Genomic DNA, 57,671 nt, shown 5'->3' with positions numbered 1-57,671 from the left:
CTGCTGTAGATATTGGATTTTTAAATGTTATATCTGTATCTTTATATAAAGTAAATTCCGCACCTTTTAATTTCTCTTCGTGTTCCCCTAGTTTTGTAAATTCTATGCTTCCTTTTGTCTTTGTATTTGATATACTTTCTGGGTTTGCTTTTATTGTTTTTCCATTAGATGTAATACTTGCTTTTAGTATTTTATTTGTTAACTCATACCCCTCCGGTGCCTTTGTTTCTTTTATTACATAATCACCATATTCTATGTCCATGAACGATACTTTTCCATTTACATCACTTTCTGCTTTAGCTATCTCATTTTCATAGTTTTTGTCTGAAGCTTTGTATAGTTTAAATTCCGCCCCTTTTAATAGATCTTTGTTCTCACCATATTTTACAAACTCTATATTACCTCTTATCTTTATATTTGAAATACTATCTGGATTTGCTGTTACCACTTTTCCATTTTCGTTAATAGTAGCCTTTAGAATTCTTTCATTTAATGTGTATCCTTTTGGAGCTTTGGTTTCTTTTATAACATATTCTCCATAGTCTATATCTTTAAATTTTACATTTCCATTTTTATCGCTTATTGATGTATCTATAGGGCTTTCAAATGATATGTCAGAGGCTTTATATAGGGTAAACTCTGCTCCCTTTAAGGGTTTCTCATTTTCATTTAATTTATTAAAAATTATATCGCCCTTAACACTTATATTTTTATAATTATAATTAATATTTTTACTTTCTTTAGAATTAGCTATTTGAAATTTATATACTTCATTACTTAAAAGATACCCTTCTGGAGCGGTCTTTTCTTTAATATAATAATCTATACCAAACTTCAAATTCTTAAATACTGCATCACCATTATTCCCAGTTGGTTCTGAAGTTTTTATCACATTTTTATATTTATCAAGTAACTCAAAAATGGCTCCTTCTAATTTAATGCTCACATTATCATTATTTACCTTAATTACTTTAATGCTACCGGTTTCTCCGATTCCACCACCACCGGCACCTTGATATATAACATCAATTCCATTAGATGTCGATGATTCTGTCATTCCCACACCTTTAAATGATATAGAATTAGTAAAAGGCGATTTAGTCTTATCTACCACATTTGTTCTAAAAGTAAGTATATATGCATCCTCTGTTGGTGAAGGCAATATAAAGGAAAACTTTCTTGTCTTCATATCGTATTTTACATTATTGCCTCCTAGTTCGACCTCTTCACCTTTAGTAAGTGATCCATCTGAGTTTTGATTTTGCTTATATAGTTTTACAGAAGTCGTATCTAGTTCAAGTCCTTCTTGTAGAGCATCTTCTAAAACTACATCTTTCATTGATATTTTGTTTGAATTTATAGTTACATCCCAATCAATATAAGAATTTCCTTTAGTATATTTTCCTTCTTTTTTTACTAATGTATTTTTTATTTTTCCTGTACCAGTACTTTCTACACCACCAGGTACTAAATTAGTTATTAATTTTGAAGTATTTTCTACTACTTTCTCTCCATTAGTATTAAAAATAGAAGTATCGGTAACTTTAGTTTTAAAAGTGATTATTTGCTCTTTATTTATGTCTTTATCAAAAGTATATTTTAATGTTTTGCTACCTTCATCATAATTATAATTAGAAGTATCTATAGCTCCATTTATAGTAACTGAATTTGGTACAAATTCTTGGCCCTCTTTTATAACATCTATTACAGAAGCGTTTGAAAGAGGCATATTGTTCTTATTCACTACTATCTTCCATGTGATTTCTCTTTTTACATAATCGTAGTCTATACTAGATTTATTTATAACTTGACTTATTACCTTTTGCTCAGCCGTAGATTCAGAGTCTTTAATATTTTTCCCAGTTAATTTTGCTGTATTATGGTATTTTACATCCGCATTACTAGCGAAAATTTTTGGATCTGTCACTCTAGTTTTAAATTTTACGACATATGTATCAGTAATCTTGTCATCAAATTTATAAGTTAATGTTCCTGTTTTTGTTGAATCATCACTAGTTGATGGTCTATAGCTAAATTTTCCATTAGGTTTACTTTCATTTGTAGAATGATTATATATAGAAAATGAATCTTTTACATATTCTTGACCCTTCATTATATCATCGGTAACCACCGCATCTTCTATATCTATTTTGTTTCTATTAACAACAATTTCCCAAGTTATTTCACCTGTCGAAGCATCGTAAACTGTACCGTGTTTTGAAATAACACTTGAATATACTCCAACTTCAGAGCCGTCTGATGCAGAACCATTTCCATTCTCTGTTATAGTTGCAGTATTGTTAAAGTTTTTACCTTCATTAGAAAGATAAATATCCTTATCCACAACGTTTGTTGAGAATTCAATTGTATGTGGTCCATTAATAGTATCAGGGAATGTATAGATAAATTTCTGACCGTCTATTGAATAATTCTCTTCTGTTGACTTCCCATCTACTTTAACGCTACCATCTATGAATTTCAAACCATCTGGTATATCATCTGTAACTACCGTGTTTGTAATAGTTTGAGAGCTATTGTTTACTTTAATAGTCCACTTAATAGTCTTTGTGGCTTCATCATATTTACCTATTTTCTGAATGAAATCTGGCTTTATTAAGACAGTTGCCTCATTGGAAACCACTGTAGTATCGTCATGAATAAAAGTTGCCTGATTTTTTTCTACTATTGTTTTTCCATGAGACTCAAGTCCCATGCTTGCTAACTTAGTTTTAAAAGTAATTAATTGTTTAGTCTCAATAGTATCTGGAAAAGTATATGTTAACTCTCCTTCGTTGCTATCATAACCATAATCTTTATTATTTGCATCTTGCCCATTAATTTTAACTGATCCCACAACGAACTCTTGCCCTTCTGAGATAACATCGACAATTTTTACTTCTTGGACCTTTACGTTTTCTGGATTAACTATAATCTCCCAAGTTATTTCATTTGTAGTTGCATCATAACTGCCTTTCTTATGTATTGAAGCATCAGGTTTTTCCGGTTGTTCAAACTCTACTACAATTGTTTCTGAATTTCCAGAACCACCCAAGTCAAATTCAATATTCTCTCTATCGTTTCCACCAATTTCTTTTTCATCAAATTTAGTCTCTATAAAAAAGTATCCTGAAATATTGGAATGCTGTTCAACAAACTCAGTAAAAACAATTGTTACTTTTCCGTCAATATCAATTGTTCCATTAGCTATTACTTCACCAGAATCATCTCCAATTAAAAAATTCATGTGGTTGATTATCTCGAATTCTTTAGGTATATGCATGATATAACTCTGACCATTTTTTATATTATGCTCATTAGGCAATTCAAAGTTATACTGTAGTTTAACATCTGCATTGTTCTTTATTGGTCCTGATATAGGCTCCCCTTCTCCATCTGTTATTGAAACGCCTGTTATAAACTTTGTAAATTCTGTTATATTTTCTTCAGCATTCACCTGCAATATTGGTAAAAATGTAAAAAATTGAAACATCATAGTAAATATAGTTATATAAGAACATATTTTCTGTTTAATATTTCTTCTCCTCATAAATAAAACCCTCCCTAGTCTAAAATAGTATACTTAAAAGTTATTAAAACCTTTGAGCAAGTAGACTATTATTAATTATATAGACTAAGAGATTTCCTATATATCCATTATTTGCTTAAATACATAACAAAATTTGCTATTTATCTATTACATGATAGATAGTAAATTTTGTTATATACACCATCAATTTATCTTATCTATTATCAACAATTCTGCACCATGAACTGGGATACTCATTTGTTTTAGATACTCTCCTTTTAAGTCAGATTCTTCTATCTCTATCTTAGGTTGAGCGTTCCCCTTTAAATACTTAAGCTCTTCTTGAGTCATATTTTCTGGAGATCCTAAGTCTAGCCATTTATCAAATACAGATCCATGTTCTCTATTTAGCTTATAAGTTGTTATTTTATATTTTCCATAAAGCCCTGCAATTCTAAACTCTATCTCGCTTAAACTTTTTTCCTCATAAATAGAATACTTTTCATTATTATTTAAAGCCAGCAGATCACTCTGCAAAAATAAGTCATCATGATACGCATAATTATATGCTAAAATCTGTACGCTTTCCCCTCTTTTAGTCACTATGTAATCTTCATTTTGGTCAATAACGATATCTCCTAGTTTAGCCAATAAATAGTACGCATAATAACAAGTCTTTTTAAATCCATGATTATTAAAAAGACCAAAACCTCCATTAATTGACGAAATTTTCAAATTACTCTCTTCATACAATTCTGTAAAAGTTATATTATCTATAGATTTTGATGTCCTAACACAATGTAGATAGTTTTTTATTATAAATGTTGCAACATAACTTGTATCATGCTTTAAATGCCCTTTTTGTGATGATGTGTTCCACTCAGTTACATGAATTTCAAAATCATTATTTAATGTCTCCTTTAGTTCTCGATTTACTATTTGCAATGTATTCATTGTACAATTTTTGTCATAGTATATTTTTTTGATTTGAGATACTAATTTTTGTTTATCTTTGTAGTTTGTATTATGAAGTATATTGTCTTGTAACTCTTCCAATTCAACATACTCTGTATGTATATTAACGCTTAAAAAATCTAAATATATATTATTTCTTTTGCAAAAATCTACAGAATCGTGCAACCATTTATTTTCTAGCATAGTTCCATGATTTATTGATGGCCCTCCAACTTTACATTCTTTAGAAATAGATTTTATTATTTTAATAGTATTTTTATAATAGTCTAAATACTCCTCCGACCGCCCATAACTATTAAAATAATTATAATCGGGATAATTCCAGACCTCAAAATACCATGTTTCAACCTCCTTCAAACCATATCTATTTATACAGTGTTTCATAAACTCTGTAATTATGTCAGGCCACAAGCTTATATTAATTAAAGGAGAGATATTAACTTTCCACCAATAGTCTTTACATGCATTATTGAAATTTTTAGATTCATAAATAAAATCCATTTCTATAAATGGTTTAACATTAACTTCCTTAAACATATCTAACATTTTATCTACTTCTATCCAATTATAGGTCAATTTACCGTCTCCTGATAAATTATAAATCATCATATCTTCCATAAATAATCCGCTTACTCTTATGAATTTAAACTCAATTTCTCTTTGAAACTCTCTTAATTGCTTCTGAAAGTCATTTTTCAATCCAACTGATGCTCTACCAAAAGTAGAAAGTTTTTTCCAGTAGTGTATCAGTTTTTTCCCTTCATATTTTAAATCAACAAAAACACTCTCCTTATTTGTAAGACAGCTATCAATAGAACTTTTTTTATTGTGCGATATTGATAGATATGGATATAATTTTTCATATGCATGATCATCTTCTATTTCTAAGTAGATTCTTGATTTGCTATTATATTTATTTGATTTAAAATCCTTAGAGTCAGAGTTTAATAATTCTCTATATTCAGATGGTGAACATTTATACTTTTTTTTAAAAAGCTTATTGAAATAACTAGTACTAGAAAAGCCTGTAGATATTGCAATGTCAGATATATTGCTATTGCTATTTACTATCATATTTTCAGCCCTATCCAACCTTATTTTATTTAGATATTCTTGAAATGACATGCCTATCTTATCCTTAATAAAATGAGATAAAAAATGATAATTGAGGTGATATTTTTCTGCAATCTCTTTTAATGTAATATTTCTAGATAAATTCTTATTGATATAATTTATAATATTGTTGATTCTAGTAATATCTCTATTATCGTGTTTTTTTATATCGACTACCTCATGGCTAAAGTTGTTAAGTAGGTGATCTCCTAACAGGTATAAGTAGCTACCAACCATTAGTTCATAACCTTTATTTTTTTTTATTATATTCAGCGCAATGTTAGAGATATAGTTTCTTATAATTTCAAATTTTTCTATTTCAAAACTATCATAAGGAATAGATTTACAATGAAATCTCAAATTTTTAAATCTGGGGAAACAATCATTATAAAAATCAGGGTCTACTTTGAGGACAAGTATCATATTTTTTTCTTCCATTTGTTTTATACTGTGAATTTCATAAGCATTTATTAAAATGACATCACTTTCTTTTAGAGAGTACACTTCATTTTCTATATAAACATCTATACTTCCCTCTAGAACAAAAATAAACTCAAATTCATTATGCCAATGCAGATCAATTTCATCGATTCTAAGTATAATAGCTTTTATTGGAAGAGTTCCCTCCATAATAATAAAATCATATTTATTAATCATAAATATTCCTCCCTATTAGTATCTACTTAATATATACTGATGCTAATATTATTGGTCATACATAATTCCTTATATATTATCATTATTTTAATGGTAATTTATGGAAACATTATGGATTTTGTATACTCAGAGTAAAGTGAGCAAATATGATCAATTGATTAAGCAACTTTTACCATAGTTCTGTTAATTGTGAATTTATAATATTAATTTATAAATCGAGAAAAAGCAAAATTTAACCATCATTTTATAATTTTGTTTATTAATTATCAATCTATTATTACCCCCTCAAGATATATCTAATCGTTTGATAATTATACATATTTTTTTAATTACTTAATTATAATAAATATTTAAGTAAGCAAAATTTGGGTACTAAATAGTTAGTTCGCTTGTATAAAAATGCTATTAGATTTAGATTTTGAATACAGTTGATATAAAAAAATAAATTTAAAAATATTCAAAAAGCTACTGTCTACAATAATAGATTTTGATATAGCAATTGTAAAAAAATTGTTTTATATCATTGCATATGTAATAATTAATCAGGGTGTGGGATTCGGAAAAAGGGAGTAAAATATCCAATAGAGTCAATATTTTCTTAAAAGTAGAGAAATTTTAATAACTATAAGCTATAATATAATCACTGAGGAAAATTATAAATTAGGGGGATCTCATTATATGAATATAACAAAAAAAATATTAAGCTTAACCTTGTCAGCATCGATAACTTTAGGTTTAACTCTTAATATAGCTGCATATAGGCCGCCAAGTCTTGATAAAATTCAAGGTGTAACTACTTACGAAACTGCTGCTCTAATTGCCGATAGACAGAGTTACAATACTGCAATATTAGTTAATCTCGACAACTCAATTGCAGATGGGCTTAGCGCAAGTGGCTTATCTGGAGCGACAACTTCTCCAATTCTACTTACTAAAAAAGACGTTGTACCAGATGTAACTATGTCTAGATTAAATAAAGTTAAGACAGTATATATAATTGGTGGTGTGAATTCTGTAAGTGCTAAAGTTGAAAACGCTTTAAAATCGAAAGGTATAAGCATAACTAGAATTAGCGGAAGTGATAGAATACAAACAAGTATAAATGTTGCGAATGAAGTTAAAAAATATAGCAATTCAGATATAGTTTTTCTAACAAACGCATTTAAAGGTGAGGCTGATTCAATTAGTATAGCGGCAATTGCAGCTAGAGAAAAATGTGTAGTTATACTTACTGATGGTAAAAAGACTTCGTATAATATAAAAAATAAAACTAACTACATGGTCGGCGGTAAAGTATCAATGAGTGAATCATTTGAATCACAAGGAGAGTACTTAACTAGACTGGGTGGTGCAGATAGATTTGAAACTAACTACTTAATAATTTCTGCATTTTACCTAGAAGGAAATGGCTATGATGAAAACTACGAAACTAATGAATTTTTTGTTGCAGACGGTTATAATTTAGTAAATGCGCTCGTTGGCTCATCTATAGCAAAATATGTTCCGATAGCAATAGTTTCTGATCAAAGCGATAAAAGCATGTTCTTAGGATCAAACAAAATAACAGCTATAGGTTCATTATCAGATAAAACTATTAAGGGTTGCCTAGATCCTGTACCTATAATAGGAAGATATATGGGTAGTTGGAAAAGTAGCTCTGGAAAAACTATTTTAATTGAAGAAGAACATATATACATAGGTAACTCTCCAGATCCAGTTGAAAATCCAGACTATAATTTTGATATAGTCAAAGTAGACGATAAAAATAAACAACTCTACATTAAGATATACTTCAGTGGGTATGCTGATGTTTACCGCATTGGCATAGAAGATGATAAGCTCAAGTTTGAAGAACCAAATTCAATAGGCAACTACGACAAAGTCGAGCTTTTTAACGACGTAAATCTCTATTAATTCAATAATATTATAGGTTTAAAGTAGTAGATTTAAAAAGGGTAGCAATGTTTGCTACCCTTTATTAATTAACTTCCTCACCATAAACATCTACAACAGATGAATGTTTGATATACTCTTGTAATGCTGCTGCTTTATCTTTTTCTCCATTGTAAACTATTACTGTTTCATATGGTTTATTATTTTCATTTCCAGGATTTGATCCAGGACCCTGTATAGCTTTATTGAGAATGCCTTCAGAAATTATCTTTGCCATACCAATAGCTCCTAAGCTTTCAGCTTTTTTATAATCTTCATAACTGTCACAGAAAAATGACTCGACAATAATCGCTGTACAATCTGTAGAGTTTAATATATGCAGTCCTGGTCTAGATTTTGAACCTCTATTAGTAAAATTTACACCCAATCTCTTAACTATCCTATCAGCATAAGTTTTTCCTTCATTTGAGTTATATAAAACTTCTGATCCCTTCGATAATCCGTCGTAGCTATTTAAGTGCAGCTCAACAATTAAATCGTATTTTTTGCTATTTATTCTTTTTAATTTGTAAGTTTTCTCCTCATCTTTGGTTATAAATAATATTTCAGGGCAAATTAATAAATCTACACTGTGACCTTCTTTTTTCAGAGCGTTAACAACAAAAGGAGCCAACTTTTTATTGTATTCGTATTCATTAACTACTCCATTGGCACTTGTATTTCGACCATTTTTTAAAATACTATGGCCGACTGATATACAAATTTTCATCGTTTTTCACTCTCTTCTTTATTTTTAATGTCTTCTTTACTTTTGATTTCTTCAAACTCTCTAAACTCTTCCAATTTTTTTTCTATTCTTTTATTGCTTTCTTCCAAGCTTTCTATCCTCAAACAAAGTCCATAGATATTATCTGCAAAATGATTTATTTTTTTTGTGAAGGTATCGACACTTTGCTTATATAAAGTTCTATCTTCTTTTTTCTCATATAAAACATTATTTACTAAAACATATGCAATCAAACTGACTATACCTAGGTTCGCAAATTGTATTACTATACCTTCCATACCTTTCATATCTACTTGTCTCCTTACTTTGAATATATATAGTTCTTATATCAATTACTACCACTTGTACAATTTTTATATTTAAAATAAATTTATACTGTGGTTATATATTATATGATCTTTATTCAGTTTTTGTTTGTCTACATTTAGGTAATAAGTTTGAATATAATTGCTTAGGGTATAATATATATTAACTTATTAAAATACGATCATAAATTAATATACATAAGAAAAAATTAGGAGGTAAGAAAATGAACAACTACGCAGAAATTATAAAATACGCAATGAACTTAGAGAAAAAAGCTGAGGAATTTTACGGATTCTACAAAGACAAAGCTAAAAGCCAATCTATAAAAGATGTTTTCGAAGGTCTATCTGCTATGGAAGATGAGCACTACAATATACTAAAAAATCAATTAGAAAGAGCCGAAAACAATCAACCATTCGATGAAGTTAACTTAAAATTAGAAGATGGTGAAAAGGTAATTTTCAATAGGGAAAAAGATTTAGACAATGTAAACTTATCATATGAATTATCAGATTTACCAATACTTAGAATGGCTTATACTCTAGAAAATGACTTCGCAAACTTTTACGAAAAAGCTGCAGCAAAGGCAACTGATTTAAATGCTAAAAAACTCCTAGAAACTTTAGCATACTGGGAAAATGAACACAGAGTTGCGTTTGCTGCTGAAATAGAGTATGCTACTCAAAATTCTTGGTTTGAGCAAGAATTCTTCCCATTCTAAAATCAAAACACTCAGCAACATAATTTTTAATATACTGCTATATAGAATAAAAAACAGATTTCTAAATTTTAGAGGTCTGTTTTTATTTTTTTATGTTCGATCATTCTGAATTAATAATGTAAATATAGGATATACTAATTTTTATAATAATTGTTAAAGGAGTTATATTAATATGCTTGTTATTTTTATTAGAAGTATTATCTTATATATTGCGGTCTTAATTGCTTTAAGAGTTATGGGAAAAGGTGAAATAGCTGAAATGAACTGCTTTGATTTGGTCATCACTCTTCTAATTGCAGATGTAGCAGCATTTCCGATGGAAAATAATGATATCCCCATTATAAATGGTATAGCAGCTATAACTGGACTTGTTTTGATGCAGACTTTAGTATCGTTTATAGGTCTTAAAAGTAAAATATTTCACTCAATAACGTCGGGGAAGCCATCTATATTGATTGATAAAGGCGAAATTCAATATAAAGAACTTAAAAAAGATAGAGTAAATATAGAAGAATTGTTAGAACAGCTTAGAATACAAGGTTATTTCAATCTAAAAGAAGTCCAATACGCTATACTTGAGACGGATGGAAATCTAAGTGTTGTTCCTACAACAAATTATAATAGTACTCCGTCACGTACATTTTTACACCTACCAATTTCACTTATTGTAGATGGTGTAATATCAAAAAAGGGTTTAGAAGCAGCACAAAAAGATGAGGAATGGTTGATGGGTATTTTAAAATCTAATCAATTAGAGAAAGTTGAAGAAGTTTTAATTTGTATACTGGATGAATATGACAAAATATTCATTCAGCCAAAAAACGCATAGGTGGTGATCATTATTAAATCAACAGTTTTTGCAGTAGTTTGGACAGTATTATTCTTAATATTTGGTGTTTATATTTCTAATAGTGTAATTGATGTAACAGATAAATATCAAGATGAATTAACTAAAATTGAACACTATATAGATGAAGATAAATGGGACAATGCGAAGGAGAATACCGATAAAGTCGCTGAAAATTGGAAAAAAGAAAAAAGTAATTGGTATAAGATATTAGATCATGCATCATTTAATATGATTGACACATATTTAAACATTTTAAATAAAGCTATAATTGAAAAAGACAAAGTGAACTCTTATGAGCAAATAGAAAATGTTAAAAGTCATATATCCAATATTAAAGGTAATGTAAACTATGGACCAGATTATATATTTTAATCAATCATTAGTCTTTCAATTTAGGTTGATTTAAATAAATAACAAAAAAATGGATTTTTATAAAATCCATTTTTTTATTGTTTAATATAAATTTGTTAGTAAGATATTAATATTTTTATTAATTTTATATTTAATTAAAATCAATAATTTTCATTAAAGCTTTTATTTACTACCCTTCATTGCCTTTATTTTTAAAGGTAATGTAAAAAGGTTTATAAATCCTTCAGCATCTTTATGATCATAAAGCTCACTGTCTCCAAATGATGATATTCCTTGATCATACAGAGAGTTATCTGAGAATATACCAGCCGTTTTTATATTTCCTTTGTACAGTTTAAGTTTAACTGTACCTGTTACGTTGTCTTGAGTAGACTCCATAAATTCATCTATCGCTTCTCTCAATTTAGAATACCATAAACCATCGTAAACAAGCTCTCCATATTTATAAGAAACTATTTGCTTGTAGTGAAGTGTATCTTTATCAAGAGTTGCACTTTCAAGAACATTGTGCGCTTCATATAGTATAGTTCCACCAGGAGTTTCGTATATTCCTCTTGATTTCATTCCAACTAATCTATTTTCAAGAATATCTATAACGCCTATTCCGTGTTTTTTACCTAGCTCATTAACTTTTTTAATTAATTCTACTGGAGCAAATTCTTCTCCATTTATCTTTTTAGGTGTCCCTTTGTCGAAGTATATTTCTACATATTCAGCTGTATCACAAGCATCTTCTGGCGAAACACATTCTTTATATACTAGATCTGGATTGTGCTCATTTCTAAGATCTTCTATATCTCCGCCTTCAGTTGATACATGCCAAAGGTTAGCGTCAACTGAGTATATTTTTTCTTTTGTAGCTGTTACTTCGATATTGTGCTTATTGGCATAATCGATAGCGTCTTCTCTAGATTTTATATCCCACATCCTCCATGGAGCTATAACTTTTATGCTTGGATCTAAAGCTGCTATTGTTGCTTCAAATCTAACTTGATCGTTACCTTTTCCTGTACAGCCATGGCAGATGTACTTAGCGCCTTCTTTATGTGCAACTTCAACTAGTCTTTTAGCTATTATCGGTCTAGCTAAAGAAGTCCCTAGTAAGTACTTACCTTCGTATTTAGCTTCAGCTTTTATAGCTCTAAATATAGTTTCAGTAACAAATTCCTCACATATATCATCTACATAAGCTTTTGATGCACCGCTCTTTAGAGCTTTGTTGTACACTTCTTCCATCTTATCTTCTTGACCAACATTACCACATACTGCAATTACTTCTATATCGTCATAAGTCTCTTTTAACCAAGGTATTATAATTGAAGTATCTAACCCTCCAGAATACGCTAAAACAACTTTTTCTTTCATATCTATTTCCTCCCAATCGTTTAAATCTATTTCGATTTAATTGTTATTTATATTCGATTATATTAAGCTCGTCTCTAGATAACTTAAGCCTAATATTTAATATTATTATATATAATAGTTTTTTGTACTAAAAAAGCCTCTTAGTAAAATACTAAGAGGCGAATATCCGCGGTACCACTCTAATTGATAAGTTAACTTATCCACTTAATCTCTTAAGGCGAGAATTCCTACCGCCATACTAATTTTCTGGCGATCTCCTCCAAAGTTCTCTTCACTCAAATTTATTTGCCAAGCTTCCACCGCCCTCGGCTCTCTATAAAACTACTTCAAGTTACTCTCTTTTTCACAGGATTTAATTTATTTATTGCTTTGTATTAACAATATCATAATTTATTTTTTTGTATATGTCAATTGTTAATTTAAAATAAATTCTAATATTTCACATCGTAAAGCACTAAACCTTTTGCTGGTGCTGTATCAGAAGCTATACTTCTATTCTTTGCCAATATCAAGTTTTGCATTTGATTTGGTTCGATTTTTCCGTGACCAACATCTATAAGCGTACCTACGATTATTCTCACCATATTGTGTAAGAAACCATTACCTCTAACATAAATATCTATATTTCCATCTTTTGAAGCAATTTCAACAGCATAGATAGATCTAATATTAGATTTTTTCTTTGATTTAGATGAAACAAAGCTAGAGAAATCGTGCTCTCCAATTAGATATTTGCTGGCATCTTTCATCTTTTTTACATCTAATTTTTTAGGAACATGTGCTCTGTATTTTCTTGTAAACGGACTTGGATATTCATTATTGTCGATTTTGTAAACATAAGTCTTTGATTTAACATTGTATCTTGAATGAAATCTCTCGTCAACTTCCTCGACAGAATTAATTACAATATCTTCTGGCAAATACATATATAGATATTTTTGTATTTTGTTTGTAGATTCATATGAATTAGTCTTGAAATTTGCTACTTGGCTAATCGCATGAACTCCCATATCTGTTCTTCCCGAAGCTGTTATCTCAATATTTTCACCTGTCAATTTGCTCAATACAGTCTCAAGTTTTCCCTGAATTGTCATATCCGTGTCTGCAAGCTTTTGGAACCCTTTATATCTTGAACCATCGTACGATATTACTAGTTTTATATTTCTCATTTTATACTTCCTTTATTTTAGACTTTCACTACCTTATTCGCTAAGGTAAATGTTATTGTTGTACCTTCATTCTTCTTACTTTCTATGTTCATAATTCCACCGTGTAGTTTTACTATTTCATTACTTATTGCTAGTCCTAATCCACTTCCGGCTTTGTTATAGTCCTCTTGGAAGAATCTATCTAAAACTTTGTTTAGATTTTGTTCTTCTATACCTGCGCCATTATCCTCAACTTTTACAGTCGTCATTTCAGTATCTTGTGATACATACAGCTTTACATAGCCTTCCGATTCAGTAAATTTAAGTGAATTTTGTATCAAGTTTATAAGCACTTGTCTTAACCTGTTTTTGTCACCTTGGATCGTCGTCATCTCTTCGTCTTCAAATTCAAATAAAAGGTCAACATTCTTTTCTGAAGCTTTTACTTTAAGCTGATTTACGACTCCGACAACCAATCCTTCCACATCGACTTCATCGATATTTATCTTTATCCTATCAGAAGATAATCTTGAAAAATCTAACAGCTCTTCAACTAACTTTATAAGTCTTGCCGTTTCATCTTGTATTATTCCAAGGCCTAGATCTAGCTCGTCTCTAGTTATACTCTCAAGGCCAAGTGTCTCACTCCATCCCTTTATAGATGTAAGTGGAGTTCTAAGTTCATGAGATATTGACGATATAAATTCTTCTTTCAATTTCTCACTCTTATCAATTTCATATGCCATATGTTCAAACGTCTGAGCTAATTCTCCTATTTCATCATCTACAATAGTTGAATGTTTCAACTTAACTTTATAATTACCATTCGCAAGCTCATTTGCAAAATCTTTTAATTCACTAAGAGGATTTATAAGAGTTTCTGCAAACTTAAGACTTATTGCAACTGCTATTAACAGTATTAATACACCCGCCAGAGCAAGCCATAATGCCTGTTTGGCTATTGCTTTATCAATTGCATCAAGTGAAGTCGTATATCTTACAACCCCTTCGATAGTATTATTTGACTTTAGTGGTGCAGATATACTCATAACATGTTCACCTGTTTCAGAAATTTTATAAGTATACGGCACAGATGCCTTTGAATCTCTTAATGCTCTTTCTACATCATCATAATTTACTTTTTCGTTACATTTAAATCCGTACTGGTCTAATATTATTCGTCTATTTTTGTCTATAATAGATACTCCAAACTTAGAATTTTTGTCTAAGCTCTGTCTTTCAAAGATATTATTGATCTTAGTCTCAAAACTTGTAGTATCTACTGTATCTGTTTTGTAGGTCCAATCTGTTGTATAGTTTATCTGTGATTTCAATAACTGTCTAACAGATTCATAGTAGTTATTTTGTATGTAAAACATGAACATACCTTCAAAGAGGATGACCATTATAATAATTATTATAAAGTGGTTCTTTATTACTTTTTTTCTTAATCCTTCAAAGTGTAGCACTACTCATCTTCTTCCTTTCTAAAACAATAGCCATATCCCCAGATTGTTTGTATATACTTAGGTTTAGATGGATCATCTTCGATTTTATTTCTAATTCTTCTAATGTTCACATCCACTATTTTAAAGTCATACAGATAGTTTGCTCCCCATACTTCATCTAGAATTTGATCTCTACTTAAGGACTGTCTAGCATTAGACATTAAATACTTAACAATAGAAAATTCTGTAGGAGTAAGTTCGATTTCTTTATTGTTTTTAAACAGCTTTCTTTTATCTATATCCAGTACAAATGGTGGAAAGACTATCTCGCTGACATTAGAGGTATTTTCTTCTTTGTTTACCCTTCTAAGAAGCGCTGAAACTCTAACTAATAGCTCCTTTATACTAAAAGGCTTTATTATATAATCGTCAGCTCCTGAAATAAATCCTTCAATTTTATCATCTTCTTGAGCCTTTGCTGTAAGCATTATTATACCTACTTGGTCGAAATTTTCTCTAATAAATTTACAAACCTCTATACCGCTCATGTCAGGAAGCATAACATCTAAAAGCGCTAGCGATATATCTCCTTCTGAAGTCATTTTTTCTATAGCTTCTTGACCTGTCCCAGCTTCTATTATCTCGTAACCTTCTCTTTTTAAATTGATACTTACAAAACTTCTTATACCAATCTCGTCCTCTAAAACTAATATTTTCCCTTTCACAATATAACCTCCATCTAAACAATATCTTATTCGTAAATAAGTGAAAAATAATAATCTTTAATTGCTTCTGCTGTGAGATCCAATTTAGCAATTTCTTCAACGTTATTTATATTCAATATATAATTGTAATCCTCAGTCTCTTTTAGAGATATCGGATTGTGAGTATTTGAATTCTTTTTCTCATCTTTGCTTTTACTTTCAACGATTATATTGAATAAATTTTTACGATCAGAATCTACTACATCATAATAGTAGAATTTAAAAACAGAACTCTTCTGATTTTTTCCATTTGTCAACTCTTCTTCAACTATAACTTTACCCGACAAATTATTTGGTATAAACACTTTGTAGTTGTATTTATAGTTGTAGTATATTTGGGATGTAAATAATTTATAGCCTTTCTTTCCACTCCATTTGTACCAAGTTACATTGGCTTCATCCTTAGATTTATATGTCACATCATTTGTAGGTATTTCTAATATTTTATCATTGTCTATATCTCTTATTGGAATATAATACGGTTTGATAATTTCATAATCAGAAAAAGCTTTCTCTATTTTTCCACTTTGTAAATAAAGAATATTTGTACTGTAGTACCCACCCTTTAAGATTGGTATATCTACAACTACACCTCTTCTTTTAGCTGATACTTTCCCAATATTTAGATACATGTCACTTATATTTTTGACGTTCCGAAGAACAGTCGTATCTCTATGAATTAACGTACTATCAAAGTTTAATACACTGACATATGCTTCATTAGTTTTCGAATCCAAGTTTACCATAACTATATCTAGTAAACCATCATTATCCATTTTGCCTATATTGATTTTCATATCAGTAAGATTGTCTGAATTTTCTATCCAACTAGGGTCAACTGTAGATAGTTTCTTTATCTTATTGTTAATATAACCATAGATGTACATAGTAGTTTTTTCTTTTGTTTTAGCTAAAATTATTATTTCTTTTTGTCCATCACTATTTAAATCGTAAAAATTTGCATACTCAATAGAATCCCCTTCAATAAGTTCCTCATCATCAAATGAGTAGTTATCATTGGTATTTCTTAGTATCATAAAACCAACCTTATTTGATGAATCCTCGTTGAGAGTCTCTATTTTCTTAAATGCAACTACCTCTTCAGCACCGTTTCCATTTAGATCAACGCTATTGATCTTTCCAACATCTTTTGAGTTTGAAGGAAGTGTAAACGAGGTATTTGGTGGCAGTAATTTACTTATTCCATCTTCTAATGATTTTTTGTCTATATCGAATTTTGGCCTTCCAACTAAATTTTCAGCTGATTCTGTTCTCATATCACACCCAGAACTGAATACCATAATCAAGGTGGCCAAAATAATTAGCTTATACGGTTTCATATATTCCTCCTATCAAACTTACTCGGACTCCTATTTCCTAGGTGGCTTAGGTCCCATATACTGGTAATAATATGTCTTTAACATACCATTGTAAAGTTTTCTCTTTTTGTCTGCTGCTCGTCCAAATTCATATTCAAACTCCTCGTAAGAAGTAATTAAATAATAAGACCAGTTTTTAAGTTTTCTAAATGCGTAACCAATTTCTTTATAAAGTTGTTTTATGCTATCTTTGTCTTCAAGTCTTTCACCATAAGGAGGGTTTGTTATTATAAATCCATATTCCTCATCGCTCTTAAACTTAGTAACATCGCCGACTTCAAAATCTATATAGTCTTCTACTCCAGCTATTTCTGCATTTTCTTTAGCTATTTCAATAGACTCTTCATCTATATCATAGCCTTTAATTTTAAAGTCCTCACTTGAATCTATTTTATCAAAGGCCTCTCTTCTTACATCCCACCAAAATTGTTTATCATAAGTTCTCCACTTTTCTGATATAAACTCTCTATTAAGTCCTGGAGCCATATTAAGACCTATCATAGCAGCTTCAATTAATATAGTTCCAGATCCACACATAGGATCTACTAGCGTTCTCCCTGGTCTCCACGGAGTAAGGTATACAAGACCAGCAGCTAAAGTTTCCCTTATCGGCGCCTTATTTGCCTTTTCTCTATAACCCCTCTTATGCAGAGCATCACCAGTAGTATCTATTGTAATTACAACTTTATCTTTATGTATAAATACAAATATAGGATACTTTTCTTTGTCTTCTTTTAATAGACCAGACTCTAGATAACTCTTTTTTAGACTATCAACTACGGCCTTTTTAACAATAGACTGTATATCTGGTGTACTGTGTAGTTTAGATTTAATTGAAGAGGCTTTTGAAATTGGAAACTCTGCTCCAAAAGGTATAAAACTAGCCCAGTTTACCCTCTTTGTGTTTTCATAAAGCTCATCAAAGCTTCTAGCTTCAAACTCTGCAACCTTTAGATGAATTCTCTCAGCACATCTCAGCCATATATTTGATTTTGCAATACCGGCTTCATCAGTTTTGTAAGTAATTCTTCCATCTTCTGTTTTTATAATCTCAAATCCTAAATCTTTTATTTCTCTAGCCAACATTTTTTCCATACCGAAAAAGCATGGTGCTACCAATGTGTAATTTTTCATTTTTCCTCCTAATTACTCTACGTTTACATTCATGCTTCCCATTTTATAACCGGACATGTCTAATGTAACATAGTTAAATCCTAATTCTTTTAATTTATTATCTACTTTTTCCATAGTATTACCTATAAAAAATTTTTCAATCTCTTTTTTATCTACCTCAACCCTTGCAATTTCGTCGTGCATTCTAACTCTAAATTGTTTGAATCCAAGCTCTATAAGGTAGTTTTCACTCTCTTCAATGGTTCTTAATTGCTCTACAGTTATTTTAGTTCCATATGGAACCCTGCTGGCCAGACATGCAAAAGCTGGTTTATTGTAAGTTTCAAGCTTTAGATCATATGAAAAGTCTCTGATTTCTGATTTAGTAAATCCACATTCCTTTAATGGGCTTATTATAGAAAGTTCGTCAAGAGCTTTAAGTCCTGGTCTGTAATCGCCTAAATCATCCAAATTAGTTCCATCAACTACGTTTTTTATATTATTTTCACTAGCTATTTGCTTAATTTGAGTAAATATATACTTTTTACAGTAGTAACATCTATGTGGCCCATTTTCTACTAATTCCTCTAACTCAAGATCATCTATTTTAAGTACTATGTGTTTAACACCGTATTTTTTAGTATACTCAATAGCTTCTTTTATCTCTCTATCAGAATGAACTGGAGCATGTACCGTAACTGCTATAACATTATCTCCTAAAGTATCTTTAGCTACTTTTAAGAGTAAATTGCTGTCAACCCCACCAGAGTATGCTACTGCAACATTACCAAGATTTTTTAAGTAATCTTTTAGAGAATCTATTTTACTTTTTTCTATCAAAAGAGAACCTCCCGCAAAATGATATTAACTTCTTTTTTACAACTTAAAAAGTTTAATCTATTTTTTTAATTATTACTATCTATAATTATAACATATACCTATTTATCTTAATAGTTTTGTTGAAATTATATAATTTTCTAAGCTAGCTGTATTACTATAAATATTCCAACCATCGCTAAACCTATTAGTGTTTCATATGGAATCAACTTAAATAGCTCACCTATATCTATTACTACGCTAATAGCACTAGTATGAAATAGAGTACATGTGGTATATGTAAAAACGTATTCTTTTGCCAGAGTAGCAGTCTACACTATTCCAACTAATATTTTACATGAAAGATATAGGTGCGTCTATGTATAGATACATAAAAATAGAGGTGAATCGACAGTTATTTCTGACAATACACCTCTATTTAATCTATATATTTCTTCTAAAAACAAAATATCAATTGGGATTTATTTATGCAATTACTAGTTTAACTATTTGCCCAATCTGCTGGATATGTTACATATATAAACCTTGCGTAGTCTTTTACAGAAAACTGTATTTTACTTCCTTTAGGTATTAATATAAGCTCTCCTGCACTGGCAGATACTTTTCTTCCATCTATCATTATATCCAATGTACCTTCTATTATATAATCTATCTCATCGTAATCAAGAGTCCAATCGAAAGTAGTTTCTTTCATCTCCATTACACCACATCCAAGTCTTGGACTTTCTTCTAGTGTAAATAAATCTTTTGTGTAAACTACATCATTAGAGTTTCCTGTATCTAGTCTATTGCTTTCATCTACTTTAACAGTAGGAAGTTTTATTGATGTTATTCCACTTTTATCTATATTTCTGATAAAGTCAACTCCATCCTTTGAAGAACTTAACTTTTCCTCTAGTATCTCTCTTACTAATTTTTCAAGTACACTTTTATCTATATTATTTATATCCATTATGCGTTCTCCTTTTTAATAGTCTTTTTAGCGATGAACATAGCTAGAAGTACGGCTGATATACCTCCAACTAGTTTTGATACTATCATAGGAGTTATCATATCTTGGCTAAATCCTGCTGTAAATCCTAGGTGATCTCCGAATACAAATGCTGCTGATACTGCAAAAGCAACGTTTATAATCTTACCTTTGTTATCCATATCCTTCATCATACCTAACATCGGTATACAGTTAGCTAAACTTGCAACTAATCCTGCTGCTGATTTTTCGTTAATTCCTAATACTTTACCAAGTGCCATAAGTGGTTTGTTGAATACTTTAGTTATTACGAATACTAGTGGGAATGCTCCAGCTAATACTAGTGCTATATCTCCAACTATAGCTATACCTTCATGTATAGGATTCATGCCTTTTATTATCACTACTCCTGTTAAGGCTTCTACTATTCCAGCTGCTAGTCCTAATGTTGCAACTATGACTACGCCTTTACCGAAATATGTGAATCCTTTTATCATTGCATTTTCAAATTTCATTAATCCTATTGCAATAATAATTGCGAATAATATTATTGGAACTAGGTTTTTTATAACCATCATCACAGGGAATCCAGCTACTAAACCACCTACAAATGCTCCTACTGGTATAGTTATTATTCCAGCTAATACTCCTGTTGCTAGAAACTTTTGATCTTCTTTTTCTATAATTCCTAGTGCAACTGGTATTATAAATACTATTGTAGCTCCCATTGTAGCTCCAATTATAAGTCCTCCAAATAATCCTGCGTTTGGATCTTTTGCAAGCTCCATAGCAAGTGATGCTCCACCCATATCATTTGCTAGTATACTTCCTGCAAACATCGCTGGGTCAGCGCCTAAAAAGTCAAATAAAGGTACTACTACTGGGCTTAGTACAGTTGCTAGAACTGGTGCTAGACAGATTATACCAACCATTGATACGGCTAGAGAACCCATAGCTACGATTCCCTCTTCAAACTGCTCACCTAAACCAAATTTGTTTCCGATACACTTGTCTATCGCCCCAAGTGCCATAAATATTGCCATTACGTAAATTATGATTTCGTTTATACTCATAATTTTCCTCCGTTTAAGTTAAGATTTTTTACTCTTCATCTACCTCTAACTCGTCTATTATTCCTACTATAGTCGCATCTACAGGTACTAATTTTTTTTCTAGAGATTCTCTGGCTGCACTTCCTTTAGTGATTAAAACTAAATCACCATTTCCTGCACCTGCATTGTCTGCTGCGACTAAAAATCCATCTTTATATTCACTTTTGCTTTTTAATAGTTTTACGACCAAAAGTTTCTGTCCACTTAACTTTTCGTCTTTTCTAGTCGCCCATACATTTCCTACAACTTTTCCTATCTCCATGATATACTCCTTAAACTCTTATCAAATTCAAGTGATGTACTCTTACAAAATCACTTGCAAGTGGAGTTATTATACTTTTTTTGTTTACTATTAATTCCTGTAGGTCATCTGATTTATATTTTCTTAGATCACTTTCTGAAATTAATTTTTTTGCACTTAGATCAAGAGATTTAATCGCGATGTTCTCCTTGGCACTATCAATGTATTGTACTGGACTTTCAACAATACATTTTTCAATGTTGCTTTTATTTAATCTTACATCTTTATCTATAGTTATATAAGATAAATCTTCTACTAATTTTATTCCGTATTTACATATTTCATCTTCATACTCTACATATTTATTGTATAGAGCTTTTGGTGCTGTAGATTTATATCTCTTGTACTCCAAGTTGTTTTGTAGGACAAATACTTTCTTGCCCTTCATAAGCATTTTTAGAATAAATCTTTCCTCAACTGAAGTACTGTTGCCTGATGCCAAGTTACATAGACCACGCATGCAAAGTCTTGATATAACAACTATGTCGCAGTCCCTTGTCTCATCGCTAAATTCAGCAACTTCAAATCTATCTTTTAAAGTCTCTAATTCTTCTTTATTGTTTGGCCAAAGTACTACTGCTTTTGGTTTGATGTTTATATCTAAGTTGTTTATTTTTTTATATAATTCATCTACTATACTATTTACTAGATAATCGTAATTCAACATATTTCTCCTCCTAGAGGTTACTTTACTATTTTTGCCACAGTACATTTTTTAAAGCCACAAGCATTTGCCTCGTCGTAATCAATATGCATATATGTTCTATAATTTGCATTTACTCTAACTACAACATCTTCAAATATAAGAGGTCTATCTCCGAAAACTTTTATATTTACCACTTCATTATCATGTACGCCAAACTTTGTAGCATCCTCTGGTGTAATGTGTATATGTCTCTTTGCTACTATTAGACCTCTGTCTATACTTATTTCATTATCTCCTGCAGAAATTTTTAGTCCAGGACTACCTTCTAAATCTCCGCTTTGTTTAACAGGAGCTTTAAGACCTAATGATGCTAAATCTGTAAGCGAAACTTCTACTTGTGTATTTGATCTACATGGACCCAAAACTATAACGTTTTTTATACTTCCTTTTGGACCAGTGATTGTCACTCTTTCTTTACATGCGTACTGCCCAGGTTGAGATAAGTCTTTTGACTTTGTAAGCTCATAGTTTGAACCAAATAAAGCCTCCATATCTCCTCTGCTTAAATGTACATGTCTTCCAGATGCCTCTACTTCAATAAACGCTTCTTTTTTTACTTTAGCTAAAACTTCTTCAACAATTTCATTTAATATATTTTCCATAAAATCTCCTTACTTGTATTCACCAGTTCTTACTTTGTATATTAATATCCAACATAGAGAAGACAGTCTATTTAGACCTTTCATTAAATCTTCCCTCTCTATTTGGCCATATTCACCTTTAAATGCTTCATATAACGAGAGTTCAACTTCTCTAACTGAAGTTCTAATACTATTTATAGATACTACTACTTCACCCATTTTATAGCTTATATATTCATGGTCTATTCCAAAGTATTTTTTAGGATAATGAGACTGTTCTCTAAGTTCTTTTGGAGTAAGCCCAAGTAATGTAAATTCTTCTAATGGCTCCTCTAATACTTCACATCTTAAGATGGTTCTTATAAATGAAAGTACTTCATCCAAATCTTTTGCTAAACTTTCCATACCATTTTTTATACATATAATCTGAGATTCTAATATCTTTGTTTCAAGTGAATCAAGTTTTCCCCTTAAAATAATCCTTTTATGGTCTTTAAATACGAGTAAATTGCCATTAAGTTGAGTCATATGTTCTGGTTTTTCTGCCATATGCCCCCCAAATACCGTAGTATACTTGTACTTTTTTACTGATTCTTCTTTAAATTTTCCATTTTTATTGTCGTTATTATTATCTTTGCCTATATTATTGTTTAAATCTTCTTTGTCATCCATATACTTTATCTCGATATTTTTTTCGGATAAATACGATTTTGCAGATGGAGTCACAATCTGACCTCTTTCAATATAGAAAGTTTTAAGTTCTTTATTTTTATTAATTTGCTTTCTTATTTCCGCTTCTGTTATAACTCCCATCTATCTCATCTCCTATCAGATGGATAAAATGTGCTACTAGAAATAAGTAGCACATTTTTGTTAGATTTTAAAATTTAATCCAATATTATTCAGTTACTTTTGGAAGTATTGCATCAACTTCAAAGTGTGGTCTTGGTATAACGTGTACAGATACTAGATCTCCTACTCTTTCAGCTGCAGCTGCTCCTGCATCTGTAGCGGCTTTAACTGCTCCAACATCTCCTCTTACCATAACAGTTACTAAACCACCGCCAACTTGCTCTTTACCTACTAATTGAACATTTGCTGCTTTAACCATTGCGTCTGCAGCTTCTATAGCTCCTACTAATCCTTTAGTTTCTATCATCCCTAATGCGTTTGCGTTTGCCATATCTATTTCCTCCAAAATTTTTTATATTATTTATTTTAATTTAAATTACTAACATATTTATTAACTTATTTAATTGCTTAACTTACTAAACTAATTTTTTTACTATTTTTTCTACAAGTAAGTCTATTAGTTCATCTTTTCCAACTGAATCTAATAATTGATTTTCTGAACTAGCTTTATTACCTTTTAGTTCTTCTATTTCTTTAACTCCATAGGCAACTCTCTTGATGTTTATAAGATCAAGTGGTCCTATATTGTTTGATGTAGAACTACCACCTATTGCACCACATCCTAGTGTAAGTGCAGGAACTAGATTTGTTGATCCTCCAATTCCACCAAGCGCTGAAGGAGTATTTACCATTATTCTTGATACAGGCATTTGTAACGCGAATTTTCTTACTAATTCATCATCATTTGCGTGCATTGAAAAAGTATGACCTGCTCCTTCATTTAATAATACTTCTCTACATCTATCTACTACTCTGTCTACATTTTCTTCAACATAGAATGCAAGTATTGGTGCAAGCTTTTCTCTAGAGTATGCTACATTAGCTCCAACTCCAGTTTCTCTAGCTACTAATATCTTAGATCCTTTTGGTACATCCTTAAGATCAGCAAGTTCACATATCTGAGCTACACTTTTACCAACTATCTTTGGATTCATAGTTCCATTAGCTCTTAATATAAATTTAGATAGCTTTTTACTTTCATCATCTGTAAGTAAATGTGCACCTTGATCTTTTAACTCTTTTACAACTTTTTCTTCCATAGCTTTTTCTACTACTATAGATTGTTCGGATGCACAAATTACACCGTTGTCAAAAGTCTTAGAATCTATAATTCTTTTTACAGCTAATTTCACATCTGCACTCTTATCAATAAAAGCTGGTCCATTTCCAGGCCCTACTCCTATTGCAGGTGTTCCTGATGAATATGCAGCCTTAACCATTGCTTCTCCACCAGTAGCTAGTATCATAGCTGTATCTTTATGTTTCATTAGTTCACTTGTTGCCTGCATAGTAGGTGTAGTTATACAAAGTACTGCATCTTCAGGGCAACCTGCGCTTTTAGCTGCATCATTTATTACTTTAATTGTCTCAATAATACAGTTTTTAGCATTTGGATGTGGTGAAAACACAATAGTGTTTCCTGATTTTATTGAAATTAATGTTTTATATATTACTGTAGAAGTAGGATTAGTAGAAGGTATTAGCCCTGCTATAACTCCTAGTGGAGTAGCTATCTCTATAGTCTTTTCCTCTGGATTCTCTCCAATTATTCCTACAGTTTTTTCATTTTTTATATATTCATAAACTCCTTGAGAAGCAAAAGTATTTTTTACTATCTTATCTTCCCATTTACCAAAGCCTGTTTCCTCATTAGCCATCTTTGCTAATCTAGACGCGTTTTCACACGCAGCATCGGCAATAGCTTTTACTATTTTATTTATCTGATCTTGATCTAACTTAGCTAATTTTTCTTGAGCAATCTTAGCTTTTTTAACAAGAGTTCTGACCTCTTGTATTGAAATTAAGTCTCTATCTACAAGTTCCATAACTATTTATCCTCTCTATTCAACTTATCTATAAACTCTACAAGCTCCTCCTTCTTCATCCTTTTTAAAGTATTTGTACTTATCGAAGGATCAAGTGTTTTTATTTTTGCTTTTAGCTCTTTAACACTTATTTTAGAAAAATCAGAAGTTTCTTTTTCAAGTTTACTTGTATCTTTTTCTTGAACCTCTTCTTTTAAATTGATAGAGTCTAACTCTTTTACTGCCTGTGATTCAGTTATTTCAATTTCCAATTCAGCTGTTTCTTGTATTTCAACTGCTTCATCCAATACAACTTTTTGTATCTCTGTAACTTCTTCGGACTCGTTTCTTTCAATCTCTGCAATTTCTTTAGATTCTATTGTTTCTATTTCTTCTATAGTATCTTCTGATTTTTTAGAGTCTGAGCTAACCTCATCAATTTTATGTTTTGGTTCATCATTATTAGGTTTAAATAAATATTCTTCTACATCTGAGTTTAATCTCGGTATTACATGAGCTGATCTCAGTGTTCCTATTCTTTCTACAGCTAACTGAGCAGCATCTACTGCAGCTTTTACTGCTCCTACATCTCCAACTATACTTACAGTGACTATACCGCCGCCGACTCTATCAATTCTAGATAGGTTAACATTTGCAGCTTTTAGGCAAACATCGGTCGCCTCAACAGCCGAAACAAAACCTATAACTTCAATTAATCCTAAAGATTTCATTTAATTAAAATCCTGTTGGATTCTCTGCTACTGACTTAACAGCTTCTGCAAATGCGTCACACGCTGCCTTGCAAGCTGATTGAGATCCTGTAAGTAATGCCCCTCCAAAGTTTGTCTCAGTAGGAGGTTCAAATAGTTCACAAAGTTTTACGTCTGCAGCTTTTAGAGCGGCGTCTAAAGCGTACATTGATTCTAATGGTGGTGCTACTAGGTAAGCTAATGCTTCCCCTTCTTTAACTCCAGCTAATTCAGAAAGATAAGTTCCAGTTCTAGATACACAATGCGCAAAGTAAACTATAGAATCGTCGTCATTAGCACTTATAAATGACGCTCCGTACTCCATAAAGTCAATTATTGCATTTAGACCACTTCTTACTTCTGCTGGACTAGGTCCTGCTATAATTCCAATAACTTCTCCTGCTATCTTAGTCGATGCGTTTCCTGCACCAGCATACATTGATTTAGCGTATACAACATCTACCTCTGATGCTTTAGTTGCTTCATCTAAAGCTGTATAAGTCACATCATCACAGTCAGAAGTTATAAGTCCTAAACTTTTTTGATGTGGTTTTAATTTTAATTTTTCTGCCATTTCTACAGATATATTTGGTATTATCTTTGTTCCCAATATATTTGGGCGAATTACATCATTTTTCATATTCTATACTCCCCTAACTAATTATTTTAGGTCAATTCCAGATGCTTTTTTATCTAACATAGTTTTTATAAGTTCTGATATATGTGCCCCTGCCTCAACAGCAGTTGTTCCACCTTTGTGTATGTTTGATATAACAGTTCTTTTAGCCTCAGCAATTCCTATTTTAGGTCTATATGTTATATAAGCAGACATAGATTCTGCAGTTACAAGGCCAGGTCTTTCTCCTACAAGCATACATACTACTTCGCAATCTAATTCTTCGCCAAGTTGATCCATAGCACCAACTCTACAGTGTTTTACAAAAAGTATTTCTCCAGTGTCAATTCCATACATTTTAAGACCTTGCTTTATTGACTCAACGCAGTCTTTAAAATTTGCCTCAATAGCAGCTGAACTAAGTCCATCTCCTACCATAAGTAATACTTTTTGTTTAGTTCCTAATTTTGCTTTAATTGCATCTATTGTTTCTTTAGAAAATCTTCTACCTAAATCTGGTCTAGTAAGATATTCATCTTTATCTCTACACAGTGTCTCTACTGCGAATAAATTGTTTTCTTTTACAAAATCCTCATCTACATACGAGAATACTGCATCTTGTGCTGCTGCATGGTCTGCTCTAAATCTTAAAACAGTATCAGTCTTGTATCTCGCACCAGCTCTACCTATTCCTATTCTTGCAGGAGTTTTTGCTTTCATATCTAAGTAAGCTTCTGCATCTTTAGGATTTTTTACAAGTAATTGTTTTTTAATATCTATTTCAGTTATATCATCGATACATCCATCGTTATCTACTTCACTTACATACTCATTTTTTATAGTATCTTGAATCTTATCTACATCAATATTCCCAGCCATTTGTTCAACAAGTTGTTCAACTAAACCTCTTAACTCTTTTTCATTCATCACAAAACCTCCTATCCTAATAATATAGATGCGTCACCAGCTCTACTAGTTAACTTACCATTTTTAGAGAATCCCATTTTTTCAAGCCAAGCATCAAACTCTTTTATTGCTGTAAGTCCAAACATCTCTCTAAGTGATGCTGTTTCATGGTATCCTGTAGTTTGATAGTTTAACATTACATCATCTCCGTGTGGTATACCCATGAAGTATGTGCAACCTGCAGTAGTTAATAGAACTGCTAGATTTTCCATATCATTTTGATCTGCTTTCATGTGGTTTGTATAACAAACGTCAACTCCCATTGGAAGTCCACTAAGTTTACCCATGAAATGGTCTTCTAAACCTGCTCTCATTACTTGTTTTGCATCGTATAAATACTCTGGTCCTATAAATCCTACAACAGTATTTACTAGGAAAGGTTCGTATTTTCTGGCAAAGCCATAACATCTTGCCTCCATAGTAACCTGATCTATTCCGTGATGCGCTTCTGAAGAAAGTTCTGAACCTTGTCCTGTTTCAAAGTACATAACATTAGGCCCAGTAGCTGTTCCTTCTCTTAAAGCTAATTGTCTAGCTTCTTCTATTGTTTGTCCATTAAAACCAAAAGCTTCATTTCCTTTTTCAGATCCAGCTATTGATTGGAATATAAGGTCAGCTGGAGCTCCTTTTTTTATAGCTTCCATTTGTGTAGTAACGTGTGCTAGTACACAGTTTTGAGTAGGAATTTCGTATTTTTGCTTCACTTCTTCAAATCTCTTTAATACTTTAGTTACACTTTCAACTGAGTCATCTACTGGATTAAGACCTAAAACTGCATCTCCTATCCCGTAAGTAAGCCCCTCTAAAAGTGAAGCCATAATTCCATCTGGGTCATCAGTAGGATGGTTTGGTTGAAGTCTAGCTGATAAAGTTCCCTCTTCACCTATAGTAGTGTTACAGTGAGCCGTTACTTTAATCTTTTTAGCTGCATAGATTAAATCCATATTTGACATTAGTTTTGCTACTGCAGATATCATTTCAGAAGTTAATCCTCTAGAAATTCTTCTAATATCAGCTCCTGTAGTATCGCTGTCTAATAACCATTCTCTTAAATCTGAAACAGTCCAGTTTCTGATATCTGTATATATTTTTTCATTTACAGCATCTTGTATAATTCTTGTTACTTCATCTTTTTCGTAGTCAACAGCTGGATTGTTTCTTATATCAGCAAGAGTAATATTAGATAAAACTACCTTTGCTGCTACTCTTTGCTCTGCGGATTCAGCCGCTAGTCCTGCCAACTTATCACCTGATTTTTCTTCATTTGCTTTCGCCATTACATCATATAAATTTTTGAACTGATATGTGTGTCCAAATAATCTAGTCTTTAAAATCATGTGTATACCTCCATTTATTAATTAAAAACTAATGTTTTTATTACCACTGGTAAAACTTTTCCATCCGCAATCGGTTTTCCTATATCAATGTAGTCTCCATTTTCAACCTTGATACTGTCTATACAAACTATATCTGTTTTGTAATTTAGAAGCGCATATATGGATTGACCTAGTACTTTAGCCATATCGTTTTCTACAATCACGATAAACGGCAGTTTTTTCTCTACTATTTCACTCATGCCATCGACAATGCCTTTTGCATATTCTGTAACCTTTTCAAAGCTCGGATTTTTTTGTCCATTAATTGCTATTGCAATTTTTTGAAGATCATTTTCTAGCTTGAACCAATTTAATTTTGTCTTAATTGATTCGCTCAGTTCTTTCGAGTTACCGCTTTCTTCATCCATTGAAAGTTTTAAAATCGGTAAGTTTTTAATTGGAAAAGCATCGTTAGTGTAAGTAATAGTACTTCCACTTACCTCAGTTGTATGAGATCCTGCTCCAACAACAGTTGCACGTATTGTTTCTAGAGGCTTTATTACATTGATATTTCTCAGCTCTTCACAATTTTTTATTGCTTGTCCCAATAAAATACCTATGTCTCCATATTTAAAATAATCATCTATAGAACCATCGTAATAAACGTAGTCGGCAACTCCTCCAGAGAATGATACATTTTTTATATCTTCATCTAGTGAAATAGACTTATTAGTAACTAGAAAATCGAATAATTCACTTTTTTCTTTTAGTCCAATGCTTTCCACTATTATATCTTTCATTATATCTACGATTGGATTTATATTATCTTTTGTTATTTTTATTCCTACTCGGATATTTAGGTTTTTATCTTTGATAATAGTCTCAATTTTAGGTGAGATATAAGTGATTTCTTTACTTACAACATCGACCTTTATTAGTCTTCCACCAATATCTAAACATCCTGTATCTACTACTTCTCCTCTTTTGAAAAGCGACAGGTTACTTGTTCCACCGCCTACATCTATATTTACAACAGTAGTAGAATGTTCTTTTGAATATATATGTGCACCTGCACCTTTACCCGAAATAATACTTTCAAGATCTGGTCCCGCAGTTGCGACGACAAAGTCTCCTGCAAATCCACTGAGTGCATGTAAAACATCGTTGGCGTTTTCTTTTCTTGCTGTCTCACCAGTAATTATTACAGCTCCAGTCTGTATGTCATCCTTGTCTATATTTGCTTTCTTATATTCAGACTCTACAATTTCTTTAATTTCTTCTCCATTTATTTCTGTTGCTGAAATCAAAGGTGTAAAATATACCTTACTTCTATAAACTATCTCTTTGTCCACTATACTTATCCTAGGAACTGAGAAGTTTGAAGCTGTATTTTCTACTGTAAGTTTAGAAAATATAAGTTGAGTTGTACTGGTACCGATATCGATACCGACGCTAAGTAATTCTTCTTTCACATATTCACCTCCAAGAGTACAAAGTATGTTGTAAACAAGCAAAGGGGCTCAAAGTTATGATAAATAGAGGATAGCAACCTCATTTATCAATAACCTTAAGCCCCTTTGCTTAATTAAAACTACTACTTTGTAGATTAGTTATCTGTTTTGGTATCTTAATAAGTACTTTTGTACCATTTTTATTTGATTGTCTTACAATTTCACCTTTTAATACTTGTTGGACATAGCTTTCTATTATGAAGGTACCTAAACTATCGTTGTTTACTTTACTTTCATCTAGACCAATTCCATCATCGGCTATCGCTATGTTCTTAAATTTTTCTTCTTGATTTATAAGTATCTGTATATTTCCACAGTCTCGACCTTCAAAAGCATGGTCAAAACAATTTTGAATGATTTCATTCATTACCAGTAACAGTGAAGTTGCTTTATCGCCACTTATTTCGAAATCATCTCCTGATATATATATATTTATATCTTTGTTGTCGCTATATCCACCCTGTATATTGCTAATAAGCAGATCGATAGCATCCTTTATAGATATCTTATTGTCTACTTCTTTTGACAGTAAATAATGTGTAGATAGTATTGCAAATACTCTATTAACAGTATTGTCTAGACAGCTTTTCACTTCTTCATTTTTTGATAGTCTACTTTGTTTTCTAAGTAGTGAAATTACTGTGTATAGATTATTTTTCACTCTATGGTGAGCCTCTTTAACAGCTACCGATTTTAAAACGAGTTCTGCTTCTTTCTTTTTTAATTCAGTTACATTTTGAATCACCTTTGCCAACTTAAATACACCATCTTTTATTGGTATACTTTTAATAGACAAATACATATCACCGATGTAAACTTCTTTTGTTTCATAATCCTCGTATTTAAATGCTTCAAATTCATCATTTTCAAGAGTCAACCAATCGTAATGATTATCTATTATGTCATCTGTAAACCCTAAATTTCTGTACAACTCTTCAGCATTTTTATTTTTTAACTTTAAGTAGCCATTCTCATCGAATACGAGTATTGAAGAGTTCAAATTATCTATAAAAAAGTCGTTATTTTTGAACAAGTTTATAAAGTTGTAAGAACTGGTATCTTTAACCGACTTCATTATACTGAAATCTTCTTTTAAATCTTCACTTATATCTTTTTCTACTATTATGACTCCTATTATCTTGTCCTCTAAATTTATAGGCTGAATAGTCTGTTTTACTAGTTTGTACTCTTGTGTTAAAGCTTTAATATCTCTTTTTAAATTACCAGTTCGAAATACTTCTATAACCCCTGGTTCGTTCTCTTGTAATGCTGGTTTTCCTGCTATGTTTTCACTGTATAAAGATTTATTTTCAGGCATACTGTGGGCTACTACAAATGCTTCAGACATCTTTTTACCGTGTACATCTACAAATACATCACTTTCGTAAAAATCTGCCATAAATTGTATGGATTTAGATACTTCTATTATCTTATCAATCTCTATCTCATTTAAAGATGTTTCTCTTTTGCAGATTTCTCTGATTGACTGATCTATATTAAGCATCATAACCTATGATAATCGTTTTTGATATTTCGACCATAGTAGTTCTCTTATCCATACTGAGCTTTCTAATTCGTGAATACGCATCCTCTTCTGTTATACTGTATTCTTTGATAAGTATGCCCTTAGCCTTTTCAATTATCTTTCTTTCTGTTAATTTAGAATTTATATCGTCTAAATTTTTTTTCATTTTTTCAAACTCTTCAACTTTAGATAAACACATCTCTATAGTAGGTATAATTATCTTCTCATTGGGTGGCTTTACTATATATCCAAAAGCTCCTATGCTTTTAGCTTTCTCTATATACTCTTCACCATCAAAAGATGTTAACAAAAGTATTCCACCAGCAAGATTCTCCTTATTGATTATCTTGCCTGCTTTTATTCCATCTAATATTGGCATGTCTATATCGAGTATAACTAGATCAGGACTATGTTTTTTGCACTCTTCAACTGCCTCAAAACCGTCGCTAGCTTCACCAATTATATTATATCCTCTGTCAAGTAGCATATCTTTAATATCCGCCCTTATTAGCGGGTCATCGTCGACTAATAATATTTTTCTTTTCATATTATCCACCTCAATTAAGAATGTACTTAGATACATTAGATTCCATAGCATTAGCTTATTTAAAAAACTATTTTTTATTCTTTATTTTTTAAATAAGAACGAAGTTCTTTAATTCCTATATCTTCTATTGTGTCCACTTTAAAGATTTTACTAGCTCCTGCCATAGTTAATTGCTCAAATGCTAAATCTATCTCTGCTTTTGTAGCTATGGCGATTTTTGTAATAATGCCTATTACTTCTTTATTAAACATTGTTGCAAATCCTGGTGCTATATAATTCTCTTCCTGAGTACAATCATACACTAAAGCTATTATTTTTGCATCTACCGAGGTAGTCATAAGTGCGTTATATAGTGTCCTATTCTCCATATATTCACCAGGTGTATCTATTGCATCATTGTATAGTTCTATTGATTGTGTCTTTTTGTATTCAAGCTCTAATTCATCTAGCTTTTGGCATAGTGTAGTCTTCCCACTTCCTGTTTTTCCCATAAAGATTACATTTTTCATATTTATGTCCTTGTAACCTTAGTAGATGAAAAATTCAACATATTTCCAAGAACCATTAAAACTTCGTCTAGAGCCGATTCGACAGAACTTACGTCACCGCTTATAACTAATGATCCACTAAATCTATCTATAAAACCTAGAGCGACACCTGAAGCCTTGGTTGCTACATCTGCAGCTATTATAGAAGCCTCACTTGGAGTTATCGTTAAAATACCTAAAGCATCTTTTTTATCTAGGACAAGGCCTAACTTCTTATATATGTCTTCACTCGGATTTGCTATTATATGAGCAAGTGTAACTTGTTTACCAGGAACATATTCTTGTATTACCCTTTGTACATTATCTTCACTCAAAATTTTCCCTGCTTTCTAAAATTAAATAGGGGCTCCACAAAGACAAAATATCATTGTCTTCAAGAAGCCCCATTGCTTTTCTACTCTAATATCACTCCATTGTGATATATTATTTAACTTACTATCATTATAAATATTATGTTTATAATTGTCAATATTTTTAGAATAAAATTAAAAGGTTTTCCCTTTGTATTATTTTCAATACTTAGCACTATTTGCTAGATAAGATTCTTTATAATACTCACTATCTCTTTGTGTGTAGGATTCTTAGGATTTGTCTTAGTGCAAGTATCATTTAATGCTGCTACCGCAATTTCATCTTTAAATGCTGATAGATCCTTCTCTTTTATACCGCACTCACTCAAAGTTGTAACCATATTCATATCATTTTGTAAGTATTTAATTTCATTTATTAGACGTTTTACACCTACTCTTATATTAGTAGAATTAAAGCCTAAAAGCTTTGCTATTTCGTAATATTTCTGTGCCGCAATAGAATACTCTCCACCAGCATTATTTTTAATATCCGAATTGTACTCTACAACATGTGGAAGCAATAACGCATTTGTTCTTCCGTGTGGTATTTTAAACTTACCGCCTAGAGCATGTGCAATGGAATGGTTTATTCCTAGTGAGGCGTGGTTAAATGCAAGTCCTGCCAAACAAGAAGCTATGTGCATTTTTTCTCTTGCTTCTATATCATCACCGTCATTATAAGCTCTTCTCAAATATTTAAATACAAGTTTTATAGCTTTTTCTGCAAAAGCATCTGAGAAATCATCTGCATCTGTTGAGACATAAGCCTCTATCGCATGTGTTAGCACATCCATTCCAGTATCTGCAGTTATAAAATTAGGCACTGTCTTTACAAGTTCTGGATCTAAAATTGCTATATCTGGAAGTAAATCATCAGAAACTAAAGGATATTTCACACCTTTTTGCTTATCTGTTATAACTGCAAATGATGTTACCTCTGACCCTGTACCACTTGTAGTTGGTATAGCTATAAATTCTACATATGTTTTATTTAATATTTTTTTAGAAAAATCCATTATAGCTTTAGCAGCATCTATAGCAGATCCTCCACCCACTGCAACTATTACATTCGGGTCAACTTTATTAAAAGCTTCAACTCCCTTAACTATAGTCTCTATAGGTGGATCTGGTACTATTTCGCTAAATACTTCATATGTAGCGCCTTTTAAATTCTCAACTATCTTATTTATATTTCCCGACTCCACCATAAATGGATCTGTTATTATCAATACGCTTTTATCTTGAATTCCTTGTAGCGCTTCTAATGAGCCAAGGCCAAATTTTATCTCTGTTTTTAATTCAAAATTTTTCATTAGAGTCCCTCCCTTAAAAATACAAAAAAGCTCCATAGTTATACTATGGAGCTTCGCTGCTCTCGTAAACACATCATTGTGTTTGATACTATAAATATACTAGTTCAGATAATTATTGTCAATATAATAATTTTTTCGTACTATGTTTATTTATTATAAACTACTATTTGATTTTATATTTAATTGAAGTTATCCTACATTTTCTATACAATTTAAGTGAGTCTGTTAAAATTTTAATTTTACTCAACTTTACTACTATAATATTCTAGGAGGAATTGTTTATGAAGGAAACACACAAAATTCTTTTTGAACCGATAAAAATTGGATCGCTAGAAATAAAAAACCGCTTTGTTATGGCTCCAATGGGACCTGCTGGACTTTGCAATGAAGATGGAACTTATAACGAAAAAGGTGTGGAGTACTATGTAGAAAGAGCTAAAGGTGGAACTGGGCTTATAATGACTGGTGTTACATATGTTGAAAACGACATTGAAAAATGTGTAATGCCGTCTATGCCTTGTGCTACTCTAAATCCATTAAATTTTGTTAAGACGAGCAAGATTATGACAGAGAGAATTCATGCCTACGGTGCTAAAGTTTTCCTACAACTTACAGCTGGATTTGGACGAGTTTCAATACCTAGCTTAGTTGGAGATATAGCTGTTGCACCATCTCCAATACCTCACAGATGGCTAGATAATGTAACTTGTAGAGAACTGACAATTGATGAAATTCAAATTTACATAAATAAATTTGCAGAGGCAGCTAAAGTTGCTCAAAACGCTGGTTATGATGGCGTAGAAATACATGCTGTTCACGAAGGATATTTACTAGACCAATTTGCAATATCTTTTTTTAACAACAGAAAAGATCAGTACGGTGGTTCTTTAGAAAATAGACTTCGCTTTGCATGTGAAATAGTTAAAGCAATTAAATCAGAATGCGGTGAAGACTTCCCTGTATCACTTCGTTACAGTATAAAAAGTTTTATCAAAGACTGGAGAAAAGGTGGTCTTCCAGGTGAAAAGTTCGTTGAAAAAGGACGCGATATAGAAGAAGGTATAGAAGCTGCTAAAATCTTAGTCAACGCTGGATACGATGCTTTAAATGGAGATGCTGGAAGCTATGACTCATGGTATTGGTCACATCCACCTATGTACCATAAAAAAGGAATGTACTTAGAGTTTAATGAAAAACTTAAAAAAGCTGTAGATGTACCTATAATTACAGCTGGTAGAATGGAAAATCCAGATCTATCAAGCGACGCTATATTATCTGGTAAAACTGATATGATAGGTCTTGGTAGACCTCTTCTTGCAGATCCTCAGGTGCCAAACAAGATAAGTGCTGGTAAATTCGATCACGTCCGTCCATGCCTATCTTGCCAAGAAGGTTGTATGGGAAGAGTTGCCGCTTATTCTGGACTCTCATGTGCTGTCAACCCTGCATGTGGTAGAGAAAATGAATACTCTATTTCAAAAGCCTTCGATAAAAAGACTGTTCTTGTTGTGGGTGGAGGAATCGCTGGTATGGAAGCTGCTAGGGTTTCTGCTATTAGAGGTCACAGGGTTACACTTCTCGAAAAATCTAATATACTAGGAGGAAATATTATTCCTGGCGGTGTTCCTGATTTTAAAGAAGACGATAGAAACCTAGTAAGTTGGTATAAACATCAACTCGATGAATTAGGAGTTGATGTTAAATTAAACACAGAAGTAAATAAAGACAATATAAAATCTTATAATGCAGATACTGTAGTTTTAGCTACAGGCTCAGACCCAAAACTTATCGATATCGATCAAGCTGAAAATATATATACAGCCGAAGAAGCTCTTCTTTCTAAAAAAGATGTAGGAGATTCTGTTGTAATCGTAGGTGGAGGACTTGTTGGATGTGAGACAGCCCTTTGGCTACACGATCAAGGTAAGAAAGTAACTATAGTTGAAAAAATGAGCGATATACTTAAACTCAACGCCCCTCTATGTCATGCCAATTTAGACATGCTGTTGGAACTTATTGAATACAAGAAAATCGAAGTAAGATCCAGCTCCTATATTAGCAAAAAAACTGATATAGGGTTTATTCTAAATTCTAATGGTATTGAAGAAGAAATAGATGCTGATAGTATAGTCCTTGCAATTGGATATACTCCGCAAAATAAATTGTACAACGAAATAAGATACGATGTAGACGATATTCATTTAATTGGCGATGCTAATAAAGTAAGTAATATAATGTACGCTGTGTGGGATGCTTATGAAGTTGCTAAAAATATATAAAATAGATAATTTAAGATAGAGCAGAATAAAAAAAGGAATTTGTCGTAAATTAACATAGCCAACTACCACAGCTTGGACTAAAGGCTGTAATGTAGTTGGCTATGTTAATTTACGCAACTTCCTTTTTTTATTCTGCTCTATCTTAAATTTAACTTTTCATTTTAAATTTAAATGTATTTTAACTGGAAACTTCTTTAGTTTTATACATTGTTTTTGAAAAAATATATGATATAGCTATAACTACAATCGTAATGAGGATAGTGAATAATATTAGGTTGATATTACTAATTGACATTAGCGTTTGCATAATGACATTATTGATATCTACCTGTACAAGCAAAGCTCCAAATAAAAATATCATCATAACAAATGTCGATATATATCTACCTTTTATTGATCCAAATTTTATTAAAAATGGTATCAAAACACTGATTGCAAAAGTTGCTGATATAACGCCTAGTGCACCTTGTTGCAGGTATGTTGTTTGTATTCCAAAATTTATAATATCTAATTGAATTCCAAAGATAAAAGAGTATTTTTTTAACATTAAAATAAACATATATCCCAGTGTGAAGAATACTATACCGATAAGCAAATTAGTAAGCGCTAATATATATCTCGATAAAATGTATTCTTGTTTTGTGACTGGTAAATATAAAATTAATGTATCTATACTGTCTTTGTCTTCATAAGCCATAACTTGGTAAGTAAAATTATATACAGTTAAAGGTATTATCATGTTAAGAATTAAATTATTTAATGCACCGATAGGTATAAATATTAAAATTGATAATACTAACATTTTTTTCATAGACCATAGATTGGAATAGCTTAACTTTGTAATATTCATAACATTATTCATATCTTCTCGCCTCCACATAGAATCTTAATATATCTTCTAAATTTACAGTATCGTAAACTACTTCATTTCCAAAAACGTCGTATGATCTATTTTTGTCATCTACTATACCTTCAAATCCAAATTCATTTTCATCAATGTAAATAAATAAATCTCTAGTTTCTGATACTAATAGTTCTTTTTTGCCTTTAATTTTACAGTGTTTTTCTAGTATATCATCTTTTACTCCTGATAAAATTATTTTGCCATCATATATAAATACTACGTAATCTCCCACTTTGTCTAAATCAGAAGTGATATGTGTAGACAAAAATACAGTTGAATCGTCAACATCAATTCTCTCTTGAAGTATCTCTAAAAATCTGTTCCTAAATAGTGGGTCTAGATTTGCTGTTGGCTCATCAAGAATTATAAGCTTTGGATGATGTGAAAGAACTAAAGCTAGTTCAAACTTCTTTTGTTGTCCCTTTGATAAAGATTGATATTTATTGCTTTCATCTATATCGAATTCGTCTATATAGGAATTATATAAGCCCTCATCCCAATTTTTATAAAATCTCGATATATTTCTTTTAAGGTCGGATAGTACAGCTTCCTCAAGAAAACCTGGTTTATCCGATATATATCCAATTTGCGATTTAATTGATATGTCGTCCTCTAAAAACTCTTTTCCGAATATCTTAACTGATCCGCTGTCCTTTTTTATCATGTTCATTATTAATTTTATTGTAGTTGTTTTCCCAGATCCATTAGGACCTATAAAACCAGTTATAAATCCACTCATTATATTTAAATCATCGATTTCTAATTCAAACTTTCCTAATTTTCTACTCAAATTATTTATTTTTATTGCATCCATGTTATACCTCCTCAAATAAATTCTTTGAAATTTCTATCCATTCTTCAAAGCTCACACCTACTGCTTTTGCCTGCCTAATAATTTCTTCAAGTTTGCATTCTATCTCGTATTTTGCTATTTCTTTTAGTCTTTCTGAGTTTTGGTTAGCTACAAAAGTTCCCTTACCGGCAACGGTTTGGATAAACCCCTCTTTCTCAAGTTCTTCATAAGCCCTTTTTGTAGTTATTATGCTTACTTTCAACTCTTTTGCTAGCGATCTTATAGATGGTAATACGTCACCAGGCTTTAAATTCAGAGAGATTATTTCAGACTTTATCTGACCTTGAATCTGCTCATACAACGGAACTGATGATGAATTACTTATATTAATATTCAAATTTTCACCTCTCTCTAATTCAACTGTGCATACTGTATATATACTTTATATACACATAATAACAGTGTATGTATAAAAAGTCAATAAAAAAAGTGATTGTATTCAAGCTATTTTTGAATACAATCACTTTTTATAATATTTTTATTACCTATAATATTGTTCATATACTTCATTGTTGTAATTTACTTAATTTAGTCTTGAGACAACAATGCTTCTTTCCATGCCCCTTCTTTAAACCCTAGAAGTACTTTCTCTCCGTCAAATAGCATCGGTCTTTTAATAAGCATTCCATCACTTACAAGAATATCTAAAAGCTTATCTGCTGGCTCTGTCTTTATTACATCCTTTAGGCCTAATTCTCTATACTTCATCCCACTTGTATTAAAGAATTTTTTTATTTCTAAACCGCTAGTTTTATAAATATTTTCCATCTCTTCTCTTGAAGGTGGAATTTTAACCATATCTATATCTTCGTAAGCTATATTATTTTCATCAAGCCAATTTTTAGCTTTTCTAACTGTTGAACATTTTGAATATCCGTATAATTTAATCATTTAAATTTCCTCCTTAAGTTTTATGTCCCCAACTACTCCATCTTTAATACTGATAATTTTATCAGCCACACCATCTGCAAAAGCTACATCATGAGTTATTATAAGAACAGTCATACCTTTGTCTTTTAGTTTTTTTATAATCGCTACAACTCTCTGAATCGTATCTGAATCTAGAGCTGATGTAGGTTCATCAAAGCACAGTACTTTAGGCATAAGTGCACACGATCTGGCTATTGCAACTCTCTGTTGTTGCCCTCCAGATAGCTCAAAAGGATATGCGTCTAATTTATCCTCTAAATCCACTAATTTCAGTAATTCTTTTGCAGATTTCTCTGCTTCAGATCTATCTACTTTAAAAATATTAACAGGTGATTCTATTATATTCTCTAGTACAGTCATGTGTGGAAATAGGTTAAAATTTTGAAATACCATACCTATTTCTCCCCTTATCTCCGCCATATCTTTACTTGACTTTATCGTTTTATTATCTATAATTATCTCGCCACTATCAAATCTTTCAAGATCGTTGATACATCTTAAAATAGTAGTTTTACCTGCACCTGATTTTCCTAATAATACTCCTACTTCACCTTTTTCAAGTTCAAATGTTATATCTTTAAGAACCCTATTTTGTTTAAACGACTTATTTAAATTCACTACCTTTAACATATTTTACCCCCTATTTATAGTACGTAAACTTTTTTTCTAAAAGTTCAAATCCTTTAGTAAGTATTGCCACAAATACTAGGTATATAGCACCTGCTTGTAAGAGTGGAATCAAACTTACATCCCTGTTCATGGCAATTTGAGCTATTCTTAAAATATCATTTAGCCCAAGTATATACACTAGAGATGTATCCTTAACTAAAGTAATAACCTCATTTGAAACAGGAGGAAGTATTCTCTTTAAAACTTGGGGAAATATTATTCTTTTGTACATAGTAACTTTATCGAATCCAAGTACTTTTGAGGCTTCGTACTGCCCTCTATCTATAGACTGAACTCCACCTCTAAATATTTCGGCGAAATACGCTGCATAATTTAATATAAAGGCTATAATACCTGCTGTAAACCTATCAAAAGTTATACCTATAAGCGGCAAGCCGTAGAATATTACTATCATTTGTAAAAGCAGCGGTGTGCCCCTCATTATAAGGATATAACACTGTGTAATCCCACTTACCAGCTTGTTTTTAGACAATCTTAAAAATGTAACTAAAACGCCAAGCGGTATCGACACAATAAGTGTTATTAAAAATATCGCTAAAACTATTCCTAAACCTTGTAACATATTATATCCCCCTCATAAATTATCTGTCTAAATTTACTAAACTTATTTAAACCAATTTTTGTATATCTTTTCGAAAGTCCCATCGTCTTTCATTTCTTTGATTTTCTCATTTATCTTATCACTAAGCTCTTTGTTGTCCTTTGCTGTTGCAACTACATAGTCTTCAAGTCCAAAGTCTTCATCTAGAACTTTGTACTTATCTTCTCCCTTTTGGCTCACATAATATCTAACTAATACTTCATCTCCAACAACTGCATTTGTTCTGCCTATCTCTAAATCTCTAAGAGCTTTGTCGTATGTGTCGTAAAGCACTGGAGTGCCACCTTTTAAAGTTTCCATAAATGCTTTATCTTTTTCGATTGCGTCATATGCTGTAGACCCTTGTTGAGTGCCAACTTCTTTATCTTTTAAATCAGCTTTAGTCTTTACATCAGAATCGCTCATCGTAACTATTATTTGTTTATTTTGAAGGTATGCATCTGTATAAGAAATCTTCTTCTTTCTCTCATCAGTTATAGAGTAACCATTCCACAGCACATCTACATTTCCTGAATTAACTTCTGTTTCTTTCATCGACCAATCTATAGGCTGAAACTTAACGTCTTTTTCCATTCTCTCAAAAGTTTCTTTTGCAAGATCTATATCAAATCCAACTGTTTCACCTTTTTCATCTAAAAATCCCATCGGTACAAATGTATTATCAAATCCAACCACTATTTCTTTTTTATCGTTTTTATCTGCAGCTTTATCGCCTTTGCCAGAACAACCTACCATACTCCCTACTAGCACTAATGTTGCAGTTAAAACACATAATTTTTTAAATATATTTTTCATTATTATTCCTCCACTCAATTTTTAATAAATTTTTTAACTTTCTAATTTTTGTATCAATCTCATTGGTGTTTTGTGTAACACAAATTTTTAGCGCGCATAAAAAATTGTATTAAAAAACTCCCGTCTCTAGCTATAGCTAGAGGACGGGAGTTGACTCTCGTGGTTCCACCTCTTTTTATTAATGCCTCGCGACACTAACCTCATCAAGTACAATAGTCTTATCTATACTCTAGCACTGTAACGGGTGCAAGGATACCGAAATCTTCTACTGGGACAAAAGTCCTTTCAAAGTCCTGCTCAAAGATGTGTTCAAAGTATAATCTAATGCTCCTCTCACCAACCGGAAACTCTCTGATTAAGATGCCTACTCCTACTATTTCTTATCATAGCATTTAAAAGTGTTTAAAAAATTTTTTTCTCTTGTTGTTATTGATTTTAAATCATAAAGCAAAATCTGTCAATAGATATTTTTAATTTTTGTATTCTTATTTTATAATTTTCTAAAAATTTAATTATTATTGGCTCCAAGGAACTACTTCTACTTCTCCATAAGATCTATCTTTTAGTCTATTAGAATACTCACCTTTATATCCGATAATATACAAAAGTACAAGTTCTATATATCTTGTTCCAATAGTAATTATATTCCACATATCTTCGAGCTCAAGTCTAGCTCTTTTAGTCTTCCTACTCGGATGCACTATAGTATTTCTGTAGTAAATTAAAAGATCTACCCCATCATCGAATTTCTCATTAATCCAATCATCAAAAAATACCAACTCTTCTTTTCCATACGGAATCTTACAAGATTCCAAAAGTAATCTTAGATTTTTTGATGTAACATTTTTATCAAATTCTTCGTCAGTAATAATTTTTTCCTGCTCAACTAAAACTATATATGAAAGAGTCTCAAGAGCAACTTGCACTGAGATTATATTATTCTCTAAAGTTATGCTACTTAATGATTCAATGTACCAATTAACTACATTTCTTATAGCTTTACCAAAGTAAAAGTCATCTAATTTTTTACATATTAAACCTAAATATTTTTCGATATTGTGGTGATTTGATATGGTGTCTGTCCAATTTGGAACAAATTTAAACGGAGAAACTCTGCTTTCTCCCCACAGTTTATACACCACAGAATCATCTTTATAACCAAGTGCAGTACAAAATCCAACATATCTTCCACAAGCGAAACTAAGCGCTATTGATATATCATCTAAAATATCGATTATATTGCTTGTTTTAAAGCTCTTATTGTCTTTCCTGTAGATTCTGCCGACATGAGTTATTATAGCTCCAGATTTAGACTTTAACTCTTCATAAAGCTCTTTTCTATAATCTTCTCTCTTGTCTAATACCACAACAAAATCGTTAAATTCAAACTCCATCCTGCCTGCATATAGTATTTCACCATTTTTTATAAGTTTTCCTGAGTATTTATTTGAATTTAATATGCCAAAGTCTACATAATCTACAAATGAATTTTTCGATCTCATATAGCTCCCGTTTAAGTATCCGTCAATTGAGGCCTTACTTAGAGAATTTATACTTACTGAAGTTATTTTGTACCCATGCACTTCTAAAACAGCGTTGTCATAATTTAACTCCATATTTCCTATATCTACATCATCTATATTCTCAACAAAAAGTATATCTGCATGGAAATTAACTGACACAGGTGGAATCGTCTTTAAATACACTTTTCCACTACATTTATATTTTTTATCTAGGTAAACACAAAAACGTCCCTTGTAAATAACAATGTCTTCACTTACATCGTATTTGAATAGTTCTGATGAAATAAAGTTTTCATATAACTTCATCGCCTACCACCTTTTCTTTAAAACTTTTATCTAAAATATTTAAAGATCTTTCTTTAACGTCTCCTTTAAGTTTATATAAGAAAAATCTATTATCTCCTTACAGCTAACTTTATCCCTCTTTAGATCCTTACATATATGTGATCCATATTTTTCAGATACTGAATTCATAGCATCTTTTACGTATAGTTTTGCATTACTAGTCTCTGTTTCGCTTACTCTTCCCTTTTCATAACTTATTATGATGTTTACTGCATTTACTGCTCCACACAAACTTCCAACAGCATTTCCACCACCTAAGCCACTTCCAAGTGCTATGGGTATATTAGCACCAAATTCTTCATTGTACGCCTTTATTACAGACTCAGCGCAGTTTAGACCTTTTTTATTGTATTCCGATGCTTTAGTTTCTTCACACATATTGATTCCTCCTCATGCGTTTAATTCATATTAAACTTATTATATCAAATCCATGGACAATATACACAGATAAAGTATAAATAAATTTACATATGGAAATACACAAAAAAATATCTAACCAAAGCTTACATCCCTTGGATTAGATATTTTCATAAAATCTTATTTTTTTATTAAATCTCATTTATACTTTAGATTATCTAACTGTATAATATTTTTATATATTCACTTTTTCCAGATTTCTAAATGCTGTTGAAAGCATTAATTTTATTCTATTAAGTTGATTTACCTCACTTGCTGATGGATCGTAATCAATAGGTATAATATTCGCATTTTTGTACAATCTCTTAAGCTCTTTTATTGATCCCTTACCAATAATATGGTTTGGTAGACAACCAAAAGGCTGCATACAAATAATATTATCTACCCCTTCACTTAGAAGTTCGACCATTTCACCTGTTAATAGCCATCCTTCTCCCGTTTGGTTACCTAATGAAACTACAGGTTTAGTGCTTTTAGCTACATTTTGAATTTTCTCTGGTGCTGAAAATCTCTTGCTGTTGTTCAAAGCTTTTTTATACGATTTTTGATAAGCTTCAACAATCGCAATAAACGCCTTTCCAGCCATTTTAGATTTTCCTGTTCCTTCTAAGTAATCGTGTTTAAACATTGTGTTGTACGCACAACTCAAGAAGAAATTAGTAAGGTCTGGAACAACAGCCTCTGCCCCTTCAGCTTCAAGTATATCAACTAAATTGTTGTTTGCCACTGGATGGAATTTAACTAGTATCTCTCCAACTAATCCAACTTTAGGTTTTTGAATGTCAAATATCTCTAAGTTGTCAAAATCATTAACTATTGAATTTACATTTTTCTTAAATTCAGATAGCTTTCCTTTCACAAGAGATTCTTTACATATATCATTCCATTTTTTAAACAGTGCATCTGTGCTACCTTCAACTTTTTCATAAGGTCTTACCCTGTAGAGAACTCTCATCAGTAAGTCTCCGTAAATAGCAGCCATAAACAGTCTATTTATAAGTTTTAAAGATACATTCTTCATCAAATCATTTTCTTCTATTCCATTTACGCTAAGTGCTACAACAGGTACATCTTTAAATCCAGCATCGTACATAGCTTTTCTTAAAAATCCAATATAGTTTGTGGCTCTACATCCACCACCAGTTTGAGTTATGGTAACAGATGTATTGTTTAAATCGTATTTTCCAGATTTAAGAGCTTTAATAAGCTGCCCAACTACTATAATGGCTGGATAACAAGCGTCGTTGTTTACATATTTAAGACCTTCTTCAATTACGCTGTTGTCTGTATCGTTTAATACAACTATGTTAAATCCACTTAAATTAACTGCTTTTTCAAGTAAGTCGAAGTGAATAGGAGACATTTGCGGCGCTAGTATTGTATGTCCTTTAGCGAGTTTAGTGTTTTTATCGTATTTCTTCTTATTCTCTATATCTTTTACATGTACATTGTTTTCTTCTCTCTCTGACATAGCTGCCTGTAGAGATCTAAGTCTTATCTTGGCAGCACCTAAGTTGTTTCCTTCATCTATCTTAATAACTGTATATATCTTAGACTTTTCATGAAGAATTTCCTCAACTTGATCTGTTGTTACGGCATCTAGCCCGCACCCAAATGAGTTTAATTGCACAAGTTCTAAATAATCTTTTTCTCTCGTAAATGCTGCAGCTCTGTAAAGTCTAGAATGGTATACCCACTGGTCTACAACTCTAAGCGGTCTCTCAAGATCTGCCAGATGACTTATAGAATCTTCTGTTAAAACAGCCATACCGAGTGAGTTTATTAGCTCTGGCATACCGTGGTTTATCTCAGGATCTATGTGGTAAGGTCTACCAGATAATACAATACCTTTGAGATTTTTTTCTTCCATATCTTTTATAGCTTTTTCACCGACTGTTTGCATTTCAAGTTTAAATGAATCTTGTTCCTTAGTTGCAGCATCAACCGCACTGTAGATATCTCTTTTAGATAAATTGCCGAAGCTTTTACCTAATTCATTATATAATCTTTTTTTCAATTTTTCTTTATCATTTAAACTGATAAAAGGATTCATATAATTTATATTTTCTGTTCTCAATTCCTCTACATTATTTTTTATAACCTCAGAATAAGAAATTACAACTGGACAGTTGTAGAAGTTGTCTGAATTTTGATCTTCTTTATTCTCATTTGTAACACTAGGATAGAATATATTTTTTATACCTTTATTTATAAGGTTATCTATATGCCCATGAACTAGTTTTGCTGGATAACAAACTGTTTCCGATGCTATACTAGTTATTCCTTTCTCGTATAATGCTTTTGAAGATCTATCAGATATAATTACTCTAAATCCAAGATTTGTAAAGAATGTAAACCAGAATGGATAGTTCTCGTACATATTTAAAGCTCTAGGTATACCTATTTCACCTAATGGAGCTTCTTCCTTCTTCAGAGGTTTGTATTTAAAAACTCTGTCGTATTTGTACTGGTAAAGGTTTATTGGTTTTTCATCTTTATTTGGCTTTTTACCTCCATGTAGAATCTCGCCCTTTTCACATCTATTTCCCGATACAAATATTTCTTCATCTGAAAACTTATTTATAGTAAGTAAACAGTTATTTGAGCATCCCTTACATCTAGTTACATCTACATCTAGATTTACATTTGTAAGTTGATCTTGTTCAATCAACTCGGTTTTATAGCCATCTGTGTACTTCTCTTTGGATATAAGTGCAGCCCCAAAGGCTCCCATTATTCCAGAAATATTTGGTCTGACAACTTCTTGATTTATCAGTTTTTCAAAACTTCTAAGTACCAAGTCATTGTAGAATGTACCACCTTGAACAACTATATTTTTTCCGATTTCATCAGTGTTTCTAATTTTAATAACTTTAAACAACGCATTTTTTATAACTGAATAAGATAGACCAGCAGAGATATCTCCCACTGATGCCCCCTCTTTTTGCGATTGCTTAACTTTTGAATTCATAAAAACTGTACATCTTGAACCAAGGTCTACCGGGTATTTAGAGTATATCCCCGCCTTTGCAAAGTCTTCAATTCCCATTGATAACGAATCTGCAAAAGTCTCTAAAAACGAACCACATCCTGATGAACACGCCTCATTAAGAATAATGCTATCTATAACACCATTCTTTATTTTTAGGCACTTCATATCCTGTCCACCTATATCTAATATAAAATCTACATCTTCATTAAAGAATTTCGCTGCCTTATAGTGAGCAATTGTTTCTATTTCGCCATTATCTATTTTTAGGGCTTTTTTTATAAGAGCCTCCCCGTATCCAGTAACAGTTGTATACGCAATCCTACTATCCGTTGGAAGTACATTATATATATCATTAATAGCCTTTATTGTAGTTTCTAAAGGCGCACCATGGTTACTTCCATAATGAGAATAGAGCAAGTTGCCATCTTCATCTACAAGAGCTAATTTAGTCGTAGTAGAACCAGCATCAATACCGAGATAACAGTTGCCTTTCAAGTCTTTTAAATCTTTAGTTTTTACCTTATCCTTACCATGTCTATCTGTAAATTCTTTGTACTCTTCCTCGTCGTTAAATAGTATATCTATGTAGTCTGTATCTACTGAATCTATAGAATTGACGCCGTTTAATTTGTCAATTAACGAAGATAAGTTTATATTCTCTTCATCAATTGAGAGTATACTTGCTCCTAGAGCGACATAAAGCTGTGCATTTCCCGGGAATATTATATCTTCATCACTTAGATTTAAAACTCTCTTGAAGGCTTCTCTAAGCTCAGATAGGAAATAAAGTGGTCCACCTAAAAACGCCACTTTTCCTTCAATCTTTCTACCACAAGATAATACACTGACAGTTTGTACTACTACAGCATTGAAAATACTCATAGCAATATCTGTTTGTTTAGCTCCATCGTTTATAAGAGGTTGTATATCCGTCTTGGCAAAAACACCACATCTTGAAGCTATAGGATAAATTACTTCATAATCCTTAGCTAAATCATTTAATCCTTTTGCATCAGTTTTTAATAATGATGCCATTTGATCTATAAAAGCACCTGTCCCACCTGCGCATATTCCATTCATTCTCTGATCCACACCGTCACTTAAAAATGTAACCTTCGCATCTTCTCCACCTAATTCAATAACCACATCAGTCTCTGGATTAAAATATTCTATAGCTTTTGTACTAGATATAACCTCTTGAGCAAATTTAACACCTAGTACTCTAGAGATACCTATGCCTCCAGAACCAGTTATTACAATAGTTATTTTTTTATTTCCAAACTTTTCATACACAGAATGAAGTACTTCTTTTACAGATTTTATTACATCAGAATAATGTCTTTTGTATTCTTTATAAACTATGTTGTTATTGTTTAGCACCACAACTTTTACTGTTGTAGAACCTACATCAACACCTATATGAAATAATTCTTCCATAATATAACCTCCATAATATAAACCATCTTATTGTAAGTTCTATATTTAAATTTTAGTAAGTTGCTCTATAAGTCTTATGATTAGTTTATAAAATTTATGATTAATCGCTAACCAATTATTCTACTAGGTAGTTTGTAAGTAAAATAACCAAATCATTATATAAGTAACTTAACTGTTAGTTTACTAAATATTGTAACATATTTCTATATTTATATATATTTTTACACTAATTTTACATTATTAAACATTTTAATAGATTATTTGACAGCAAAAAGCACTAAAACATTGTATGAAAAATCTCATATCAACATTTTAGTGCTTTTTAATATATGCTAAGAATCTATCTAAACATAATAATTTATTTAAATTAGAATATCATCTGAACAAACATAAATATAAAGTGAGCAGATATACCTGCAAATAAACCACCTATTGTATGTGAAAGTATTGCTTTTCCAGCAAGATCTCTAGCATTAAGCGCATCCATCATACCTATGTGTGTACTTAAGTATCCACTCCAACACATACCCATTGCTGTAAATACGGCTATATCATTTGGAGTAACAACACCATCTGCTATGAATTTAGGTACTAATGATATTGCAGCCCCAACAGCTCCAAGTGATGTAACAGGGAATGCTATAGCTTCTGCAGAAGTAAAACCAAATAGCGGCTCTAGTATAAATCCAAGTTTATCACCTATTACAGGAAGTAGTTTAATTCCTTCATAAGCAACACCATTATATACAGCTTGACCTGTTGTAGGATCAGTTGATGGTCCAAATGTAAGGATCATAACTAGTGTACATACAACTAGTACACCCGGAATTATCGCTAGTCCCATCTCAACTCCAAGTTTACCACCTTCAAGTATCGAATCAAGACATCTTTGGAATACGTTTCCATCCCTAATTTCTCTCATTTCTTCGCCTTTAGTAACACCATCTGTACTCTTTTTATCTTCTTCTGGATTGTAGTTGTAGTACTTTTTAGTTTGACGTAACATAAGTCTAACACTTATTATACTTCCTATGATAGCTCCTACGTTACCAATTAATGCTGGCACTATAAACTCTTTTCCTTGAGACATCATAAATGTAGTAACTATAAGTCCCATACCAAATGCTGTTCCTAGATTACAAAGTGCAGGAATTTGATATTTTTTAAAAAACTGTGTGAATGATTTATCTTTTGCAAACGATATTATGGCTGGGTTATCAGATAAGTATGTTGTTATAGCCCCAGCTATACTCGCTCCAGGTAAACCATATAGAGGTCTCATTAATCCTCTGAATAATTTGTTGATAAGTGAAATTACCCCAAATTCAGAAAGTAAAGCACTCAGTGCACCTGCCAAAACAGCTAATGCCATAATTAAGAAAACAGTTTCTAGAAGTAATGCATGTGCAGTAGCCATAATGACTTTAAACATAGTCCCCACACCCATTATGCTTCCTATGTACCCAAAACCAACTAGCAATACGGCAAGAAATACAAAGGTTTCTGTACTGACAGGTTTTACCTTCCTCCTGTCATCCAATTTCTCTGTTACCTTTTCTTCCATTTTTTTCATTCCTTCCATTTTTGATTATAAAATTTTAGTTTGAAGTTTTTCTTAATTAGATTATAAAGGTAATCTTAAAACTTTGCAACTAGTAAACCACCTATACAACACCTTGCAAACACTGATTGCCTACATTTATCGACAAAGTTTTATCAGACTTATGCAAGTTGAATTTGCAAAACTTTCTTTTAAGAATTAATTGTAAATTTATTAACATTATTGTCAACGTCAACTAACGACTTGATATCAGGTATCAAGTTGTATATTGATTATGTTGTAAAATAAAAAGATTATGCAGAAATTTAAAATAAATTTTCTCCATAATCTTTTATTAATAAATATAAAATTTTTTTATTTTTTTTATTTTTTTTTATTCGCTTCTATCTATTTTAATCTATCTGCTACATATTTTACTAAATCAACAGTTCTTGCTGAATAACCCCACTCATTATCGTACCAAGAAACCACTTTAACCATATTGTCTTCCATAACCATAGTTGATAAACCATCTACTATAGAAGATCTACTGTCTTGTTTGTAGTCAATAGATACTAACGGCTTATCAGAGTATCCAAGAATTCCTTTTAATTCACCTTCTGCCGCTTCTCTAAGTGCATTATTAACTTCATCTATAGTAACATTCTTGCCAAGCTCACAAACTAAATCTACAAGTGAAACTGTAGGAGTTGGAACTCTAAGAGAGAAACCATTTAATTTACCTTCTAACTCTGGAAGAACCTTAGAAACAGCTTTAGCCGCACCTGTCGTAGTCGGTATTATAGATTCTGCAGCCGATCTAGCTCTTCTTAAATCTTTATGGCTCTTATCAAGAATTCTTTGATCGTTAGTGTAAGAGTGAACAGTAGTCATAAGGCCTCTCTTAATACCAAATTTCTCATTAAGAACTTTAGCAAATGGAGCTAGGCAGTTTGTAGTACAAGAAGCATTAGAGATTACATTATGCTTATCATTATCGTACTCTTTTTCATTAACTCCCATAACAATAGTAACATCTTCGTTTTTACCAGGAGCAGTAATTATAACCTTCTTAGCTCCAGCTTTTATATGTTTTTCCGCCTTAACTTTATCAGTAAATATACCAGTAGACTCTATTACTATATCAACCCCTAGATCTTTCCAAGGAATTTCTTCAGGATCATTATGTCTAAGTATTTTAATTTCTTTAGAATTAACAACTAAAGTATCTTCATCTTTAACATCAACATCTCCTCTAAATGTTCCATAACTAGAATCATAAGTGAATAGGTGTGCCAAAGTCTCACAATTTGCTCTAGCATTAATAGCAACTATCTCCAAATCACTACCGAACTCCTCTTGAGCCAATCTTAAAACCTGTCTTCCGATTCTACCAAACCCATTCATACCCACTTTTATCTTCATCAATATATTTCTCCCTTCGTGTACTTTTTACATAATTATTGTACACTATATAGCCTATATATTCAATATTTTTATATATTAAATATAATTTTATCAACAACTTTAATATTAATAGCTATTTATGTCACACTATTCAATTTTTTTGCATATATAACACACACTATTTCTATATTTTTTACATTTTCTCATAAAAAACACATCTAATCACACTTTAGATCTTATAATTATATCTATTCCTTCAAGAATTCTTATACTTGTTAATATTTTTATTATTGATTTATTATTGTTATATTTTTTATTGTTATTGCTCTTGTTGTTACTTTCGTTATTGCTCTGCCCTGCTCTTAGGTCTTCGCCTTTACTTCAAATAGAATAATAGCAAGTTGACGTACAATGTGAACAGAGGTTGTCCAGATCATTTTCAGACACTCTTTGTCTGACATGTACTGAACAACCTCTGTTCATGTTGTATAACAACTTGCTAATTTATCTCAAATTCCATATTATCTTTATCTACAAATCCAACTTCAACTTCACACTCAAAGATCTCCTGAATCAATTTAGCAAGTTCATCTCTAGCCTTAATAACCTTATCTACATTTCTATCATTAAATCCATCAATAGGGAAGAATATATTCTTACTGCTTTCAGTTATCTTACCTTCCTCGCCCTGTCTCCATATCCATCTTCTAGTCTTAACCTTCTCACCAACAGAGTAAATAAGCTCTCCACCTTCTATAAGTTCAGGCTCATTTTCACCAAACGGGATAAATTTATCCCCTTCCTTAGAAAATCTGACACTAACATCATCACTGCTAAGATCCATGTCGTGCGCTCCTAGTGGAAGTAAATATTTTAATGAAATCGAATTTCCTAAATCTACAACTGGGTTTATGTAAGGAAGCTTTTTATTTTTTGAAACTCTTGTAGTCATCGCTTCAATAGAACTCATAAATTTATTAGGATTTATACCAAGCTCTCTAAAAGCATCTCTATAAGGAAGAATTTCATCCGATTCTTTTACCTTCTTCCCCTCAAAGTAATTTTCCGTATTCTCAATACTGATATCCAGTAAGTTGCTTATTCTATCTACAGTTTTTGTATTATCGATACCCTTTGCTACAACAACCCCAAAACAAACATTTTCTAACTTATCAAATACCTCTTTATCAACTTTGAACTTCATACAACTACCTCCAAAATATTCAAAATATTACTTATTATACTCCATTCTATTTCTAATGAAACCTCTAGTCAACTAATTAATTCAATAAATCATACTAAATCTATAAATTCTAAATAAAACATCAGAATTTTTTATAAATACAGTTAAAGTAACTAGTTGCCTATATAAAATAAACAGGAAGCTTAATGCCTCCTGCTCACTCTTTATCATACCAAATTAATTTCGTAGAATTCGGTACTAAACATTTATTAAACTATTCTAACTGTAATTACGGTAATCTTATCAATTTAAACACTTCTGCAAATGCCTTTCTATTTGCTCCTCCACCAACTTGTGTTGCCGAAGTGAATGTCTTTTGTTTAAGGGCACTCTTTTGTTCATCTACGAGCTTATTTCCTACTAACACTATTGGCGATTTATTTTTACTTCCCAACGCTCCTACTGACAATCCGTCTATTAGATCACCACTGCTCTTTGTACCATCTTTAACTACATATAAATTATTGTACTTAGAACCAATGCTACTGTCTTTATAAAAATGTTCTATTATCTCTGCATTTGTGGCATTTCTATTTTCACCTGACAATCTAGTAGAATTTTTAAGTTTTCCTTCTAAATCCGTAGATAATGAGGAAGTACCCCCAACTACATAAGATTTTTCTATATTAGCAGTCTTTTCAAACTCATCTAGGTCTTTTACTTGACTACTTGGATCTGCAAGTATTATAGGTATATTATTTTCCCCTGCAGGGGCTCCTATACTTATAGCATCTGCCAATCCACCAACTCCGTTTACTACTGCTATCTTTGATACTCTCTTTTTATCATTTAACTTGTAAGCCAAATTCATACTAGTTTTGTATCTATCTTCACCAGAGATTCTCTCAACTTTAAAACCAGATGAATTAAGTTTATCTTCAATAGATTTGCTTACAGAATTTTCTCCACCTACTATATATATATTTTTTGCTCCAAGTCTCTTTATTTCCTCTGCTGTCTTTTGCGTTAAATTATTTTTTTCAGTTAATAGCACTGGCGAATTAATCGATGCAGCATAAGGAGTCGCTGATAACGCATCCGGTATAGCTTCCCCATTTACTAGAACTACATTTTCAGAATTGGTCCATCCCTTTTTACTAATCTTAACAGATGTTTCGTATCTATCCGCTCCAACTAAACTTTCCTTATTCACATCTCGATAAGTTGTGTTTTTAGTTACTGCCTTAATTGTAAAGTTTGTTGGGTAAAATTCATCATCTGAGTTGACATCTTTAAACTTATCGCCCTCTAAAATATAACTTTCGCCTAAATTAGCTTTAGCCATAAGTCCACTATATCCTTTTACTTCTGTTTCACCGAATATCGATACATTACCTGTACCTTCTCCATCTATCTCAACTACTATTGCACCTTTTCCTTTAGGAATTTTATAAGTGTCTACTTTTGCGTTAGTATATCCTGAAAACTCAATATTTCCTCCACCGATTCTTACCATTCTATCTTTTTGAGGAATATCTCCCACAACTGGTGCGTAATAGATATTGTACTTAGAACCTATACTATCACTCATAAATGTTACAGAATCTAAAACTTCACTTTCACTGCTAAAATCAAATACATTTGCCGCAGTAATTTTTTTGCTTACAAGTGGAGCTATCCCTGCATATTCATGTTGATATATTTTTTTGCTGTCATCTGGCATCTCTACATTTCTTATGGCAAAATTATCGTTATCAGACATTAAAGTTCTGTCTTCATAAGAAATCCAAAGATATCCTCCCTCTGAATTGTACGGTCCCCAGCTATTTTTAGCCAACCAAGCACCATTACTTTGCGGTTTGTATTTAGGGTTAAAATTATCTTTCGAATAATTGTCATCCCATCCTATAATTGATATAGTATGATTTGTATATTGATATACATTGCAGTTATAGGCAGACTTATTTTGGCTTAAATATCTATTATAATGGCCATAACCTGAAATAATAGCGCCGTACTCAAGTATTGAATTTTTCATTGACTCTCTATTGTCATTTATATGTACTACTTCTGTTACATTTACTTGAGTATCTTCTGTATCCATATTGCTCGGTCTAGTAGCACCAAGTGCCATAGGAACTTTGCCGTTATACGGAATATCTTCCTCTAATTTTGGACCCATCCAAGATGTTAGATATCCAATAGCTGTATAATTTGATGCTCCAGTCATATCTGTCAAGTTCCAACCGTAGTCACCATTAGTAGACCACCACTTCAAATGTTCTTCTGAGAAGTCGTATTCTCCCATATTTTTATACTTTAAAAAACTCTCCAGTGATGACATTGCTGTAAAAGTCCAACATGTTCCTAGCTCATCTTGATCTTTAACTGGTGTAACAAGATTAAGTTTTCTAGGGTCATAATTAATTGGCAAATTAGCACTTGACTTACGCTTTAAATAATTCGGAACAGATATTCCAAGCCCATTGTCTTTTACTTCTGTCGCTTCGTTTCTGTATGGAGTTGGAATACGGCCATTGTATTTGTCTACTAGTCCATTTTCAACATCCTCAAGATACTGTTTATATTGTTCAGTGTATTCAGGTTTTTTAATTGATGTTATTGAATCCTTTGTATATGCTAAGGTTGGCGCTGTTGATACAATAAAAAATGATATCGCCATACCAACTGATAATAATCTTTTAATTAAATTTTTTCGTTTTCTCATACTTTTCACCCCAATATTTCTCTATTCGCTAATATAATTATAGCAGATATTGTAAGATTTTAATAAAAATACCAGCTATTTATTTTTTAATATCAAAATTGTAATATTTTACTTTAAAATTGTATAGAATTTGTTAAACTTTTAAATAAAATCCATCATAAATTTTGAAGGGCTACAATGATAAGTCGGGAATCCAAAAGTTTTTTCATCAAAGCTCGCCCATGTTAAACAATTTATGTAAACAATTACTTTAACATATATGTAATAAAACAGCAATAAGTAGCGGAGTATCACTCCGCTACTTATTGCTGTTTTATTACATATTTTATAACATATTAACTTATTCTATTTTTTATGTTTACTATATGTATTCTAACTTTTATGTATCACTTATATCCTATTACAGCAGCACCAAGTGCGCCTATTATCTGTGTATCCTCTGCAACAAATATCTTCTTGCCGAGTATTTCTTCAATCATACTGACTAAAACTTTGCTTTTAGCAAGTCCTCCGGTAAATGCAATCTCATCTACTATTTCAGTTCTAGACAACATTGAAACAGATTTATTTGCTATTGATTTAAGTATTCCCGCAGCTATATTTTCTTTACCGACATCTTGAGCAAGCAAACTTACTATTTCTGATTCTGCAAATACAGTGCACATACTCGAGATATTAACTGGTTCATTTCCACTTGCCAGTTTATCTATATTTGCGATATCACTTCCCAATAAATTAGAAGTTATCTCCAAGAATCTACCAGTTCCAGCAGCACATTTATCGTTCATTATAAAATTGAATACATTTCCTGCATTATCTAAATTTATAACCTTGCTATCTTGACCGCCTACATCGAGAATTGTTCTAGTATTTTCATTTAGAAAAAATATTCCCCTAGTATGACAAGTTATTTCCGTAACCTTTTTATCAGCGAAATCCATTACGCCTCTTCCGTATCCTGTACCGACCGTCTTTAAGATTTGATCTTTTGGAATTCCCTCTGATAATAAATTATAAACTTGTTCAGATGTAGTTTTAGGGCTCCATCCTGTTGGAAGTATTACTTTCTTAACTATTTTTTCACCATCGAATAGGACACCCTTTGTTGCGACAGATCCTGAGTCAACACCTATACTATACATACATCCTCCTAATAAGATTTCTTATAACATCTCTACAAATGCTTCAAATCTTGTTTTTAATTGTTCAGTATCAGATTTTGAGTAGTCTGTTTCTATACCCATAAAAGCTTTATGTTTTTCTTTAGTAACAAACTCTTTTACTCTATAAGATTCTATATTAAAAGTATGACATGCTTGAAGTACAACATCTATTACGCCATCAACTTTGTACTCGTCTATAAGTCTATCAAGTAGTTCAAATCTATTGTCGTTGTCCATCATACATGAACATCCTATTTTAATATATTTTTGAGTTAAGGCATCGTAAACATCATCCATATCTTCATCTACCAATCTATCAGTAGATCTTATAGCTTGACAAAGCTCTAAAGCTACAACTGATGCTCCAGCATCTTCAAGAGTTTGTATTATTTTTTGGCTTATACCTCCTATAGGAGACCCCGTTATTAATATCCTTGGACTATCCTTTTTAACAGGACCTTCGCCTTTTTCATATCTTTCCTTAGTATCATCGATTACTTTTCTAACAGATTTTTTTAGTTCATCTCTATCAAATTTAAATCCAGATTGATAAAGAACATTGTGTAGCTCCATTCCTGTAAGCATAGAAGGCTCTGATTTTCCTAATTCATAGAACTCTTTTAAAAGACGTCTCTCTTCGTTTTTATCTATTATAGCAGCTCTAATATCATCTTCAGTTATTGTAACTCCTAATGATTTCTCTGTTTCTTCTTTTAATTTTATTATTTCATCTTTCCAAAGTTTGTAGCTAAGTTCACCTTTTACTGTATTTGGAAGGTGCATTACATGCATATTTTTTTCT

General features: G+C 31.5%; 50 protein-coding genes and 2 other annotated features (2 of these 52 running past the window's edge). Of the genes, 5 read left to right on the top strand and 45 right to left on the bottom strand.

Translation table 11 applies throughout. The annotated features are described in order from the left end of the window. Positions 1–3,547: the 5' portion of a SpaA isopeptide-forming pilin-related protein gene (locus tag J2Z43_RS01680; protein WP_209455563.1), read on the bottom strand. Its footprint begins 1,814 nt before the window's first position; the window shows 3,547 of its 5,361 coding nt (coding positions 1–3,547); its start codon is at positions 3,545–3,547; the stop codon falls past the left edge of the window. A gap of 183 nt (positions 3,548–3,730) precedes the next feature. Continuing rightward, a complete protein-coding gene (locus tag J2Z43_RS01675; RefSeq protein WP_209455562.1) occupies positions 3,731–6,271 on the bottom strand; it encodes a GH39 family glycosyl hydrolase in 2,541 nt (846 codons plus the stop codon). A 678-nt stretch (positions 6,272–6,949) separates the two neighbouring features. Between J2Z43_RS01675 and J2Z43_RS01670 the strand changes: the two genes are divergently transcribed. Continuing rightward, on the top strand, positions 6,950–8,185 hold the full coding sequence (locus tag J2Z43_RS01670; protein ID WP_209455561.1) for a cell wall-binding repeat-containing protein: 1,236 nt from the start codon (positions 6,950–6,952) through the stop codon (positions 8,183–8,185). A gap of 64 nt (positions 8,186–8,249) precedes the next feature. On the opposite strand, the gene J2Z43_RS01665 is transcribed toward J2Z43_RS01670, so the two are convergent. Both J2Z43_RS01665 and J2Z43_RS01660 read right to left on the bottom strand, forming a co-directional pair. Further along, a complete protein-coding gene (locus J2Z43_RS01665) occupies positions 8,250–8,933 on the bottom strand; it encodes an N-acetylmuramoyl-L-alanine amidase (protein ID WP_209455560.1) in 684 nt (227 codons plus the stop codon). After that, on the bottom strand, positions 8,930–9,238 hold the full coding sequence (locus tag J2Z43_RS01660; protein ID WP_209455559.1) for a hypothetical protein: 309 nt from the start codon (positions 9,236–9,238) through the stop codon (positions 8,930–8,932). The genes J2Z43_RS01665 and J2Z43_RS01660 overlap by 4 nt, the downstream gene beginning before the upstream one ends. 242 nt (positions 9,239–9,480) lie before the next feature. Here J2Z43_RS01660 and J2Z43_RS01655 point away from each other — a divergent pair, with 242 nt between their 5' ends. The 3 genes from J2Z43_RS01655 (at position 9,481) to J2Z43_RS01645 (ending at position 11,200) form a co-directional block, all read left to right on the top strand. Continuing rightward, positions 9,481–9,978, top strand: a complete 498-nt coding sequence (locus tag J2Z43_RS01655; protein WP_209455558.1) for a ferritin-like domain-containing protein — start codon at positions 9,481–9,483, stop codon at positions 9,976–9,978. Positions 9,979–10,150: 172 nt separating this feature from the next. Further along, positions 10,151–10,807 (top strand): DUF421 domain-containing protein, encoded by a 657-nt coding sequence (locus tag J2Z43_RS01650; RefSeq protein WP_209455557.1) that lies wholly within the window; start codon positions 10,151–10,153, stop codon positions 10,805–10,807. 3 nt (positions 10,808–10,810) lie between these two features. Then, the gene (locus J2Z43_RS01645) at positions 10,811–11,200 is read left to right on the top strand and encodes a DUF4363 family protein (RefSeq protein WP_209455556.1); all 390 of its coding nucleotides are present in this window, start codon (positions 10,811–10,813) and stop codon (positions 11,198–11,200) included. Between the two features lie 162 nt (positions 11,201–11,362). Here the strand turns inward: J2Z43_RS01645 and J2Z43_RS01640 are convergent, their stop codons facing one another. From J2Z43_RS01640 to J2Z43_RS01520, 25 genes are all read right to left on the bottom strand, one after another. Further along, positions 11,363–12,565: an argininosuccinate synthase gene (locus J2Z43_RS01640; protein ID WP_209455555.1), complete on the bottom strand. Its 1,203-nt coding sequence runs from the start codon at positions 12,563–12,565 to the stop codon at positions 11,363–11,365. Positions 12,566–12,716: 151 nt separating this feature from the next. Beyond that, positions 12,717–12,921: a binding site (T-box leader), on the bottom strand. A 75-nt stretch (positions 12,922–12,996) separates the two neighbouring features. Beyond that, on the bottom strand, positions 12,997–13,734 hold the full coding sequence (gene truA / locus J2Z43_RS01635) for a tRNA pseudouridine(38-40) synthase TruA (protein WP_209455554.1): 738 nt from the start codon (positions 13,732–13,734) through the stop codon (positions 12,997–12,999). A gap of 17 nt (positions 13,735–13,751) precedes the next feature. After that, positions 13,752–15,182 (bottom strand): sensor histidine kinase, encoded by a 1,431-nt coding sequence (locus J2Z43_RS01630; RefSeq protein WP_209455553.1) that lies wholly within the window; start codon positions 15,180–15,182, stop codon positions 13,752–13,754. Beyond that, entirely contained in the window at positions 15,182–15,886 is a 705-nt protein-coding gene (gene walR / locus J2Z43_RS01625) for a cell wall metabolism DNA-binding response regulator WalR (protein ID WP_209455552.1), read from the bottom strand. Before walR ends, J2Z43_RS01630 begins: the two co-directional genes overlap by 1 nt. A gap of 26 nt (positions 15,887–15,912) precedes the next feature. Next, positions 15,913–17,265 carry a hypothetical protein gene (locus J2Z43_RS01620; protein ID WP_209455551.1) on the bottom strand — a complete coding sequence of 451 codons (1,353 nt, stop codon included), beginning with the start codon at positions 17,263–17,265 and terminating at the stop codon, positions 15,913–15,915. 30 nt (positions 17,266–17,295) lie between these two features. Continuing rightward, the gene (locus J2Z43_RS01615; RefSeq protein WP_209455550.1) at positions 17,296–18,438 is read right to left on the bottom strand and encodes a THUMP domain-containing class I SAM-dependent RNA methyltransferase; all 1,143 of its coding nucleotides are present in this window, start codon (positions 18,436–18,438) and stop codon (positions 17,296–17,298) included. Positions 18,439–18,450: 12 nt separating this feature from the next. Then, positions 18,451–19,257, bottom strand: a complete 807-nt coding sequence (gene larE / locus J2Z43_RS01610; RefSeq protein ID WP_209455549.1) for an ATP-dependent sacrificial sulfur transferase LarE — start codon at positions 19,255–19,257, stop codon at positions 18,451–18,453. Positions 19,258–19,735: 478 nt separating this feature from the next. After that, positions 19,736–20,206 carry a cupin domain-containing protein gene (locus J2Z43_RS01605; RefSeq protein WP_027702153.1) on the bottom strand — a complete coding sequence of 157 codons (471 nt, stop codon included), beginning with the start codon at positions 20,204–20,206 and terminating at the stop codon, positions 19,736–19,738. Then, on the bottom strand, positions 20,206–21,297 hold the full coding sequence (gene eutH / locus J2Z43_RS01600; RefSeq protein ID WP_027702154.1) for an ethanolamine utilization protein EutH: 1,092 nt from the start codon (positions 21,295–21,297) through the stop codon (positions 20,206–20,208). Before eutH ends, J2Z43_RS01605 begins: the two co-directional genes overlap by 1 nt. Before the next feature lie 28 nt (positions 21,298–21,325). Then, positions 21,326–21,598: a EutN/CcmL family microcompartment protein gene (locus J2Z43_RS01595; protein ID WP_027702155.1), complete on the bottom strand. Its 273-nt coding sequence runs from the start codon at positions 21,596–21,598 to the stop codon at positions 21,326–21,328. A 10-nt stretch (positions 21,599–21,608) separates the two neighbouring features. Further along, complete coding sequence (locus J2Z43_RS01590; RefSeq protein WP_234925928.1) at positions 21,609–22,304, bottom strand: TIGR02536 family ethanolamine utilization protein; 696 nt, start codon at positions 22,302–22,304, stop codon at positions 21,609–21,611. A 17-nt stretch (positions 22,305–22,321) separates the two neighbouring features. Further along, the gene (eutD, locus tag J2Z43_RS01585) at positions 22,322–22,945 is read right to left on the bottom strand and encodes an ethanolamine utilization phosphate acetyltransferase EutD (RefSeq protein ID WP_209455548.1); all 624 of its coding nucleotides are present in this window, start codon (positions 22,943–22,945) and stop codon (positions 22,322–22,324) included. Between the two features lie 9 nt (positions 22,946–22,954). Beyond that, the gene (locus J2Z43_RS01580; RefSeq protein WP_209455547.1) at positions 22,955–23,737 is read right to left on the bottom strand and encodes a cobalamin adenosyltransferase; all 783 of its coding nucleotides are present in this window, start codon (positions 23,735–23,737) and stop codon (positions 22,955–22,957) included. Positions 23,738–23,822: 85 nt separating this feature from the next. After that, complete coding sequence (locus J2Z43_RS01575; protein WP_024621466.1) at positions 23,823–24,107, bottom strand: BMC domain-containing protein; 285 nt, start codon at positions 24,105–24,107, stop codon at positions 23,823–23,825. An 85-nt stretch (positions 24,108–24,192) separates the two neighbouring features. Continuing rightward, on the bottom strand, positions 24,193–25,662 hold the full coding sequence (locus tag J2Z43_RS01570) for an acetaldehyde dehydrogenase (acetylating) (protein WP_209455546.1): 1,470 nt from the start codon (positions 25,660–25,662) through the stop codon (positions 24,193–24,195). Between the two features lie 2 nt (positions 25,663–25,664). Next, positions 25,665–26,372: a BMC domain-containing protein gene (locus J2Z43_RS15110; RefSeq protein ID WP_209455545.1), complete on the bottom strand. Its 708-nt coding sequence runs from the start codon at positions 26,370–26,372 to the stop codon at positions 25,665–25,667. Positions 26,373–26,376: 4 nt separating this feature from the next. Then, the gene (eutL, locus tag J2Z43_RS01560; RefSeq protein WP_027702160.1) at positions 26,377–27,030 is read right to left on the bottom strand and encodes an ethanolamine utilization microcompartment protein EutL; all 654 of its coding nucleotides are present in this window, start codon (positions 27,028–27,030) and stop codon (positions 26,377–26,379) included. 21 nt (positions 27,031–27,051) lie between these two features. Continuing rightward, entirely contained in the window at positions 27,052–27,933 is an 882-nt protein-coding gene (gene eutC / locus J2Z43_RS01555; RefSeq protein WP_209455544.1) for an ethanolamine ammonia-lyase subunit EutC, read from the bottom strand. Positions 27,934–27,944: 11 nt separating this feature from the next. Next, complete coding sequence (locus J2Z43_RS01550) at positions 27,945–29,309, bottom strand: ethanolamine ammonia-lyase subunit EutB (protein WP_209455543.1); 1,365 nt, start codon at positions 29,307–29,309, stop codon at positions 27,945–27,947. A 17-nt stretch (positions 29,310–29,326) separates the two neighbouring features. Further along, on the bottom strand, positions 29,327–30,760 hold the full coding sequence (gene eutA / locus J2Z43_RS01545) for an ethanolamine ammonia-lyase reactivating factor EutA (RefSeq protein WP_209455542.1): 1,434 nt from the start codon (positions 30,758–30,760) through the stop codon (positions 29,327–29,329). A gap of 109 nt (positions 30,761–30,869) precedes the next feature. After that, positions 30,870–32,306: a sensor histidine kinase gene (locus J2Z43_RS01540; RefSeq protein WP_234925926.1), complete on the bottom strand. Its 1,437-nt coding sequence runs from the start codon at positions 32,304–32,306 to the stop codon at positions 30,870–30,872. Further along, the gene (locus J2Z43_RS01535; protein ID WP_209455541.1) at positions 32,296–32,871 is read right to left on the bottom strand and encodes an ANTAR domain-containing response regulator; all 576 of its coding nucleotides are present in this window, start codon (positions 32,869–32,871) and stop codon (positions 32,296–32,298) included. The genes J2Z43_RS01540 and J2Z43_RS01535 overlap by 11 nt, the downstream gene beginning before the upstream one ends. Before the next feature lie 74 nt (positions 32,872–32,945). After that, entirely contained in the window at positions 32,946–33,380 is a 435-nt protein-coding gene (locus tag J2Z43_RS01530; protein ID WP_027702165.1) for a EutP/PduV family microcompartment system protein, read from the bottom strand. A gap of 2 nt (positions 33,381–33,382) precedes the next feature. Further along, a complete protein-coding gene (locus J2Z43_RS01525) occupies positions 33,383–33,733 on the bottom strand; it encodes a BMC domain-containing protein (RefSeq protein ID WP_027702166.1) in 351 nt (116 codons plus the stop codon). A 218-nt stretch (positions 33,734–33,951) separates the two neighbouring features. After that, positions 33,952–35,082, bottom strand: coding sequence for a 1-propanol dehydrogenase PduQ (locus tag J2Z43_RS01520; RefSeq protein ID WP_209455540.1), 1,131 nt, complete (start codon positions 35,080–35,082; stop codon positions 33,952–33,954). Positions 35,083–35,363: 281 nt separating this feature from the next. Here J2Z43_RS01520 and J2Z43_RS01515 point away from each other — a divergent pair, with 281 nt between their 5' ends. Further along, positions 35,364–37,361, top strand: coding sequence for an oxidoreductase (locus J2Z43_RS01515; RefSeq protein ID WP_209455539.1), 1,998 nt, complete (start codon positions 35,364–35,366; stop codon positions 37,359–37,361). 178 nt (positions 37,362–37,539) lie between these two features. Here J2Z43_RS01515 and J2Z43_RS01510 read toward each other — a convergent pair whose 3' ends face one another. The 16 genes from J2Z43_RS01510 to J2Z43_RS01435 form a co-directional block, all read right to left on the bottom strand. Further along, positions 37,540–38,223 carry an ABC-2 transporter permease gene (locus J2Z43_RS01510; RefSeq protein ID WP_209455538.1) on the bottom strand — a complete coding sequence of 228 codons (684 nt, stop codon included), beginning with the start codon at positions 38,221–38,223 and terminating at the stop codon, positions 37,540–37,542. Next, positions 38,216–39,079 (bottom strand): ABC transporter ATP-binding protein, encoded by an 864-nt coding sequence (locus tag J2Z43_RS01505; protein WP_209455537.1) that lies wholly within the window; start codon positions 39,077–39,079, stop codon positions 38,216–38,218. The genes J2Z43_RS01510 and J2Z43_RS01505 overlap by 8 nt, the downstream gene beginning before the upstream one ends. Before the next feature lies 1 nt (position 39,080). Next, a complete protein-coding gene (locus J2Z43_RS01500) occupies positions 39,081–39,455 on the bottom strand; it encodes a GntR family transcriptional regulator (RefSeq protein WP_209455536.1) in 375 nt (124 codons plus the stop codon). 191 nt (positions 39,456–39,646) lie between these two features. Beyond that, positions 39,647–40,009, bottom strand: coding sequence for an arsenate reductase family protein (locus J2Z43_RS01495; RefSeq protein ID WP_209455535.1), 363 nt, complete (start codon positions 40,007–40,009; stop codon positions 39,647–39,649). Beyond that, complete coding sequence (locus tag J2Z43_RS01490; RefSeq protein ID WP_209455534.1) at positions 40,010–40,678, bottom strand: amino acid ABC transporter ATP-binding protein; 669 nt, start codon at positions 40,676–40,678, stop codon at positions 40,010–40,012. A gap of 10 nt (positions 40,679–40,688) precedes the next feature. Beyond that, complete coding sequence (locus J2Z43_RS01485; protein WP_209455533.1) at positions 40,689–41,300, bottom strand: amino acid ABC transporter permease; 612 nt, start codon at positions 41,298–41,300, stop codon at positions 40,689–40,691. Between the two features lie 42 nt (positions 41,301–41,342). Continuing rightward, positions 41,343–42,134, bottom strand: coding sequence for an amino acid ABC transporter substrate-binding protein (locus tag J2Z43_RS01480; protein ID WP_209455532.1), 792 nt, complete (start codon positions 42,132–42,134; stop codon positions 41,343–41,345). 136 nt (positions 42,135–42,270) lie between these two features. Next, positions 42,271–42,530, bottom strand: a binding site (T-box leader). 119 nt (positions 42,531–42,649) lie between these two features. Next, on the bottom strand, positions 42,650–43,963 hold the full coding sequence (locus J2Z43_RS01475; RefSeq protein ID WP_209455531.1) for a hypothetical protein: 1,314 nt from the start codon (positions 43,961–43,963) through the stop codon (positions 42,650–42,652). A gap of 39 nt (positions 43,964–44,002) precedes the next feature. Further along, positions 44,003–44,380, bottom strand: coding sequence for a C-GCAxxG-C-C family (seleno)protein (locus J2Z43_RS01470; RefSeq protein WP_209455530.1), 378 nt, complete (start codon positions 44,378–44,380; stop codon positions 44,003–44,005). Positions 44,381–44,594: 214 nt separating this feature from the next. Next, complete coding sequence (locus tag J2Z43_RS01465; RefSeq protein WP_209455529.1) at positions 44,595–48,848, bottom strand: 2-hydroxyacyl-CoA dehydratase; 4,254 nt, start codon at positions 48,846–48,848, stop codon at positions 44,595–44,597. Between the two features lie 367 nt (positions 48,849–49,215). Beyond that, positions 49,216–50,421: a CD0519/CD1768 family membrane protein gene (locus J2Z43_RS01460; protein WP_330617424.1), complete on the bottom strand. Its 1,206-nt coding sequence runs from the start codon at positions 50,419–50,421 to the stop codon at positions 49,216–49,218. 375 nt (positions 50,422–50,796) lie between these two features. After that, positions 50,797–51,813: a type I glyceraldehyde-3-phosphate dehydrogenase gene (gene gap / locus J2Z43_RS01455; protein WP_209455528.1), complete on the bottom strand. Its 1,017-nt coding sequence runs from the start codon at positions 51,811–51,813 to the stop codon at positions 50,797–50,799. A gap of 481 nt (positions 51,814–52,294) precedes the next feature. After that, on the bottom strand, positions 52,295–52,999 hold the full coding sequence (locus J2Z43_RS01450) for a B3/B4 domain-containing protein (RefSeq protein ID WP_209455527.1): 705 nt from the start codon (positions 52,997–52,999) through the stop codon (positions 52,295–52,297). Between the two features lie 268 nt (positions 53,000–53,267). Then, the gene (locus J2Z43_RS01445) at positions 53,268–55,706 is read right to left on the bottom strand and encodes a cell wall-binding repeat-containing protein (RefSeq protein WP_209455526.1); all 2,439 of its coding nucleotides are present in this window, start codon (positions 55,704–55,706) and stop codon (positions 53,268–53,270) included. A gap of 386 nt (positions 55,707–56,092) precedes the next feature. Continuing rightward, positions 56,093–56,848 (bottom strand): acyl-CoA dehydratase activase, encoded by a 756-nt coding sequence (locus J2Z43_RS01440; RefSeq protein WP_027702182.1) that lies wholly within the window; start codon positions 56,846–56,848, stop codon positions 56,093–56,095. Between the two features lie 21 nt (positions 56,849–56,869). Then, on the bottom strand, positions 56,870–57,671 hold the 3' portion of the coding sequence (locus J2Z43_RS01435; RefSeq protein ID WP_209455525.1) for a double-cubane-cluster-containing anaerobic reductase. 350 nt of this gene lie beyond the right edge of the window; only the last 802 of its 1,152 coding nucleotides appear in the window; its start codon lies beyond the right edge, outside the window — the gene reads right to left on this strand; its stop codon occupies positions 56,870–56,872.

Origin of the sequence: Metaclostridioides mangenotii, assembly GCF_017873185.1 — a bacterium.
Classification (GTDB): Bacteria; Bacillota; Clostridia; order Peptostreptococcales; family Peptostreptococcaceae; genus Metaclostridioides; species Metaclostridioides mangenotii.
This window is presented reverse-complemented; position numbering and strand designations above follow the sequence as displayed.

Coding starts and splice junctions, on each gene's coding strand:
- J2Z43_RS01510 (WP_209455538.1), bottom strand. CDS start 38,223: ATGAATAATGTTATGAATATTACAAAGTTAAGCTATTCCAATCTATGG.
- eutD (WP_209455548.1), bottom strand. CDS start 22,945: ATGGAAAATATATTAAATGAAATTGTTGAAGAAGTTTTAGCTAAAGTA.
- J2Z43_RS01650 (WP_209455557.1), top strand. CDS start 10,151: ATGCTTGTTATTTTTATTAGAAGTATTATCTTATATATTGCGGTCTTA.
- J2Z43_RS01465 (WP_209455529.1), bottom strand. CDS start 48,848: ATGGAAGAATTATTTCATATAGGTGTTGATGTAGGTTCTACAACAGTA.
- J2Z43_RS01440 (WP_027702182.1), bottom strand. CDS start 56,848: ATGTATAGTATAGGTGTTGACTCAGGATCTGTCGCAACAAAGGGTGTC.
- J2Z43_RS01540 (WP_234925926.1), bottom strand. CDS start 32,306: ATGATGCTTAATATAGATCAGTCAATCAGAGAAATCTGCAAAAGAGAA.
- J2Z43_RS01580 (WP_209455547.1), bottom strand. CDS start 23,737: ATGGGAGTTATAACAGAAGCGGAAATAAGAAAGCAAATTAATAAAAAT.
- J2Z43_RS01675 (WP_209455562.1), bottom strand. CDS start 6,271: ATGATTAATAAATATGATTTTATTATTATGGAGGGAACTCTTCCAATA.
- J2Z43_RS01450 (WP_209455527.1), bottom strand. CDS start 52,999: ATGAAGTTCAAAGTTGATAAAGAGGTATTTGATAAGTTAGAAAATGTT.
- gap (WP_209455528.1), bottom strand. CDS start 51,813: ATGAAGATAAAAGTGGGTATGAATGGGTTTGGTAGAATCGGAAGACAG.
- eutH (WP_027702154.1), bottom strand. CDS start 21,297: ATGAGTATAAACGAAATCATAATTTACGTAATGGCAATATTTATGGCA.
- truA (WP_209455554.1), bottom strand. CDS start 13,734: ATGAGAAATATAAAACTAGTAATATCGTACGATGGTTCAAGATATAAA.
- J2Z43_RS01570 (WP_209455546.1), bottom strand. CDS start 25,662: ATGGAACTTGTAGATAGAGACTTAATTTCAATACAAGAGGTCAGAACT.
- J2Z43_RS01575 (WP_024621466.1), bottom strand. CDS start 24,107: ATGGCAAACGCAAACGCATTAGGGATGATAGAAACTAAAGGATTAGTA.
- J2Z43_RS01470 (WP_209455530.1), bottom strand. CDS start 44,380: ATGTGTGAAGAAACTAAAGCATCGGAATACAATAAAAAAGGTCTAAAC.
- J2Z43_RS01530 (WP_027702165.1), bottom strand. CDS start 33,380: ATGAAAAATGTAATCTTTATGGGAAAAACAGGAAGTGGGAAGACTACA.
- J2Z43_RS01660 (WP_209455559.1), bottom strand. CDS start 9,238: ATGAAAGGTATGGAAGGTATAGTAATACAATTTGCGAACCTAGGTATA.
- J2Z43_RS01550 (WP_209455543.1), bottom strand. CDS start 29,309: ATGATTTTAAAGACTAGATTATTTGGACACACATATCAGTTCAAAAAT.
- J2Z43_RS01445 (WP_209455526.1), bottom strand. CDS start 55,706: ATGAGAAAACGAAAAAATTTAATTAAAAGATTATTATCAGTTGGTATG.
- J2Z43_RS01620 (WP_209455551.1), bottom strand. CDS start 17,265: ATGAAACCGTATAAGCTAATTATTTTGGCCACCTTGATTATGGTATTC.
- J2Z43_RS01480 (WP_209455532.1), bottom strand. CDS start 42,134: ATGAAAAATATATTTAAAAAATTATGTGTTTTAACTGCAACATTAGTG.
- J2Z43_RS01505 (WP_209455537.1), bottom strand. CDS start 39,079: ATGGATGCAATAAAAATAAATAATTTGAGTAGAAAATTAGGAAAGTTT.
- J2Z43_RS01655 (WP_209455558.1), top strand. CDS start 9,481: ATGAACAACTACGCAGAAATTATAAAATACGCAATGAACTTAGAGAAA.
- J2Z43_RS01605 (WP_027702153.1), bottom strand. CDS start 20,206: ATGGATATAAATAATATAGATAAAAGTGTACTTGAAAAATTAGTAAGA.
- J2Z43_RS15110 (WP_209455545.1), bottom strand. CDS start 26,372: ATGAAATCTTTAGGATTAATTGAAGTTATAGGTTTTGTTTCGGCTGTT.
- J2Z43_RS01495 (WP_209455535.1), bottom strand. CDS start 40,009: ATGATTAAATTATACGGATATTCAAAATGTTCAACAGTTAGAAAAGCT.
- J2Z43_RS01520 (WP_209455540.1), bottom strand. CDS start 35,082: ATGAAAAATTTTGAATTAAAAACAGAGATAAAATTTGGCCTTGGCTCA.
- J2Z43_RS01595 (WP_027702155.1), bottom strand. CDS start 21,598: ATGGAGATAGGAAAAGTTGTAGGAAATGTATGGGCGACTAGAAAAGAC.
- J2Z43_RS01515 (WP_209455539.1), top strand. CDS start 35,364: ATGAAGGAAACACACAAAATTCTTTTTGAACCGATAAAAATTGGATCG.
- J2Z43_RS01640 (WP_209455555.1), bottom strand. CDS start 12,565: ATGAAAGAAAAAGTTGTTTTAGCGTATTCTGGAGGGTTAGATACTTCA.
- eutL (WP_027702160.1), bottom strand. CDS start 27,030: ATGAAAAATGATGTAATTCGCCCAAATATATTGGGAACAAAGATAATA.
- eutC (WP_209455544.1), bottom strand. CDS start 27,933: ATGAATGAAAAAGAGTTAAGAGGTTTAGTTGAACAACTTGTTGAACAA.
- J2Z43_RS01590 (WP_234925928.1), bottom strand. CDS start 22,304: ATGTTGAATTACGATTATCTAGTAAATAGTATAGTAGATGAATTATAT.
- J2Z43_RS01665 (WP_209455560.1), bottom strand. CDS start 8,933: ATGAAAATTTGTATATCAGTCGGCCATAGTATTTTAAAAAATGGTCGA.
- J2Z43_RS01670 (WP_209455561.1), top strand. CDS start 6,950: ATGAATATAACAAAAAAAATATTAAGCTTAACCTTGTCAGCATCGATA.
- J2Z43_RS01485 (WP_209455533.1), bottom strand. CDS start 41,300: ATGTTACAAGGTTTAGGAATAGTTTTAGCGATATTTTTAATAACACTT.
- J2Z43_RS01490 (WP_209455534.1), bottom strand. CDS start 40,678: ATGTTAAAGGTAGTGAATTTAAATAAGTCGTTTAAACAAAATAGGGTT.
- J2Z43_RS01460 (WP_330617424.1), bottom strand. CDS start 50,421: ATGAAAAAAATGGAAGAAAAGGTAACAGAGAAATTGGATGACAGGAGG.
- J2Z43_RS01475 (WP_209455531.1), bottom strand. CDS start 43,963: ATGAAGTTATATGAAAACTTTATTTCATCAGAACTATTCAAATACGAT.
- J2Z43_RS01615 (WP_209455550.1), bottom strand. CDS start 18,438: ATGAAAAATTACACATTGGTAGCACCATGCTTTTTCGGTATGGAAAAA.
- J2Z43_RS01535 (WP_209455541.1), bottom strand. CDS start 32,871: ATGAAAAGAAAAATATTATTAGTCGACGATGACCCGCTAATAAGGGCG.